Source organism: Citrobacter amalonaticus, assembly GCF_037053465.1.
Classification (GTDB): Bacteria; Pseudomonadota; Gammaproteobacteria; order Enterobacterales; family Enterobacteriaceae; genus Citrobacter_A; species Citrobacter_A amalonaticus_H.
In genome coordinates this window covers 308,409-366,079 of sequence record NZ_JBALIF010000005.1, presented here as the reverse complement: position 1 = coordinate 366,079, position 57,671 = coordinate 308,409, and the positions used below count along the sequence as shown (strand labels likewise).

Here is a 57,671-nt window from a genome sequence, read left to right as displayed (position 1 = left end):
TTAACGGACAAACGTGAGATCGACGAACGCTACCGCTACTGGCGTCGCCATATCCTGCTGACTATCTGGCTGGGTTACGCCCTGTTCTACTTTACGCGCAAAAGTTTCAACGCCGCCGTCCCGGAGATCCTTGCCAGTGGTGTATTGACCCGCAGCGATATCGGCCTGTTGGCGACGCTGTTTTACATCACCTATGGCGTGTCGAAATTCGTTTCCGGCATCGTCAGCGACCGTTCTAACGCCCGCTATTTCATGGGAACGGGGCTTATCGCCACGGGCATTGTCAATATTCTGTTTGGCTTCTCCACGTCACTCTGGGCATTTGCGCTGTTGTGGGCGCTGAACGCGTTCTTCCAGGGCTGGGGCGCGCCCGTGTGTGCGCGTTTGTTGACGGCGTGGTATTCCCGCAACGAGCGCGGAGGCTGGTGGGCCATCTGGAATACCGCGCACAACGTTGGCGGGGCGTTGATCCCCATCGTGATGGCTGCTGCGGCAATGCACTACGGCTGGCGCGCCGGGATGATGATTGCCGGAACGCTGGCGATTGTAGTTGGTATTTTTCTCTGCTGGCGTCTGCGTGACCGTCCGCAAGCCGTTGGGTTACCGCCAGTGGGTGACTGGCAGCACGATGCGCTGGAAATTGCTCAGCAGCAGGAAGGTGCAGGGCTAACCCGCAAAGAAATTCTCATCCGCTACGTTCTGCTCAACCCTTATATCTGGCTACTGTCGCTGTGTTATGTGCTGGTGTATGTGGTACGCGCGGCGATCAACGACTGGGGTAATCTGTATATGTCCGAGACGTTGGGGGTCGATCTGGTTACCGCGAATACAGCAGTGACAATGTTTGAGTTGGGAGGCTTTATCGGTGCGCTGGTGGCGGGATGGGGATCGGACAAACTGTTCAACGGCAACCGTGGTCCCATGAACCTGATTTTTGCCGCCGGTATTTTGCTCTCGGTGGGCTCGCTGTGGCTGATGCCTTTTGCCAGTTACGTGATGCAGGCCGCCTGCTTCTTCACCACAGGATTCTTTGTTTTTGGCCCACAGATGCTGATTGGGATGGCGGCGGCAGAGTGCTCGCACAAAGAGGCGGCGGGGGCGGCAACCGGGTTTGTCGGACTGTTCGCTTACTTTGGCGCATCACTGTCCGGCTGGCCGCTGGCGCAGGTGCTGGAAACCTGGCACTGGACCGGATTCTTCGTTGTTATTGCTATCGCCGCCGGCATCTCTGCCCTGCTGTTGCTACCGTTTCTCAACGCCCAGGCACCGCGCGAGGCCAGTGAAGCGTGATGCAGCTCACTTTTTTACCGAGAGTGGCGCAAAACTAAGAAATTTTCCCGGTTTCGCCTGGACGCTGTCTCAGGCACCTCTCCCGGCTGATTTTTACAATGCCAGCCATTCGCAGGTATAAAAATAGCTCGGGAGTGTCCTATGCTGGCCTTTCTGAACCAGGTGCGTAAACCGACCCTGGATCTGCCGCTCGACGTGCGGCGCAAGATGTGGTTCAAACCGTTCATGCAGTCTTATCTGGTGGTCTTTATCGGCTACCTGACCATGTATCTGATCCGCAAAAACTTTAACATCGCCCAGAACGATATGATCTCGACCTACGGGTTGAGCATGACGCAACTGGGGATGATTGGGTTGGGTTTCTCCATCACCTATGGCGTGGGGAAAACCCTCGTCTCCTATTATGCTGATGGCAAAAATACCAAGCAGTTCCTGCCGTTTATGCTGATCCTCTCTGCGATTTGTATGCTTGGTTTTAGCGCGAGCATGGGCTCCGGCTCTGTGAGTCTGTTCCTGATGATCGCCTTCTATGCCCTGAGCGGTTTTTTCCAGAGCACCGGCGGTTCATGCAGCTATTCGACTATCACCAAATGGACGCCTCGCCGTAAGCGCGGCACTTTCCTTGGCTTCTGGAACATCTCGCACAATCTCGGTGGCGCGGGGGCGGCGGGTGTCGCGTTATTTGGGGCGAACGTGCTGTTCGATGGGCACGTGATTGGGATGTTTATCTTCCCGTCGATTATCGCTTTGATCGTGGGCTTCATCGGTCTGCGCTTCGGTAGCGACTCTCCGGAATCTTATGGTCTTGGTAAAGCCGAAGAGCTGTTCGGCGAAGCGATCAGCGAAGAGGATAAAGAGACTGAAGACAGTGACATGACCAAATGGCAGATCTTCGTTGAGTACGTCCTGAAAAATAAAGTGATCTGGCTGCTGTGCTTTTCCAACATCTTCCTGTACGTGGTGCGTATCGGTATTGACCAGTGGTCCACCGTATACGCTTTCCAGGAACTAAAACTTTCCAAAGAGGTGGCGATTCAGGGCTTTACCCTGTTTGAAGTGGGCGCTCTGGTGGGGACGCTGCTGTGGGGATGGCTCTCTGATCTGGCAAACGGTCGTCGTGCGCTGGTGGCCTGTGTGGCGCTGGCGCTGATTATCGCCACGCTGGGTGTGTATCAACATGCCAGCAACCAGTATGTTTACCTCGCGTCCTTGTTTGCGCTCGGTTTCCTGGTATTTGGTCCTCAATTGCTGATTGGCGTGGCGGCGGTAGGCTTCGTACCGAAGAAAGCGATCGGCGCAGCAGACGGCATCAAGGGAACGTTTGCCTACCTGATTGGCGATAGCTTCGCGAAGTTAGGCCTGGGGATGATCGCTGACGGCACGCCGGTGTTTGGTTTGACGGGGTGGGCGGGCACGTTCGCTGCGCTGGACGCCGCTGCTATCGGCTGTATTGGTCTGATGGCGATGGTTGCGGTGATGGAAGAACGCAAAATCCGCCGTGAGAAAAAGATTCAGCAGTTAAAAAACGCTTAAGCGAGTAATGGTAACGCTTTGCCCGGACTGTGTGCCGGGCTTTTTTATTTATTGCGTCTTTGCGCCCAATAGGGGCATCACCTGGCGTTAGTCCGTTATCTCCAGCGATGTAAATGAAAACGTGACGCCGTCAAAAAGCCCCTGGCTGGTCAGTTTTAGCGCAGGAATCACCGGTAAAGAGAGAAACGCCATCTGAATAAAGGGTTCGTCAGGTAGTGAGCCGCACTCGCGGCCCGCCGCTTTGAGCGCGTCGATCTTGTCCGCCAGTGAATCCGCAGTGTCAGTGCTCATTAATCCGGCTATCGGTAACGGTAAATGGCATTGCACCTGACCCTGGCGCACGACGCATAGCCCTCCACCATCGGTAATCACCTGATTTACCGCGAGAGCCATTTCTTCAGCGTTGTGTCCGATCACCACAATATTATGGCTGTCATGGCTAACCGTCGCGGCCAGCGCGCCGTCACGCAGGCCGAACCCACCCAATAAACCGCAGGCGGGAGGCTGTTCCCGCCCGTAACGTTCAAGTACGGCGATGAAACAGAGGTCATCCCGATCAAAACCGTCGGCGGTGTACAAGCTGCTACTGGCGTGAGTAATCAGTTCATCAGGAATAACATCAATCACCCGGTAGCGTTTACCCGGTATGAAGTTCAGAGGGAAATCGGCGGCAGAAACGGGGTGGCGCGCGACGGTGTTGCCATACGGTGGCAATGTGCATGCGAGTCTGGATGCCTCTTCCGCCTTAAGCGTGTCGCAGTCTACCGGTTCCCCTTTAATAAACACCTGCTGCACTGTTACGTTGTGGGCATCACGTAACAACACAATGTCTGCCTGTTTTCCGGGGGCCAGTAACCCAAGATGATGCAGGCCAAAATGACGTGCTGCGGACCAACTGGCGACGCGGTAAGCGATGTGTAACGGGACGTTGTGTTGCACAATCAGTCGCCGAATCAGGGCGTCGATATGCCCTTCGTGGGCGATTTCCCACGGGTTGCGATCGTCAGTGCAGAGCATGCATTGTGGGCTATTGAAGGCGTTGAGCAGCGGTGCCAGGGCATCAAGGTTACGGGCAGCGGATCCTTCACGCATCATCAGCGCCATGCCCAGTTGCAGTTTGCGATGCCCCTCCTCCAGACGGAAGCTCTCATGACAGTTTTGGATCCCGGCGGCAATGTAAGCATTGAGCGCTTTACCCTGTAGTCCTGGGCAGTGACCGTCCAGAGTCAGAGAGCGGAAAGCATCCATTTTGTCGAGAAGCGCATCTCGTCCGGCAATAACGCCAGGGTAATCCATGACTTCCGCCAGCCCTGCAACCAAAGGATGATCGCGCCAGGCCAGCATCTGGTTGAGGGTAAAATCCGCGCCATTTACATCACAGCCCGGTAGCGCCGGCACGCAGGAACTCACCTGAATATACTGATTTTGTTTCGCCTGCCCGGCGCAGCGAACAAACCAGGCGAACCCTTTTTCACCCATCACATTGACGATTTCATGCGGATCGCACACGACCGTGGTAAGCCCGCGCGGAAGCGTTGCGGTTTCAAAGGTTACTGGCGTCATCATGCTGGACTCAATGTGCAGATGTGCGTCAATAAAACCGGGTACTGCCGTTGCTCCGCCAGCATCTATGCGGCGCAATGCCGGGGCATCCGTATATTCTGTACCGATACCGGCAATATGTCGTCCTTTGATCACCACAGGCCCCATCATTTCGCCGCCATGGATTAAATCGAGAATGATGACATTATCAATAATATAATCGGCAACCGCTTCGCCACGAGCAACAGCTAATAATTCCTGTTGTTCCTGACGGCTAATGTAATGAAATTTATGGTTAATGATGTTATTCATAATTTTCTCATTTTGATTTTATCAATTTGATTCTTATTTATCATGAAAGAATATCCGGAAATTATTTCGAGCTTATCGATTAATGAGGGTTTGCATTGTGATTGCAATCACTGAATTAAGTATCAAAGATGCTTTAAAAAGAGATGTGCTTATATCTTCATTAATGGATGAGAAAAATGAATAATGAGATCAGTGAGGGAGTGAAAAATGATTCAGGCTGGCTTTCGCGACTATTTAAACTGGAACAGCATGGAACGAATGTGCGAACAGAAACGATTGCCGGTATGACGACCTTTTTAACGATGGTTTATATCGTTTTTGTTAACCCGCAGATATTGAGCGCCGCGCAGATGGACCCAAAAGTGGTGTTTGTAACCACATGTCTGATTGCGGGTATTGGTAGCATTGCGATGGGCTTAGCCGCTAATCTTCCTGTTGCGTTAGCGCCAGCCATGGGCTTAAACGCTTTTTTTGCCTTTGTGGTGGTGGGCGCCATGGGGGTGAGTTGGCAGACCGGAATGGGGGCGATATTTTGGGGTGCGATGGGATTATTTCTACTGACACTCTTTCGTATTCGTTATTGGATGATTTCGAATATTCCTGTTCATTTACGGATTGGCATCACCAGTGGTATTGGTTTATTTATTGCAATGATGGGGTTAAAAAATGCCGGCGTTATTGTGTCGAATAAAGACACCCTTGTGGCTATCGGTAACTTAAATTCTCACACCGTATTATTGGGTATTCTTGGGTTCTTTATTATTACCGTGCTATCGTCACGGCATTTTCATGCGGCGGTGCTGGTTTCCATTGTGGTGACCTCCTGCGGTGGTCTCTTTTTCGGTGATGTTCATTTTAATGGCGTTTATTCTGTTCCGCCCAGCATCAGTGGGGTAATGGGTGAGGTGGATTTAAGTGGGGCATTATCGCTGAATCTGGCCGGAATTATCTTTTCATTTATGCTCATTAATTTGTTCGACTCATCAGGAACGTTAATTGGCGTGACGGATAAAGCGGGGTTGATTGATAGTGACGGTAAGTTTCCGGGGATGCGTAAAGCGCTGTATGTCGACAGTTTGAGTTCTGTTGCCGGGGCGTTTATCGGAACCTCTTCCGTGACGGCCTATATTGAGAGCAGTTCCGGCGTGGCGGTGGGAGGACGAACCGGACTGACGGCAGTCGTGGTAGGCGTGTTATTCCTGATGGTGATGTTTTTCTCTCCTCTTGTGGGCATGGTTCCCGCCTACGCGACGGCAGGCGCGCTGATTTTTGTCGGCGTACTGATGACCTCCAGTCTGTCTCGCGTCAACTGGGATGACTTAACCGAGTCGGTGCCTGCCTTTATCACGACGGTGATGATGCCTTTTACTTTTTCTATCACCGAGGGGATCGCGCTTGGCTTTATGTCGTACTGCATTATGAAAGTGTTTACCGGACGCTGGCGTGAACTGAACCTCTGCGTCATGACGGTGGCGGTACTTTTCGCGCTAAAAATCATTCTGGTGGATTAGTATTCCCGATCTGTTTCCAGATATCATGAGCGCTGATAACGCAGGAGAACTCATGGTCTGGATAATGCTGACCACGTTGGTCGTGGTTTTTGCTGTTGGGTTTCGAATCTTAACGTCCGGTTCCCGGCGGGCGATTCGCCGTCTGAGCGAGCGTCTGAATATCGACGTGGTGCCGGTAGAATCGATGATCGATCAGATGGGAAAAGTGCAAGGTGAGGCGTTTTTACAGTATCTCCATCGCCCTGATGAATCGCATCTGCAAAATGCCGCCCAGATCCTGTTGATCTGGCAGAGTGTGATTGTGGATGGCAGCGAACAAAACCTGCTTCAGTGGCATCGGTTGTTGCAAAAAGCCCGTCTGGCGGCACCTATTACCGACGCGCAGGTGCGGCTGGCGCTGGGTTTTTTACGTGAAGTGGAACCGGATATGCAGGACATCCATGCTTTTCAGATGCGTTACAACGCTCTTTTTCTGCCCGAAGACGGTGTGCACTGGCTGCATTAAGATCAATATGGATGATGAATGTCGTTAACTAAGCTGACGATATTCATCATCAACCCTGCCATTCGTCTTTATACCAGAACTTTTAGTCCATGCTTTTGGACGACGCTCAGTAGTTTGAGAGACATTCCGCTTGGGCGTTTCGCACCGCTCTCCCATTTTTGCACGGTGGACACACTGGTATTCAGGTAGTGTGCGAATACGGGTTGGCTAACGTTGAACTTCTCGCGCAATGCTTTAATTTCAAGCGGCTGGAGATGGTTAACCTCGCTCAGACAGGCCTTGTCGAAATGACGCATTGTTTCCTGAGGGATCGCCTCAACGCTATACAATCCGGATGCTGCGCTGTGGATGGCTTCGAAGGCTGGGCTTTTAAAGTTATTTTTTTCCGTCATCGCTGACCTCCACCAGTTCTTTACTCTTAAGCAACGCCGTAATGTTGTCATCAGTTAGACGAGCGTAATGTTTTGCTAACTCACGAAAGCTCGCCAGTTCGTTGATAGTGATATTTGTCATATCCTGTTTGGCATACAAAAACGTGTAAAACCAGTGATGTCCACCCCTTGTGAGGATAATTGCGCGGTCACGGTTCTGGTTCAGACGCTTTTTAAACACGCCGCCTCCCAGATCGTCTGCCTGCCCTTGCAAAATGGCTGCAATTGCCTGATATAACGCATCATCTTTGATGGCATGGTTTTTTGCTTCCCTGGAAAACCATTTGGTTTTGAATACACGCATCGGAGACATCCTGTAACCACTAGTATAGCACCTGGTGGCATATTATGCGTTCCAAAACGATATTAAATAACCGCTACGGCCTATATTTCATCTCTGCGAACCTCCTCGAAAGCGACGATGCAAACGACGAAAGTTGCCAAAACGTTAAATTCGTCACAATAAAAATGTTACACTGCGTGACTTTTCCACAAGAACACCACGCAGGTAACAAAAATGAGTGAATGTACCGACGATAAAACCCGCGCTGACGTTGTTGCCCGCCCGAACTGGTCGGCGGTATTTGCCGTGGCGTTCTGTGTCGCTTGCCTGATTACCGTTGAGTTTTTACCCGTTAGTCTGTTAACACCGATGGCGCAGGATCTGGGGATTTCAGAAGGCGTCGCCGGGCAGTCGGTCACCGTTACCGCGTTTGTCGCGATGTTCGCCAGCCTGTTTATCACGCAGATTATCCAGTCCACCGATCGTCGCTATGTGGTGATTCTGTTTTCCGTGCTGCTGACCCTCTCTTGCCTGCTGGTCTCTTTTGCCAATTCCTTCGCGTTGTTGCTGGTGGGCCGCGCCTGTCTTGGGCTGGCGCTGGGTTCCTCTTTGCTCAATAGTAAAGGTCTGGATAAACCGTTATCCCCGGCTTACATATCCGGGCATTCCACTTTTCCGAGCGCTTCCCAGTAGTTGTTCTGATTATTCCTCTCCATCGCCACAATCGCTTCGCGAACGTGTTGCTGATTCCCCTCATTGGCCATAATCGTTTTTTCCCACGCCTCATCAGACGGTGAGCCTTGCGGCGTACAGATTTTGCGTAAATCTTTCAGTATCGTGTTTTTTTCGTGAACAGACTGCAGCGAGCCGTAGGGCGAGTCGGCCTGCGCCAGGCATGGAAGCAAGAAAAGGGCGGTAATCATCGGTAATACGGCGCGATTCATGGTAATAATCCTTGTTGTGGGTGTACATCATCTCAAGAGTAAGTGTAGACGGCTTACGGCTCCCTCAGCAGCCTGTGTTAATGTCGTACAGAACGTCAGCCAAACGTTGTATTTTTCAGGAGGATAGAATGCAGATACAGATTACCGATACGGTTACCGAAGACGATCAAAACGCACTCCTCACCGGGTTACGCGCCTACAATTTCCAGTTTCTGAAAACGAGAAATTTTGGCGATCTGGCGGTGTACTGGCGTGATGAGCAGCAGAACATACGCGGTGGCTTGATTGGCAAACTCAAAGGGGAATGGCTGTGCATTGATTTTCTCTGGATGCATGAGTCTCTGCGAAAAGGGGGTTACGGCAGCCGGTTGATGCAGGCCGCAGAACAGGCCGCGCGGGACAGAGGCTGTCTTCATGCGCTGGTTGATACGATGAGTTTCCAGGCGCTGCCGTTCTACCAGAAAAACGGTTATCAGCTACAACTGACGCTTGAGGATTTCCCGGAAAAAGGCGCCGCCCGCCACTATCTATCGAAAACATTTTGATGACCGGAGGCGGTCTGGATGTCGCTTCACTTTCTTGCGTAGCAGAATAGTGTATGTTCTGAACAATCATTTATTTCTTAAGCGGTAAAGAGATGAGACGGATTGAGATCGTACTGGGAGAGCTAGAAAGGCTGACGCGTGGGCTGGAACGGGCTGATTTGGCGCGGGAAACGGCGTTCACCGCGGAAGCGATTGGTTTCAATCTTGGGCTGGCGCGCAACTCTGTCAGTAAAGATCTCAATCAGTTGTGGAATGACGGTCTGGCGATTAAAACTCGCGGACGTCCGGTGTTCTTCCTGCACAGGCAGACGCTGGAAAGACTACTGGGGCGTAAACTTGATGACAGCGAGCGTGACGTCCGCTCGGTCGCTGACCTGCTGCCGCAGCAGGAAAGTGCAGATAGCGATGACCCCTTTACCGGTCTGATTGGTTACGATCGCAGTTTGCGTGACGCGGTTGAAAAAGGCCGCGCCGCCGTGCTCTATCCTCATGGCCTGCATGTACTACTGACCGGGCCATCCGGTGTAGGGAAAACCTTTTTTGCCGAGCTGATGCACCGCTTTGCCTGCGAACATGCCGAGAGTTCTCCGCCGCCGCTGGTCTATTTTAACTGTGCGGAATATGCGCATAACCCGGAGTTGCTCTCGTCGCATCTGTTTGGTCATCGTCAGGGGGCGTTTACCGGAGCGAGTGAGAATAAACCCGGTCTGGTGGAGCAAGCGGATGGCGGCTATTTGTTGCTCGACGAAGTCCACCGTCTGCCGTACGAAGGGCAGGAAAAACTGTTCTCCGTTCTCGATAAGGGCGAGTACCGTCGGTTGGGGGAAAGCAGCAAGGCGCGTCCGATATCGGTTCGTCTGATTTGCGCGACTACTGAACCGGTAAGTTCCTCGCTGTTACGCACGTTCCAGCGACGAATTCAGGTGAGTATCGACCTGCCGGGAATTCGTCAGCGATCGATTGAGGAACAGGTCGAGCTGATCGTCGGGTTCCTGCAGCGTGAAAGCCGCAAAATTGAGCGCACGGTCAGCATCGACAAAACGCTGTTGCTCTGGCTGTTGAACAAACCGCTGGAAGGGAACATTGGCCAGCTCAAAAGCGACATCCAGTTCCTGTGCGCCCAGGCGTGGGCGTCAGGGATGACCGAGCATAGCGACACCTTACAACTCGATAAACGGCTGGCGGATATGCCGCTTCACGCTACGCCAGAACAACGTCTGTTGGTCGATGCGTTGTTTGAAGGAAAAGAGCGACTGAGCATTGATGCGCGCACCCTGCCGGCGCTGAAAATCTCGCTGGCAACGGGGGCGGAAATTGAAGAGAGCGATCTCTTTTACAGCTTCCTGACCCGCGAATATGTCAATCTGCGCAACAGCAATGTGCCTCCCGCAGAAACGCTGGCGATCCTGAAGAATAAACTCAGTTCGATTTTTGAATACGGGCTCTACAGTCGTGACAATATCGCGCATCCGCCGCGTTACGGCGATCAGATTGAGGAGCGCGTGACGCTACTGATTGGCTGCGTCGAGCAGGTGCTGGGCTTTACGCTGCCGGAGAATCTGGTTAATCCGCTGCGCAAACACTTTCTGGCGCTGATTGGCTATGTTCAGCGGGGATTAATCCCACAGCTCTATTCGTCCAGCCTGATCCTCGACCGCTGTAAAGATGAGTACGACAACGCCACACTGTTATGTCGAAAAATCAACGAGCTGCTGCATATTCAGTGTCCGGCGACGGAAGTGGTCTGGCTGTGTCTGTTCCTGAAAGAGTGTCGTCATTACCGTCAGCGTATTGATGCCAGCCCCGATTGCGGGGTGATCCTGATCGCGCACGGTGCAACAACGGCTACCAGTATGGCGCAGTACGTCAATCGGGTGCTGGAGCGTGAGTTGTTCAGCGCGATCGACATGCCGTTCGAGCAGTCCGTGCATGACACCCTGGAAACCCTGACGCAAATCATTCAGACCCGGCGTTACCAGCGCGTGATCCTGATGGTCGATATTGGTTCGCTGGTCCATTTCGGTAGCACGATCAGTAAGTTATTTCAGATAGACGTGCTGCTGATGCCCAATATCACGCTGACCAGCCTGCTGGAAGTTGGGCTGGATTTAAGCTATGAAACCAGCGATTTACCCCAGCTTGCCGCGTTAATGCAAAGTAAAAACATCCCCTGCCAGTTGTGTACGCCGCAGCAGGAAAACGGCGGTAAGGTGCTGGTGGTTTCCTGTATTACCGGGATGGGTACGGCGGAAAAAATTAAAAAAGTTCTTGAGGAGAGTTTTGGCGAACTGATGTCGCAGGACACGCGCATGGTTATCCTTGATTACAACGATGTGCGCAGCCTCGAACGCGTTCAGCAGGCGTTGAATGCCAATGAACGGCTGGCGGGAATCGTCGGGACGTTCCAGCCTGGATTGCCGGATATTCCGTTTATCTCGCTGGAAGAACTGTTCTCTGAGCAGGGGCCGGAGCTGGTGCTAAGCCTGTTGACGCCGGATCTCTCCAGCGCAGAACGTCGGCTGGAAATGGAGCGCAGCGCCATGCGCTTTATCAGCGCGTTGACCATGGAGAGCATCATCAACCATATTTCGGTGCTTAACCCACGGCGTATTTTGAAAGAAATGGAAGGGGTGCTTAATCATCTGACAACCTCACTGTCCCTTAAACCGAGCCGCCAGGTGACACTACGCTTCCTGATCCACTGCTGTTGTATGGTTGAGCGTATCGTGATTAATCGTAAACCGTTACAGATGGCGCTGGAAAACAAACCCAATCTGGATCCACGCGCATTTAGTGTTATCAAATCCGCTTTTCTCCCCATTGAAGAGGCCTATGCCATCCGTTTATCGGATGCGGAATATTTTTATATCTACGAACTGCTTTATAGCTGATCCCTTAACGGGCAAGGCATTGCGCCTTGCCCGCTCTCCTTTCCCCCTCGCGTGACACAAATACTGGCACAGCCCTTGCTCTTACTTTGATGAGTTTTGCCGGATGGCGGCATAAATGCCTTATCCGGCCTACAAAAGCACGATCCGTAGGCCTGATAAGCGAAGCGCCATCAGGCATTGCAAGTCTCATGTAATCGCGCCAGGAGGCCATTTTGACTACCACTCAACCGTTGCCCGACATTCTGCTGCTGACCCATGGCGGCTGGGGACAACAGCTCTGTAACAGCCTGCGCATGGTGATGGGCGAAATTAAAGGCGTGACGGAAATTGCGCTGATGCCCGTTGATACGCTGGGCGAGTTCTATCAGCGTGTCGAAACTGTGGTGAAAACCATGCCTGAAGGGTCACTCATTCTGACCGATTTTGTCGGCGGTACGACATCCAACGTCGCGGCGCGACTGAGCGCGGATTATCCGGTGGCGGTCATTTCCGGATTGAACGCGTCGTTGCTACTGGAGGCGCTGGACAAACGTGAACACGGTTCACTCACCGCCTGCGTCAGCGAACTGGTGGAAGCTGGTCGCAGCAGTTGCCTGGACGTTGTCGCCCACGTTCGTCAATTACAACAATCGCAATAAGGAAAATCATCATGGCAAACATCGTGTTATGTCGTATCGATAGCCGTCTGATTCATGGACAGGTCGTGACGAAATGGGTCGGACAATCTCAGGCCAACCGTATTGCGGTGGTCAGCGATGAACTGGATGCCGATCCGTTCATGAAAAACATCTATCTGATGGCTGCGCCGCCAAACATCAAAGTGGATTGCTACAGCAATCAGAGCTTCGCGGCATCGTGGAAAGACAATCAACTGGGTGATGGCAATGTGCTGGTGCTGTTCCCTTCTCTGGCGGCGATTCAGCAGGCGGTAGAACAGGGATTCGACGTCACCACCATTCAGGTTGGCGGCTTAGGCGGTGGACCAAACCGCAAAGCGGTCTTCCAGAATATTACGCTCGATGAAAAAGACGTTGGCATTCTTAACGACCTGAAAAGTCGTGGAATTCAGGTGTTCTTCCAGACTATCCCGGAAGACAAGCCACAGTCGCTTGACGATATCCTGAAAAAATTCTAATCCTTTGATAACAGGGTAAATAACTATGGATACTTTAGTTTTTGCAAGCCTGATGGGGTTGTATTACTGGTTTGCCCGCTTACGCCTTGGCTACACCTTCTCTGCCATGCTGCTCCAGCCGGTGGTGGTGGCTGTTTTCGTCGGGCTTCTGCTGGGCAATATGCAGACGGCGATGATTATCGGCGCGGGGATGCAGCTTGTTTATCTTGGCGTCACCTCGACTCCTGGCGGTAACGTGCCGTCAGATCCGGCGCTGGCGGCCTGTATCTCGATTCCCATTGCGGTGAAAGCCGGGATGGATCCGAACCTGGCGATTGCGCTGGCGATCCCCTTCGGCGTGATTGGCGTTTTCCTCGACCAGTTACGTCGTACGCTGAACGCGGCCTGGGTGCATATGGCTGATAAGCACGCGGAGACGGCGAACATGGCGGGCATCATGCGCTGTGCCTTTGTCTATCCGGCATTGCTTGGCCTGGTGCTGCGCTTTCCGGTGGTGTTTGCCGCGAACTACTTTGGTCAGGACGTGGTGGAAAGTTTCCTCAAACTGATGCCGCACTGGTTGACGCACTCCTTTGAAATCATGGGCGGCATTCTGCCGGCGCTGGGCTTCGCCATCACCATTATGGTGATCGGTAAAAAGAGCCTGTTGCCGTGGTTTATTGGCGGATTCTTCGCGGTGCTGTACCTCAAGGTGGACATCATGGCGATGGCAATCTTCGGGACTTGTGTGGCCTTCCTGATCAAGGGTCTGGCGAAAAATGAAGGAGCAGCATGATGAGCAGCGACGTAATGCAGCATGAACTGGTGGAACGCGCACGCACGACCGGGGCGTTGACCAAAGCGGATATCACCAAAGCGTGGTTTATCTACTGGCTGGGCGCGGAAGTCTCCAACTCCTATGAGCGTCTGCAAAGCCTGATTTTCTGCGCCTCGATGACGCCGATCATCAAAAAGCTTTATCCGCAGAAAGAGGAGCAGGTGGAGGCGCTGAAGCGCCATCTGAACTTTTTTAACTCCGAGCAAACCTTTGGCGCGGTGATCCAGGGGATTTCCATCGCCATGGAAGAGCAGAAAACACGTGGCGAGCCGATCAGCGATGCTTCAATTACCGGGATTAAAACCGGTCTGATGGGACCACTGGCAGGGATGGGTGATTCCATCGTTTGGGCCGCGGTTATGCCGCTGCTCATCGCGATTTTCATCCCGTTTGCCGCCAATGGCAGCGCGTTTGGCGGGATTGCGCCGCTGATCCTCTACCCGGCGATCACTTTAGCGATCAGCTACGGCCTGATCCACAAAGGCTACACCCTGGGACGTGACTCTATCGTCGGGCTGTTGCAAGGGGGGCGAATTAAAGAATTGATCTACGGCGCGAACGTGCTGGGTCTGATCATGATGGGCGCGCTGTCGGCAAGCTACGTCAAGATCACCACGCCGCTGAAAGTCAGTGCGCTGAAAGGCTCTGAAGTCGTGGTACAGCAGATTCTTGATTCCATCGCGCCGGGTCTGCTGCCGCTGGCGGCGGTGTTTGCAATCTACTTCTTTCTGGTGAAAAAGGGGCCACGTTACACCACCATTTTGTTGTCCATTGTGGCGCTGAGCGTGGTCTGTTCATTGCTGGGAGTGTTGTAAGCCATGACGCAGAATATCTATCAACAGCTGGGGCTTAAACAGGTGATTAACGCCTGCGGCAAGATGACGATTCTTGGCGTCTCCAGCGTGGCGCCGGAGGTGATGCAGGTAACCGCGCGGGCCGCTTCCGCCTTTGTGGAGATCGATAAGCTGGTGGACCGAACCGGTGAGCTGGTTTCCCGCTTTACCGGAGCGCAGGACAGTTACGTGACCTCATGCGCTTCGGCGGGTATCGCCATTGCCGTGGCTGCCGCCATTACCCGTGGCGACCCCGCGCGCGTGGCGCTGATGCCTGACAGCCGTGGGATGGCTAACGAAGTGGTGATGCTGCGCGGGCATAACGTGGATTACGGCGCGCCCATTACCAGTGCGATTCGCCTGGGTGGGGGGCGCGTCGTGGAAGTCGGGTCAAGCAATCTGGCGGCGCGCTGGCAACTGGAAAGCGCGATCACCGACGAGACAGCCGCGCTGCTGTATGTGAAATCGCACCACTGCGTGCAAAAAGGGATGCTCAGCATTGAGGATTTCGTGCAGGTGGCGCAGAAGCATAACCTGCCCGTGATTGTTGATGCCGCCGCCGAAGAGGATTTACACACCTGGGTGGCAAGCGGTGCGGATATGGTGATCTACAGCGGAGCTAAGGCGTTTAACGCGCCGACCTCCGGGTTTATCACCGGCAAAAAAACGTGGATCGCCGCCTGCAAAGCGCAGCATCACGGCATTGCCAGAGCGATGAAGATTGGTAAGGAGAACATGGTCGGCCTGGTCTATGCGCTGGAGAATTATCACCAGGGGCAGACGGTGGTGACTGCTGAGCAACTGCAACCGGTGGCAGAGGCGATTTCAGCGATCCACGGGCTGAGCGCCGATATTGAGCAGGACGAGGCCGGGCGCGCCATCTGGCGTATCCGGGTACGGGTCGACGCGCACGCTTTCGGTCTCGATGCCCGCGAAGTCGAAGCGCAACTGCGGGGAGGCGATATCGCTATCTACGCCCGTCGCTATAACCTCCATCAGGGTGTTTTTAGCCTCGACCCACGCACGGTCGCCGAGGGGGAAATGGCATTAATCGTGGCGCGACTCAAGGAGATTGCAGAACATGCAGCAGATTAATTTTTATCGCCAGCGTGTGGCGATCAATGTGCTGGCGAAAGACATCGCCAACGCCAGGGAAATCTATGATGCCGCAGAGGGACACGCGGTGATTGGCATCCTGTCCGCGCAGTTCTCGACTGTTGAGGAAGGCGTTCAGGAGGTGAAACGGTGGATGGCGCAGGTGCCTTCTGTTTCGGTTGGGCTGGGGGCGGGCGATCCCGCGCAATATTACAAAGCGGCGATGATTGCGTCAGCGGTTCATCCGGCCCACGTCAACCAGACCTTTACCGGCAGTGGTTTTGCCGCGGGCGCGCTGGCGGCGACGGGGGGCGAGCAAACCCATATCAACGCTCTGGTCAGCCCGACGGGCACGCCCGGTGAAGTGCTAATCTCCACCGGCGTCAGCAGTAGCCAGGGAACACCGGCGCGTGTTTCCTGCGATGCCGCCGTGCGGATGATGCAGGATATGGGCGCGCATGCGGCGAAGTTCTTTCCGATGGGCGGCGAAAAGTCGTTGCCGGAGCTGTACGTGCTGGCGACTACCGCGGCACGTAACGGCATGACGCTGATTGAACCGACCGGCGGTATCGATCTGGATAATTTCGGCGTCATACTGAAAACCTGTCTGGAAGCAGGCGTGCCGCGCGTGATGCCGCATGTGTATAGCTCGATTATCGACCCGCAAACCGGTAACACCCGACCTGAAGATATCGTCAGGTTAATGGAGATCGTGAAAGGGCTGGTCTGAACCAGATGGCGCTGTGTGCGAGTCGCGCGGCGCCACCTCTCTTTGCATCAAATCCCGCTTTATGCTTTTTTCTTCTTATTGATACCTTTTCGTTTTTTACCCACAGCAACCTTCCCGCTATAGTCATTTCATTACTCATCAGGCGGTTATTACATAAGGATAAAAACGTGAAATTGACGATACCTCATTTAGGGACCGGGGCGGCGCTCCTGCTGGCGGGGCTGCTGTTAACCGGCTGCGATCAGCAAAGCAGTAATGCAAAGCAGATTAAAGTTGGCGTCATCAATGGCGCTGAACAGGATGTGGCGGAAGTCGCCAAAAAAGTGGCGAAAGAAAAATACGGCCTCGACGTTGAACTGGTCGGTTTTAGCGGCTCGCTGTTACCTAACGACGCGACCAATCACGGCGAGCTGGATGCCAATGTTTTCCAGCACCGACCGTTCCTGGAGCAGGATAATAAAGCGCATAACTACAAACTGGTGGCGGTAGGCAACACCTTTGTCTTTCCGATGGCGGGCTATTCGAAAAAAATCAAAACGGTGGATCAGTTAAAAGACGGCGCGACGGTTGCCATCCCCAACGATCCGACGAATCTGGGGCGCGCGCTTCTGCTGCTGCAAAAAGAGAAGTTGATTACCCTGAAAGAGGGGAAAGGGTTGTTGCCAACGGCGCTGGATATCACCGCGAATCCGCGTCACTTGCAGATTATGGAGCTGGAAGGCGCGCAGTTGCCGCGCGTGCTGGATGACCCGAAAGTCGATGTGGCGATCATCAGCACCACCTATATCCAACAAACCGGGCTTTCTCCGGTCCATGACAGCGTCTTTATTGAGGATAAAAACTCCCCGTATGTGAATATCCTGGTGACGCGCGAAGACAACAAAGATGCGGAAAACGTGAAGGAATTTCTGGCGTCTTACCAGTCACCGGAGGTGGCGAAAGCGGCAGAGAAAATCTTTAACGGCGGCGCGGTTCCGGGCTGGTAAGAGTGACCGTTGCCGCGCCGGAGTCTGTCAGAGCCTTCTGGCGCGGCGGCGGGAATCCATTGAGATCAGTATCACAGAAGAGAGGATTAACAGCGTGCCGAGCCAGTCTGGTAAGGTGAACGTTATCCCTAACAGCAGCAGCGACAGCAGCGCGCTGCTTAACGGTTCGGCACAGCTTAAAATGCTCGCCTTTGGCCCGCCAATCATCTGCGCGCCTTTCAGATACAGACTGAACGTCAGCGATGTTCCAACAACCACCAGGTAGAAAAACGCCAGAATCAGACTGCCATTGACCACGAAATCGGTCCCCTCACCGGCGTAAAATGGTAACAGAATCGTCCCGCCAATTAACATGCTCCAGCCGACAACCGGTAACGTACCGTATCGCCCAATCAGCGTTGACGGGTAGGTGGTATAAAATGCGGCGGCAAACGCCGAGGCTATTCCCCAGAAAAGTGCGGCCGGTGAAATAGACAGCGAGGTCGGGTTGCCGTGCGTCACCAGCAAAAAGGTGCCAATAAGCGACGTGAGAATCGCGGTCAACACCAGCCCCCCTGGGCGGGCCTTACGCACCAGCGCGAACCAGGCCACGATAATCGTGGGCGACAGGAATTGCAGCACCGTGGCGGTCGCGGCGTTAGATTTTTCAATGGTCAGCAGAAAGGTGAGCTGTACGGTCAGCGCGCCGACCACAGAAAACAGCAATAAACTCAGGGCATCTTTGCGGTTTTTGAAAGGGGAAAAGATTTTATCGCCATGCACAAATGAGAGCATCAGAAGAATCAGTCCGGCGAAGATCAGACGCGTCATCGTCAGAAATGGCGATGACATCTGACTTTGCTCCATGATGTACTGCGCGCAAACCCCTGAACTTCCCCATAATACGGCGGCAATCAGGACGTTCAGCATCCCTCTTCTCGTGGACCCCATTTGTTCCTCTGCATGTTGTTCTGTTTTATTTATGTGCCGCCATCATAGCAGAGATAGCAGGGCGTGGCGGGCGGTGACATGCAATTCAGCGCGGCGCTGTCCTGTTATTGTCATTATTCGGTCAAATCAGATAAACCTAAACAAAACGTCACAGAATAGTTCTTTTAACTTTACTCAAGTTATTGTCTGACTATAATGGGCACAAATTCACACAGGAGTAATATGTTGGACAGTCACCCTTACTTTACAATCAAGGCAAGCTAACACATTATTACTGTGCTGCTTGCCGAAATGGCGGGCAGCAATCTCCTTATACAGACGATTGCCTCCCAATAATGGTATAACCGCGCATTAGTCGCGAGGGCAGTCGTTATGTTCATGTTTAAAAACGCATTATTCCCTCCGCCGTCAACACGACGTTAATCGCCTTTATCGGCGACATAGTGGTGTTCAGCAGGTATTCGTGTTTTCTGCAATCCGGGACAGTTCTGGGCTGCGGCAGCCACGTTAATCATCCTGTGCGTCAATATTTTATTATTGGTGGCCTCACCACGGACTCATAAAATTTCCGGCGAAACATACGTTGGCATGAAAATATCACTTCAGTTCGCTGGAGTGCTGACGGGTGTTAATTCTCCCTGTTCATATAAAAGCGGCGAAGAGTCGCATAAGGAGGGAATGATGGATATTCCCATACGCATAACGTAATACCTTCTCTATCGAATGAGAAATTAATTATGCATAGATATTTCTGTGCAGGGATAACGACGTCTTAAATTTGGGGAAAAATCATGACTGACATGAAAATTGAAAACCGGAAAACAACCCGGCCTGCGTCAGAAAATGATAAGCAGCATAAAAAAGCCTTTCCGGTAGAGGTGGAAGCTTTTCACTCGCCGGAGCATACGCTGGCGCGCTTTAACAGCAGTCGCCAGGGGTTAACCACAGAAGATGCCATCGAAAGACTGGATGAATATGGTCGCAATGAGGTGGCGCATGAACAGGCGCCATCAGCGCTGATTCAACTTTTGCAGGCATTCAATAACCCGTTTATCTATGTCCTGATGGCGTTAGCCGCCGTCAGCTTTATCACCGATTACTGGCTTCCGCTGCGTAACGGTGAGGAGACGGATTTGACCGGCATTATCATCATTTTGACGATGGTCAGCCTGAGCGGGTTATTGCGTTTCTGGCAGGAATTTCGCACCAACAAAGCGGCTCACGCATTGAAATCGATGGTTCGCACCACGGCAACCGTGCTGCGTCGTGCGCCAGGCAGTAACGAATCGGTACAGGAAGAAATTCCGATTGAAGAACTGGTCCCCGGGGATGTGATTTTTCTTGCCGCAGGTGACCTGGTGCCGGCAGATGTTCGTTTACTGGAATCACGCGATCTGTTTGTCAGCCAGTCTATTCTCAGTGGGGAATCGTTACCGGTTGAAAAGTATGACGTTATGGCCAGCGTCTCGGGTAAAGACAGCGCAAAACTGCCCACGCCGAATAAGGATAAAAGCCTGCTGGAGCTGGGGAATATCTGCCTGATGGGTACGAATGTGACCAGCGGCAGAGCGCAGGCGGTGGTGGTCGCAACCGGTAACCGGACCTGGTTCGGTTCGCTGGCGAAATCCATTGTCGGCACCCGCACACAGACCGCATTTGACCGTGGGGTGAACAGTGTTAGCTGGCTGCTGATCCGTTTTATGTTGGTTATGGTGCCGATTGTTCTGCTCATCAATGGTTTCAGCAAAGGCGACTGGGTAGAAGCGTCACTGTTTGCTCTCGCGGTTGCGGTAGGACTGACGCCGGAAATGTTGCCGATGATCGTCAGTTCCAACCTGGCGAAAGGGGCGATCGCGATGTCCCGGCGGAAAGTGATCGTTAAGCGTCTGAATGCCATTCAGAACTTCGGCGCGATGGATGTCCTGTGTACCGATAAAACCGGCACGCTGACCCAGGACAATATCATTCTGGAGCATCACCTCGACGTGAGCGGTACGGAAAGTGAGCGGGTGCTGACGCTGGCCTGGCTGAACAGCAGTAGCCAGAGCGGGGCGCGAAACCTGATGGACAGAGCGGTGCTTCGCTTCGGTGAAAACCGGATTGCGCCGACGGTGAAAGAGCGCTTTGTGAAGCTTGATGAACTGCCGTTTGATTTTGTGCGTCGCCGCGTTTCGGTGTCGGTCGAGGATGTGCGTGAAGGTGATAAAAGCCTGATCTGCAAAGGTGCCGTGGAAGAGATGCTTACGGTGGTGACACATCTGCGCGAAGGTGACAAGGTGGTCGCGCTGGATGAAACGCGTCGTGAATTATTGCTGGCGAAAACGCAGGATTACAACGCGCAGGGATTCCGTGTACTGCTGGTGGCGACCCGCAAACTGGATGAAATGGCACAGCATCAGCCGCTCAGCACGGCGGATGAGCAGGGACTGACCGTTGAGGGGATGCTCACCTTCCTCGATCCGCCGAAAGAGAGTGCTGGCAAGGCAATCGCGGCGTTGCGCGATAATGGTGTGGCAGTGAAAGTCCTGACCGGCGACAACCCGGTAGTGACGGCACGCATTTGTCTCGAAGTCGGGATTGATGCGCATGACATTTTGACTGGCGCGCAGGTGGAAGGGATGTCAGACAGCGAACTGGTGAGCGAAGTGGAGAAACGTGCGGTGTTCGCCAAACTGACGCCGTTACAAAAGTCGCGCATTTTAAAGATGTTACAGAAAAATGGTCACACGGTGGGTTTCCTGGGGGATGGCATCAATGATGCGCCCGCGCTGCGAGACGCAGATGTAGGGATTTCGGTCGACAGCGCGGCGGATATCGCCAAAGAGTCCTCAGATATCATCCTGCTGGAAAAAGACCTGATGGTACTTGAAGAAGGGGTCATTAAGGGACGAGAAACTTTCGGCAACATCATTAAGTATCTGAACATGACCGCCAGCTCAAATTTTGGCAACGTCTTTTCTGTGCTGGTCGCCAGTGCGTTTATACCGTTCCTGCCCATGCTGGCGATTCACCTGCTGATCCAGAATCTGATGTATGACATCTCCCAGTTGTCGCTTCCCTGGGACAAAATGGACAAAGAGTTTTTGCGCAAGCCGCGCAAATGGGATGCGAAAAATATCGGTCGTTTCATGCTGTGGATTGGCCCGACGTCCTCTATTTTCGACATCACCACTTTTGCGCTGATGTGGTACGTCTTCGCGGCGAACAGTGTGGAAGCCCAGGCATTATTCCAGTCTGGCTGGTTTATAGAAGGGTTATTGTCCCAGACGCTGGTGGTACATATGCTCAGAACGCAAAAGATCCCGTTCATTCAGAGTCGCGCTACGTTGCCGGTATTGTTGACCACGGCGCTTATTATGGCGACAGGTATCTATATTCCGTTCTCTCCGCTTGGGGCGATGGTCGGGTTGGAGCCACTGCCGATGAGCTATTTCCCGTGGCTGGTAGCAACGCTGTTGAGCTATTGCCTGGTGGCCCAGGGCATGAAGCGTTTCTACATTAAACGCTTCGGTCAGTGGTTCTGATAATGAACGGGAGGCGCAGAGATGAAACGTTCCCCCGACAACGTCATCGCGCTGATTTTTTTAGTGATTGGTCTGCTGGTACTGCTGTTGGCCATCGGGCAACTCATTCGTTGAAGAGGTGAAGTATGCGAAGACAAAACCTCGATAAGATCTTTTTACAGGTGATCATTATTGCTGCGATCATCATTCTGTTAACCCTCTGGATTAGATAGTCAATGGCGGCATCGTTAGCGCGCGGTGCCACCAAAAAATTGAGGGCAAAAACCAGGAATTAATAACATTGCGCCGTCTCTTCCTTTGTTCTATTTTCACACTGTATCGTCACTGGAAGGAATGCATCATGAGTATGCGTCATGGTTTAAAGGCAGTACTGGCAACCGTTATTTCTCTTTCACTCTTTGCCACCCCGGTTCTGGCGAATCCAGGAAATGGTAATGGCAATGGCAATAATGGCGGTAATCACGGAAACAGCAGCGGTAATCACGGGAATAATAGCGGGAACCACGGGAATAAGGGGAACGCGCAGAAAGGCAATGCGGGTGAGAAAAATAACGTCTCTTCCGATCACCGTAAAAATTACGGAAAACCCGATCACGTTGAGTCTGATATCAGTTTTGCCACCGCTCGTCATCTGGCTGTGAACTATGGTCTGACGGGTTATAAATCTTTACCGCCGGGAATCGCGAAAAACCTGGCGCGAGGAAAACCACTTCCTCCGGGTATCGCGAAAAAAGCGGTTCCGGCATCAATGCTGGGAGAACTGCCTTACTATCCTGGCTATGAATGGAAAATCGTGGGGGATGATCTGGTCCTCGTTGCGCTCAGTACCGCAGTGGTGACCGCAATTATCAACGGTGTATTTGATTAAGATCGTCTAAAGCCGGGGAGTTTTCCCCGGCTTGTGTTTTTTACCCTCTCAATAATAGGTAAACGTGACCGGCAAGCTCGCGGTGTAATTTCCTGCGGGAATCGTCCCTGTATGCGGTGTAACCCTGACCAGTAAACTACCGTCAAACTGTTTTGGACTCACAAGAAAAGGGGGGGTGCTCAGCTCAACCGGTGAGCCAAATGTTACGGCTCCCCCGCCTTTTTTCCATGACAGCGTAAGATCTACCATATTGTTGGAGGTCGTGAGTTTAGAATTATTGCCCCCGGTAAACGTCACTTCAAATTTGGTAATATCACTTAAACAATTTATTAAAATAGGGACTTCAACATCATTGCCTAATAGCGCGCCTGATGTCGTTATAAGGGGAAGTTGAACATTTTCAGGTAGACCAGCCCCATTATTGATCTGACATTGTGGATTTGTCACAGTCATTGCGATGGGCAGGTTTACGCTTGCTTTTTGTGCAGCATAGCCCGTAAATGGCGTGGATGCGCTTAATAGTCCCAGAAGCAAGGGGAACATGAGACAACGCTTGTCAATCATAGGTTACCTCGACCGTCAAACTGGTTGAAATATTCCCTGCCTGGAGCGTTTCACCGGGAATTTGTTTAGGTAAAAGCTGAAACTGACCAAGCGTTTCGCTATTTGTAGTTAATGAAGTTGATGCAGGTGCAAAAGACTTATTTAATTCAAGCGGCGTAAAATCCGTACTCGCTGCATTTTTCCATGACAGCGCAAGCCCAACGCCAGATAAACCCGTTTTCATCAGACTGGCACTGCTCGCTGCAACGCCTGCGGCTGGCGAAAATTTTAGAGAGAGCCCCGTTGCAGGCCAGCTACAGGAAATATTCAAATCCACGGTCTGCGACGTTGTTGCGTTATTTTCAAACTGACTAAAGCTGACTTGTTGAAAGTTAAGGTTTGCCGGAGAGAGTGACAATGCACAAGTATTTAAAGTTAACTCGGCATTTACAGTCGCTCTCTTCTGCACTGATTTCGACGCAGAGGCGTTGTGAAATGAAAAAAGTATCAAAAAAAATAGTAACCATCTATGCATAACGTCATCCTGCCTATCTGTATATTAGTGAAATATTGAGGTACGTTGAAACCTTCCCGGCAGGAAACGGCGTTGAAGGTTTGACATAGATTCTGAAGCGCGCTGAAGCATCAAGATCATTCCTTGTTGGCTGATAAACCTGATAATTAGTATTTAGTGGTATGTTCTGTTCAGAACCATACAGTCTGGTGATCTGAAAGTTTAGCTTCCGACCATTAGTATCACTGGCGCTAAACATCCCATTTGGTGCATCAACCACATTCTCGGGGTCAAAACGAACATACAGGCCATTAATTAATGCTCCGTTTCTGCAAGAATAAGAGACTAAAATTTCTTTATATAGCCGTCTGGTAAGGTCGCTTGGGGTCAATTTACCAAAATCGATATTTTCTGGTGAAAGAGACATTCCACAGGTGGCATTATCATTAAAAATAAAGGGAATGGTTGCTCCCAAACCAGAGCTGACATTTACCGCTGGGCTGTTTGAAAGCGTATTTCCTACAGACGGCATCTGGATACTCACAGTATATCGACCGGATTGGGTACTTTGGATCCAGTATTGATCGTTTACCACAAGACTGGCTTTACCCAGCACAGTGCCTGCAGGCCAGTCAACTCTCCCATTCCATGGTACAGATTTAATGTTATCGGAGGTAATGCTATTGGTGTCACAATGCATACCCTCCAGTTGCCATTCAATGCCTGGATAAGGGGTCGTTATAGTGTTGCCGTTTTTACAAGACCCGCCACCGGTCATTCTCATGACCATCTTGCTCTTCTGCACTGCATTCTCGACATAATCCGGATCGCAACTCATGCCATTTTGTACGGTGACTTTCATGATTAACAGTGACTTATTATCTGCTGATGTATAACCATTCATCCAATAACCACGATCGCTGGGATCGGTATTAAAAAGTATCGATCCTCCACTACAGTTTGCCGCTTTGGCGGGTAAAGAACTGAGTGAGAAAAAAGCAAAGAAAAGAGCAAGCATGAATTTGTACATAGCAATGACCTTATATGCTTCAGGATTTAGTTAATTTATACTCTTTATCAACGCCATAATCATCGAATGCCACAATACTCAGGCTGTTACCGGTGACTGACTTACCCAGTGATATTTTTTCTCCCGGAGCAAATACAGAGAGTTTATCTTTGATATCCTCACTCACTTTTATGGGTGTTCCATTTTGTTTCACACTGATTATTGCAAAATAATAAGGAGTGTCATTCCAGAGAACGGTACTGCCCTCACTGCTTATCATTTTAATATTTTGTTCTGCATTTTCTCTTTTCTCTTTCAGGGCATCAGGGCGATAAAACATTTTAACCTGAGTATTCAGTGCAATCGATAATGAATTCTCACCTTCTTTTGGTGCTTTAGGGATCTCCTGAATATTAATCCAGAACAGTGATTCTTTGTCCTTTGGTAACGCATCATTAATTTTCAGGATGCGCAAAATTTGTCTGTGCTGATCCGCCACTTTAAAAAAAGTAGGGCTGGGTACAAAATAAACGTTTTTATCGTTCTGATCCTGGTTTTCAATCCATATCTGTCCGCCATATTCCTGTGTGGACTGGTTATCTACCTGTACAGAGATATTCTCTCTCTTTTCATCAAAAACATAACGTGTGCTGTTAAGGACAAACGCTGCATGACTGGATGCCGTAAATAAACACAGTGATGCGAACGTGAATAATTTCTGTAGTGTATTTTTCTTAGCCACACTTAATCTCCTGTAATTTACCCATATCTTTCTTCAGCGATCGAGAGTCGAATTTGCAATCACCGACAGAAATTATCCCTTCATCTTGCTCTTCCAGATTCATTAACAGAATACCGCCATTGTTGACGTAGCCGATTTCCTGATTTTGCGCGTTTTTAGCGATACTCCCCATTGGAATGACAAAACCATTACTGCTGATGACTTTAACAATATAGGTGTTGATTTTTCTGTATTTCACTTTTTTATAGATAATCGCGTTTTCTGTTGGCGTCACATTGATTGCGTTTTCGGTTAATTCAACGCTCTGCGGCAGGTTTTCCGCATTGACGGTGATGGTATTATTGTTATACGCCGTTAACGGTATCACGGCGCGCCCTTTTTTATCACCAGGCATGGAGCCATTAAATCTGACGCCCGGAACATCTTCCATCTGGACAACTGCAATTTCATCATTTTTCACAGGCGTAAACAGAATACCTGCATCAGGCAGTCCGATAATACTGCCACCGACCTGGAATGACGAACTCGACGTGCTCCCCATTTGTGAATAGCTTGCGGAGGTTTGCACACCATCAAACAGATAAGAAGCAGAAACCGCACTTCCTGTAGTGTTCTTTGACTGATTGATGGATGCATTATAACTTAACCGTGAGTTAATACTTCCGGAAAGACCGGTGTTGAAATTCGTGCCGTTACGACGATCATAATTTATGCCCGAGAAACTATACTGCGCCTTATCAAACACGCTAAAGGGTACGCTGAGAGAAACCCCGGCGTTATAATCGTTTTCCATTCCCTGCAAGCGGGAATATCCGGCATTCAGAGAGACAGAGATATTATTAAAACTCTTACTGAGATTTAAATTTGCACCAACCTCACTGGAACTGTCCCAGTAGTCCTCCTTCCAGGCAGACATATTTAAGAACACATTCATTTCCGGTAACTGATAGGTAATAATCGATTCATACCGCTGTTTAGGTCTATTATTTAACAGGCTGTAATAGCGATAGTTAAAATCTGAATAATCAATATAGTTTTCTGAGTTGAAACGATAACCGATCAATTGTAAATTCGCGTTTTCCCCTAACGCACGGGCATACTTCACTGATGCGCTAAAGCCGCTCATAGCTTTGCCATTATGATATTTGGCCTGCGACAGGTTGCCGCTCATTGCGACTGCACCAAACCAGCCAAAGGAACGGATAATCCCCAGGCCAACGTTATTATAGTTTTTGTCAACCAGTGCAGACGTATTGAGTGTAAAAGGCACAAAACCGTAATCATAGGTCATTTGCGCGAATAAGCTATCCTCATCACGTTTGTCGCTGTACTGGTCAACCTTGCTCCCTACGGCAATATTGTAATTATAATTACCAGGCTTCAATAAATTCGGCAGAACGGCGACCGGGAAACGCTGTTCTTTGACCGTGCCGTCCTCTTCATAAATCTTTAAAATAATATCGCCAGAATAGACGCCGGTCAGATCGTTAATCACAAAAGGACCTGGCGGTACCACGAACGATTTCAATGTATAACCGCCTTGTTCGACGGTCACACGGGCATGCGTTCTGGCAATGCCGTTGATTACCGGAGCATAGGATTGTGAGTCCCAGGGATACATATCCTGATTGGACTTTAACTGTGCGCCATAAAAGGTGAATCCGTCATTCAGCGTATTGTATGACTGGGTTTTACCAATCAAAATATCTGATTTGATCGATTTAATTGCGTGCGTTAACAGCAGGTTGTTACTCTGAAATTTCTCCCCCTGATACGCATACCCTCTGCCTAGCAGAACCCATTCGCCAATATTAACCTGACCTTCGATATTACCGTATGTTGTCCGGTCCAGGTTGCTTGATTTTGACGTATTAAGGTCATAGGCGATTTTAAAACCGGGGCTGCCATAATCCCAGGAACCACCGTTTTTTTGCGTCTCGATAAATCCTGCCTGCGGTATAGCGATTGACAGTTCCTGCAAGGAAGGATCAAATTTTACCCGACTGTTTTTCTCTTTATCAATAATATAGCAGTTGCGTGCGGGATCAAGGTACGCTTTATAGAATTCTTTATTGATGTTAATGCCGTTTTCCTGTAACCATTTATCTGAAAGGCAAATATGCTCAGCATCATCATTGCTGATTATTAACTCTACAGAGGTTGCTTTTTTAGAGCCATTAAATAGAAGATCGACAACATATTTTCCTGGTATGTTTTGCCCGGTGTTTTTCAATACCTCGGGGATCTCTTTGCTGCCACCGCGGATAAAGCTGTAGTTAAAATCGTCGGCAAGAATTTCATTCGACCACAAATGAAAAATGATAGCGACACATAATACTTTTATTTTCATTTTTATTCCTTGCCGACGTGTATCTTATTTAAGAAGGGAGCGAGAACTCCCTTTTATTTAAAAGATAATTACTTATAGGTCACAACATAGGTTGCAGAAGCACTGAATGGACCAGCGGTCAAAGCAGCGGTCGGCTTCGCAAGTACGGCACTATAATCGAATGATTTAATACCACCCTGTGTATTACTATAATCAAAAGAGGTTTGTCCTTGTTTGATTACGGCAGCGGTACCTGTTTGAGTTGCATTAGTTGTAGAAACTAACAGATAAGCATTAGTTCCCGCGGTTGCAGCGTTAGTGATGCCTGCCGCAGCTAGCGTAGAGGATGACCAGGAAACATTAGCAGAGGTTTTTGCAAGGCAAGTCGCATCTTGAGGTACTAATTTAAATGGGACAGCAGTACCATTAGCCGTTGCCGTATTTGAAAGTACACCCAAGTTCACATTAGCAATATCTCCACCAGCATTATCTTTTAGTGCAACATCACAAGTTGCCGTAGAAACACTACCCGTAAAGTTTACCGTACCGGTGTTTGGTGCAGCCATGGCATTAGACGCTACACCCAGAACTGCCAGAATTGCCGAACCTAAAATCAGCTTTTTCATTTTATACTCCATAATAATAGGCTTAATTCTTAAGTCAGCTCATAACCTTCTTAATGAGCGACACAAAATATATTGCGCTGAAAATTTACAGGCAAACCTTAATGTGAGCGATCGTTACTTTTCTATCTCCTTTTTTTATTTATGGCACAGTAGCTCACCTCACTCTTATTTTTGAGTGATGATTTTTTTATTTTGTGATGAAGGGGCAAGTAAAAACAGCCGAGATGTGTTCGTTGTCAAAATATCTTTTAAGGGTATAAAAATAGTAAACCCGCCTTTATTTATTGACCGACGCCATCGGTTGTTTGACTGTCAGTTATTCAGGCCGATACTTGCCGGGGGATAAAGTGAATAAAATATATGCAATAAAAAAGAACAGAAAGGGCGAAGCGATTGTCGTTTCAGAAGTCAGTGAAGGTATAAGAAGACGGGTCACCTCACGAATATCGCTAAGTGTTCTTTTAGTGAGTATGCTGGGTGGTGGGTATTCTGCCGAATCAACCGCTTCCAGAGCGGTGTATGATATACCCTATCAGACTTATCGTGATTTTTCTGAAAATAAAGGGATTTTCAAACCTGGTGCGATAGATATTCCTCTGTATGATAAAGATGGGAATATCGCTGCTAAGTTAGATAAAGCGCCCATGATAGATTTTAGTTCTAATTCAAGAACAGGCTTTGCGACGATGGTCGCGCCGCAATATATCGTGAGCGTAAAACATAATACAGGCTATAAAAACGTAAGGTTTGGTTATGGCGATGACACAAATTACACGTTGGTAAGCCGAAACAACTACCCGGGGGGGCTGGATTTTCATTTGCCCCGGCTGAACAAAATCGTTACTGAGGTTATTCCGCTGGATATAACCAATGCCGGAACGGCAAACGGCACATATCAGAATCAAGAGCGTTTCCCCGTTTTCTATCGTGTCGGTACAGGCACACAATACGTAATGGATAAAGATGGTAAGCCTGTCCGTATTGCCGGTGGCTATGCCTATAAAACGGGAGGAATAGTTAATCCACCTTTTTCTTCAAACTTACGTTTCTCGACCAATATAGATAATTCGCCTCTCACTTCCTGGGGGATGGCAGGTGATAGTGGGTCCCCGCTTTTTGCCTGGGATACACAACAAAACAAATGGGTTGTTTTAGCCGTACTCCATGCCTCGGAGAGTAAGGTCACCGGAAAAACTAACTGGTATACGATTGTTCCCGTTAGTTACGTTGACAATATTATGAAGCAGGATGCTGACGCCCCGGTCAACTCACAACAAAGTGAAGGGGATATTCACTGGTTATATGATGAAACGACGGGTGTCGGCACATTAACCCAGGGCGCAGCCTCCTGGGTAATGCATGGCAATGTCGGCCCAGCGTCACCTGCTTCCTTAAACAGTGGCAAAGATCTCACCTTCCAGGGCGGTGGTTCTGTGGTGTTAGAAAACACCGTTGACCAGAGCGCGGGAACGCTGACGTTTAATGATGATTATCGTATTAAGCCCCTGGATTCTCAGACCTGGAAAGGCGGCGGGATCATTATTAATGGCGATCATACTGTTGACTGGCAGGTGAACGGCGTTCAGGGCGATAACCTGCATAAGCTTGGTACCGGGACACTGAAAGTGAACGGTACGGGCATTAATCCCGGCGGACTGAATGTCGGTGAGGGGACAGTCATCCTGGCGCAACGACCAGACAGCGATGGCAACGTGCAGGCTTTTAATAATGTCAGCATTGTCAGCGGCAGGCCAACGGTAGTACTGAGTGATGATAAGCAGGTGAATCCCGACAATATAAAGTGGGGTTATCGTGGCGGTAAGCTCGATATCAATGGTAACAGTCTTACTTTCCATAAGCTCAACGGCGCAGATGAAGGCGCTGTGCTGACGAACAGTGGATCGCAAGCTACGGTGAATCTGGATTTTAATAAAGCAGATGCCACAACGGCCGTTGCCAACATCTGGCACGGTCATTTCACGGGCAATGTTGATGTCAATAATACCGTTACGCCCGGAACGCAGAACGACTTTGTTATGGATGGCGGGATGGATACGCAGGGTAGCGTAACTCAGGATAATGGTCGGTTGTTTATCCAGGGGCATCCTGTCGTTCATGCCGTCACCACTCAGGCCGTGGCGGACAAGCTGAAGGCGCTTGGCGACAACTCTGTCCTCACCCAGCCGGTTTCCTTTACCCAGAATGACTGGGAAACCCGACAGTTCAGTATGCAGCAGCTTAATCTGCATAATGCGGCGTTCGACCTGGCGAGAAATGCCAGCCTCAGCACAAACATCATTGCGGACCACTCCACGGTGACGCTGGGCAGTGAAGATCTCTATATCGATCTTAATGATGGCAACGGTGTACAAACCAGGCCGTCGCTGGGCCAGTCAAAAGCGACGAATGATGCGGATCAGAGCCGGTTCAGCGGACGTGTACAGCTGAATAACAGCTCCACACTGAACATTAATGAACGCTTTACTGGCGGGATTGACAGTATCGACAGTGCGGTGACCGTGGCGTCCAGTGATGCCGTTCTCAGCCAGTTCAGCCGTTTCAGTCACTCACCGCTGTCGCTGGCGGATGGCGCGAATCTGACGGCAACGTCGGGGCTGGTTTCTGACAGTGAAGTGACAGCCGGGACAGGGTCAACGCTTTCGTTGTTATCCGGAGAGTACGCCGCCGGGGGCTGGAACCTTACAGGCGCGGGAGCGACGCTGAATACCGGCGCGGGTAGCGTTATGACAGGTAATATTCAGGCGGATGATGCTGCCAGCCTGAATTTTGGTACAGCAGAGGAGGCCAGTAAGAATCTGTTCACAGCTTATGGCGGCAACCTGAGCGCGCCACTGGCAGAGGCGACGATGACGAACACCTTCTGGCAGGCAGAGGGGCAGTCTGTTGTGAAATCCCTCGACCTGAAAGGGTCGCAAATCAGTTTCAACCATACCGGCGCAGTCGGTGCACTGAATGTGGAAACTCTGAATGCCAATAACAGCACATTCATCCTTAATACCAACGGTAAAACGGCGGATACGGTTACGGTTAACCAGTCGCTGACCGGGAAAAATAACTCGCTGGTTGTTGTCCCGACGATATCTGCAATCGACAACACGGCTTCGGCTCTCCCGCTGGTCAACGCGCCGAAAGCCACTGAAAGCGATGTATTTACGTTAAAGCCGATCACACAACGTACAGGTTTCCATATCTATACACCGCAACTGAGTATGGTGGAGACAGCAAACAGCAAGCAATGGCGGTTGGAAGGATTTAATGTTCAGCAGGATAAGGCGGCGCTTCAGGCAGGGAAATCCGTAATGGACGTTGGATATAAGAACTTCCTGACGGAGATGAACAACCTGAATTATCGCATGGGCGATCTGCGTAATACGGATGGTGAAACCGGGGCGTGGGCGCGTATCTATAGCGGGACAGGTTCTGCCGACGCCGGTTATTCTAATAGCTGGACTCACCTGCAGATAGGGGCTGACAGAAAACAGTTGTTTAACGGTGGCGATCTGTTTACCGGTGTAACAGCAACGTTCACTAACAATAATAGTCATGGTACGGGTTGGTCTGGTCAAACGAAATCAACCGGGATTGGCCTCTATGCGTCCGCGATGTTTGATTCCGGGCTGTATGTGGATGCGATCGGGAAGTATGTCCGCCACGACAACCACTATTCGGCAACGGAAGTGTCAATGCCAGAGCAGGATTACAAATCACACTCCTGGTATCTGGGCGTGGAAACAGGCTGGCGCTTCTCGTTGCCTGGAGAGGCATTTGTCGAGCCGCAGACGGAGCTGGTCTATGGCACGGTGTCAGGAAACCGTTTTGCCTGGCAGTCTGAAGGTTCTGACATCACGATGCAGCGTAATCAGGAGAACCCTTTGATTGGTCGCACCGGCGTTGAAATCGGTAAAACCTTTATGGGTAAAGGCTGGACGCTGACCGCGCTGACGGGCGTTCATTATCAGTATGATCTGTTTAATCCGGCGAAGACGGTTGTCCGTGATTTGGGCGGGGAGACTTCCATCAGAAATGGTAAAGATAGCCGTATAAACTTTAATTTTGGTGTCAATGCCGAAATTAAAGAAAACACTAGGATTAGTCTCAATATTGAGCGCTCGAGCCTTGGTCAATACGATATCGATAAGGCAATCAACGCCAATATTCGTTATTCATTCTGAGCTTAATTGTTAAAAACAAAAAAGTCTGAACGGATAGTTCAGACTTTTTAATTAATTAATTGTAAGTGAGAATTAAATGTATTTACAAATCAATCTGGAGAGCATAATTTTATCGTGTAGCGTTATTTTTTAGGATGGTTTTTGATGTTTCTATACCTTATAGTCAATTTTAGTTAGGTTGCCTAATACATTTGATAGCTAAGGGTTCTTATGTCCGTTGCTTTTTTATTGGCGAGTAAAAATGCATATTTCAATTACGGATTGACATTACTCTCTGACGATAATTCAGAAATAAAATGTTTCAAATATGAACATATTGATACTCATCAAGAGATACTTAATAAATATTGTAAAGTCTATCTCATTTGCGACAGAGATGATTACTTCTCTTACTGCTTTCTTATGGAGCAACTCCCGGTAATATGTCTATATCTTGAGCAGGTATCTTGCCGACAGAAGAAGCTTCGTATTCTTACGAGTCGCAGCCCCTCACCCGTTACGGTGTTCAAAAACTTCACGGACGATGAGAGGAAAATAGTCTATTTGTATTTTTTTAAGAGGAAAAAAATCAGAGAGATTGCGACGATAACACAGCTAAAAGAGAATAATATTTATAATAAAATACGTTCGATAAAACTAAAGCTGGGTGCGGAATCCACCAGAAAGCTTCCAGTTCTACTTAGAAATTATTTTCTTGTGCAAACTGTGTGATTGCTGCAATTACGCATAGTTTTGTTTGAAAAATATTAAAATTGTTAACTATCCCACCAAGGCCTCGGGGTAATGCTATGTATTTTAAAGAAATATATAGTTAAAAAATGAATAATTAAAATTATAAACTATTCCCATAAACAAAAAATTCCGAGTTTACATGGCTGATAACCCATGAAATTATATGCATACAAAGCATGGGGGTGACTGAATGAATAGTCAAAGTGCTTTAAGTAACCTTACTTTTCCGGCGAAGGAAAGTTATGCACACAACAATACGTTGGTGCTGAAAAAGATTCGTTTTTACAATTGCGCTATTATCTATCTGCACGATGCACAACTGCTTGTAAAAACGAAAGATGGGCAATCCTTTAATATTCCTCCTGATTCACTTTGTTATGTTGAAAAAAACACAGTGATTGATGTTGCATTAAAAGTGTTAGGTAAAGGGGTACCCTACGAGATCTATCACGTTGACAGTGAAGTGTTAAGTTGCATCTGTAAAGTTATGGAGCCGCTTCTGTTGGATCCGCAAAGAGTCAACTCGATGCGGCGTAAAATCTTCACCTGTCCTGTTGATGAAACAGACATTAAAATCTTCAAACGATTAATCGGAAATGACGTCCAGCAACACAGACAAGTTTATAAGATTACTTATCTTCTCTCTAAAATTAGGGACATAGAATCGTTGGTTTACTCTCTGTCGGTATCAACGGATACCACCTTTACTGAGCGACTAAAGACAATCATTGAAGCTGATCTCACAAAATCGTGGAAGCTGGCAGATCTCGCAGGTATTTTACATATGTCAGAGGTGTCGATTCGTAAAAAACTTGAGAAGGAGAGTAATAATTTTAATACGCTGGTGTTGGATATACGCATGCACCAGGCGGCAAAACTCATTACGACGACCGAGAAGCATATAAACAGTATTGCCAATGAAGTGGGTTATACCAGTACGTCTTATTTTATTCGTAACTTTAAAGAGTTCTTTGGCATCACACCGAAACAGTTTTCATTGAAAGTCAAAAAACAGGCCTGAATGATGAATTCCGATGATATTCCATACAGCGGGTTCTGATATATAAAGGCATTTCGCAGAAAAAACCGGGGAAATCCCCCGGTTCTGATACAGACAGCGGCTGACTCTTCATGTAAATGGGGATCATCCATTTGAATTATGCCTCCACTGCTGGTGTAAATAGACCCGTTTTAGTTCCATGCATTTTTTGAGTTCCCGGCCAAATAATGGTGCTGTCGGTATTCCTTCGGTGTCATATTGTTCAGTAATTCATGCGGGCGTTCACAGTGATATTCTGATAACCATTTCTCCGTGATTTCCCGCACTTCATTCAACAATCGGGATCAAGATGCGATTTTAATCGCCGGGAAATGTATAAACCCGTGCGCTGTTTTTAAACTGCGCACGGGTTTTCTTTCGGTTAAAAATGAAAGTGGATGTTACCAGCTATAACGCACGTTCAGACTGCCGTTCAGGTCGTCGTAGCCGTTGCTGCCTGTCTGGCCCTCCGCCTGAACGCGCACGCTCCACTGGCTGGCGATATTCGCCTGGATGCCAGCTTTTAGTTCAGCACGATCGGCCGGCATGTTCTGTTTAGTCTGAGAATCATCAAACGATACCACTTCGTCATCGGTGGTATGCAGCCAGCTGACTTCCGCAAACGGCTGAATGATATTGCCGTCAGCTTTGCCCAGTTTTCCCTCCACGCGCAGGCCCAGCCGGGTCGTCCAGCTATCGCTGTTCTGGTCGTCGATGCGCGTGCCGCCGTTATCTGTTACGCCGTCGGCCTGATAATTTTGCCAGACGACCTGCGCCTGTGGCGTCAGGCTGACCGTGTTGCCATTGCTGAGCGGCATATTAAAGCGATAACCGGTTTCCAGCGAGGCGGAGTTTGCCGAAGAGTCGTATCCCTGAGAGCCTACGTCGCCGTTATCCACATGATTCTTATAGATACCGTACTGATACCAGCTATCGACATATACCCCACTGTGCGTTTTCTCATCGGCGAACCAGGTGGCGTACAGGCCGAGGTTATAACCGTCGACATGGCCGGAGGCGGTGAAGCGGCTACCGTCCGCGCCACGGTTGCCGGTGCTGTCGGTGTCGGCATTGATGTAACTGCCCATCACGCCGACGCTCAGACCCTGTTGACCGTTACTCCAGGTTGCAATATCGCCGCCCAACTGGAACTGCGAATAGTTATGGTCGTTGTCGACATTGCCGCCCGCCGAGGATGTATCCGCGTGACCGGCTTTGAAACGCGCCCACACGCTGCCATCTGTGGAACGATACTGGCTACCTTCCCGGTCGTACAGCGTCTGCATTTGCAGATTGCGCACTATCCACTGGTTGCCCAGGTAAGCGCCGATATCCGCGCGATATTGAGGGGTATCCGGAACGTCGCCGCCGTTATCACCCCCGCCATTATCTCCGCCCCCACCATTATCTCCGCCGCCGCCGTTATCATCCGTCTGCGAACGTAAATACCAGTTGCCGCCGTCCTGATACAGGCGGTACTCATACAGACCTATTTGCACCTGATTACCCTGGGTAAAGACGCCGTTCGACGCCCCGCCGACGTCCACGACTTCGATGCCGTTATCCGTTTGCGCGCCCTGTCCGCCGACATTGTTCACATACAGCGTGGTCGTGCCCGCGGTGTCGCCGGTCACCACCAGTTTATCGCTCGGCGAGTCATCGCCGCCAAACTGCGTATTCAGCGTCAGGGAGCCGCCGTTACTGGTGTAGTTGCCGTTAATCACCAGGGTATTATTGGGCGCTCCTGTGCTGGTCAGCCGGGTACTGGTCAGAGGAACGTTGCCGCTTCCGCTCTCGATCGCGCCATTATTGGTCACATCGCCATTGACGGTAACCGTATCGTCAAAACGCAGATTGCCCTGATTTTCAATGTTGCCGTTAACCACCGCATTGTTGCTGCCGCCGAAGGTGGCGTCCTGCGCCACATCAACCATTTGCTGGCTGCCAGCCGCGCCGATGGAAGCGCCCTGCGACAGCCACAACGTGCCGCCCTCAACCTGCGTTGCACCGCTGTAGGTGTTGTTCGCCCCCAAAATCAACGTTCCTGCGCCTTTTTTGGTCAGCGTTTTGCCGTCCCAGCCAGTGGCGCTCTCAGGCGCGACATCGGTCAGCGGCGTATTCAGGGTGAAGCTTTGATCGGCGTGATTAAGGGTGAAATTACCGTTCGCCGGCGTAAGCGGCGCATAAAGAGAGGCATACCAGCTTAATGCGACAGAGACATCGAACTGCGTGTTATCCGTTTTATCGTCTCGCCCTACAATGGTGATGAAATCTACCTGATCGGCAGGATCTCCGGCGATGGTTAACGCGTCGAAATTGCCGTTAATCGGCTGTGTGCTGTCGATGACCGTGACTTTGCCGTCAGGGGTATTCAGCTCGCCCGACACGCCAGTGATATTCAGCGTACCGTCCAGATTCGCCTGCTGCGCGGTAATATTCGCCGGGGCGTCGTCCGACACGTCCAGGTTAACATCCAGCACGCTGCCTTCATCCTGAGTCAGCGTGTCCACCTGCAGTGTGCTGCCTTGCTCAATTTGCGTTACGCCGCCGCTGTGGGTAGTCAAATCCTGATTAAGCGCGAATTGCCCGTTGGCGTCCAGCAACAGCCAGCCATCGTTGACGATGTCGCCGCTGCCCAGCGCGTTGACGTTGGTCGCCGCAAGCATACCGTCCTCAATTGTGGTACCGCCGCTGTAGGTATTGTCGCCGGAGAGAGTAAGCAGACCGGCGCCTTTTTTGGTCAGCGTTTTGCCGTCCCAGCCGGTAGCGCTTTCCGGGGCGACATCCACCAGCGACTGGGTGACTTCAAAACTTTTACCCGCGTCCAGCGTAAAGTTACCGTGCGCTGGCGTAACGAACGATGAGCTTCCCGCATACCAGCTTAATCCCACGCCGATGTCATATTGGGTATTATCATTCGCATCGACCCAACCGCCAGCCGCGAGATAATCCGGCGCGGTATTGGCCGCCGTGATGGCGTCGAAATTGCCCTTGATGGCGCTGTCGGCATCGATCAGCGTAACCGACTGCAACTGCTCCAGTTGTTTATCGCTGGTGATATTCTGTGAATCGGTCATCTCCAGCTTACCGTCCAGCGTGATGTCGCCGCCAGTAATCAATGGGCCGCTGGCGACGGCGCTTAAATCGACATCCAGTTCACTGCTCTGTTCCAGCGTTATTTTATCGGCGTTTAATGTGCTCCATGTTCCGTTTGCATCTTTCTCAAATACGATCTGCCCGGCGTTATCGAGCGTGGTTAATGACGACGCGCCGTTCATCATCCACTGGGTTTGATCGGCTAATGTCAGATTGATGACCGAATCTTTACCCAGATCTTTGGCAACGGATGTTGCGCCTGCAAAGTAAGAACCGGCGTCCATCGACAAATCGATATAACCCCAACCGCTGTTGACGATATCGCCGATAATATTCATTTTGCCGGTGCCATTGACTGTGCCGCCCTGAACAAGCTGGCCGGAGCTGGTGACTTTCGGATCCCAGATAGCGACACCGCCATCTGTGGTAATAGTCGTGTCGCCGCTAAGATTGATGATGCCGCCCTGCTGTACGACCACGCCGTAGCCGTTCTCTTTAGCGCCGGTCATATCGATAGAGAGGTTTTCGCCGTTAATGATCCCGGCGCTGGTGAAACTGTTGTTGCCAATCGACCATAAACCATAGGTTTTTTCATCGCCGCTCATGATGATATCGGTATTGGAGATATTCATCGTCTGACCAGAGAACTGCGCCGATGCGCCATAACCGTTGACTGCATAGATCGTGTTTCGGTTATCCGCCGTACCATTGAAGTTAAAAACACCGCTATAACCGCCGTATCCGGCGTAGCCCATACAGATACCATTAGTTTCACCGCTGGCGCCGATATCTCGGCCATCGATAACGCTGCCCGCGCCAACGGTGACATTGACTATATCGGATCCGCTCTGTGCGGTGATACCGTTCGCCTGCGCAGTTTTAACCGTCAATTGATCGGCTTTAAAATCACCGCCGGTGATCCAGATAGTATCGGCCTGCCCGTTGGCGCTAATGCTGCTACCGGAGCCAAGATCCATCTCGCCGCCGTCTTGCTGGATGCCATACATATAACCATTGCCCTGAACATCGACGGTAAGGTGATCCGCTTTTAGCAATGCATTGTCGTAATCAGCCATCATAGAAATGCCATGACCGCCGTGAAAGCCTCGCGAAGTAATAGATGAGCCGCTACCCAGATCAACATTACCGCCCTCGTAAATCTCTACCCCGGTAAATGAGGAATTACTGCTGGTCGAGGTGGTCGATAAATCAATAGCGATACCGTTCGCGGTAAAAGAGGTGCCTGTCGTGACGGAAACACCATACGCATTCCAGGTGTTTCCCGATATTGTAATTGAACTGCCATCACCTAAATTAGCGCTGCTATTGGAATCAAGTTCTACGCCATACAAATTACTCAATCCCGTAACATTAATATCGACATTGTTGCCGGTCAGGGTACTCCGGGTATTAAGATCGATTCCTGTCGCCCCATAGCTGCTGCCGCTATTGGCATCAATCCGGGTATTGTCTCCTAAAGCAACCGTCGTCTGCCACGCATAAATTCCTTCGGCGGAGTATTTTTCTGACGACGCCTGAATCAACCCGTTATCAATATTGAAACTGCCAGCGGTATTGTTTAAATAGACGCCATAAGCATCACCTGATTTTGATTCTACTGTAATAGTGCTTCCTTTCCCTAAATCAATCAGGCTTCTTGTACCGGCAGCATAAATACCATAAGCGCTGTTTTCAGCGCTTACGTCGATCTGCAAATTATTAGCGGTGACATGGGTGTCGGCATTTAATTTGGTGATATCCATTCCATCAGAACTTGTTACGGATGACGTCCCCGTGTCAACGACCTGGATTTTTGTCCCATCGCCCAGGTTGTTATTGGTACCATTATCCAGCACGACGCCGACTGAGCCGGAATCGCCGGCGATATCAATAACCGCGCCACCGTTAATCTGTACGCCGCTACCGCCCGTGACGTGGCTGTCTATGCCAGTGCCGCCCGTCGTCGAGGTAACGGTATCGCCATTCTGTAATATAATACTTGCGCCGCTTTGCGGGCCGACCTCGGCCGCATAGGCGCCAAAACCGCAAAGTAGTAAACTTACCGCCAGACCGACCGTGCGTATTTGGCTTTTTACCCGGCTGTCGCCGCACGCCAGTTCAGAGGCGACAACATACATATTTTTCGCACTATTCCATACAATATTGTAATTTCTATTCATTGATTAAATACATCCTTGCAATTTATAGGGGGATAGGGATACATATACGCAGGTAATAAAAATTCTTATTCTATTTTGAATGATTATTAGATAATGCATTAAAGTCTTAAATTATAAAGTTTGCAATTTAGATTGTGTCATTTTTCATACTCTTTATATGTGTTTTTTTTGTTCTGTATCATTGCTACGCCAATTTATTTATATGGTGATAATGTTATTTATATTCAGAAATAAAAAATGAATATGGTAAAAAATATCATTCAGTAACAAAACTTTTCATTTTATGTGGTGGTTATTGCGATTTATTTTATGAATTTAAGTCTGAAAGCAAAATAAATAGATCCGGTTCACAAATATTGAATGGATATATTTATGTGATTGATGAAATGTTTTTTTATATTTCCACAGCTGAAGAGATATTGTAATTCACACTTTGAATTTCATCGCCGGTTTGCTGCGCCACGCTGCATCAACCGCGAGATCAGTGACATGGAAGCACCTATCCGGCTTGTCGCTATTACCAACTGGCTGGCATCGCCCATAACTAAGTGGTCGCTTGGTCGGTGAGCGATAAACACGCCTTTGCACCAGCCTTTTTGGTGTGTTTTCGTAGTCTCAACTTGTCGGGCTGTTAACTTCATTGGGAGCATAAGTGGGGCATCTTTTATGCCCCCAGAATTCACTTGATTCTGATAGACATGAGCTGACCCAAGGAGAGCATTGATGCTTTCAGTTATAGGTATTAGAAGGGATTAGTTGACTTAGATAGCGTTCAGGAAAGGCAAACTGGCGGAAGATCACAGGAGTCGAACCTGCCCGGGACCGCTGGCGGCCCCAACTGGATTTGAAGTCCAGCCGCCTCACCGGAGACGACGATCTTCCGCGCCTGCATTGCTACATGGAGGCGGGGCGCATTATAGCTACTTCCTGACATTTCCACACCCCTTCCCTTACTTTTTTAACTTCCCTTTCTCCTTACCATGATCGATTTCAAATAAATCCTCATAAATTCCGGTGGTTACATTTTCTGACATCTTCTGGCACAACCGCGATCACAGAAAACAAGAATCGTAATTTGATAACCAGAAATTGGAATACCCACATTTAATGTAATGGTTTACAAAAGTGGTAACCGGTCTCAGTACACGTAAAAATGCCAGAGGATATGCGATGACAAATCATATTTTGTCCGTCAGGGAGAAGATTGGCTACGGGATGGGTGACGCCGCCAGTCATATCATTTTTGATAACGTCATGTTGTATATGATGTTTTTTTATACCGATATTTTCGGTATTCCCGCAGGCTTTGTTGGCACCATGTTTTTACTGGCGCGAGCGCTGGATGCCATTTCAGATCCATGCATGGGGCTGCTGGCGGATCGCACGCGATCCCGCTGGGGAAAATTCCGTCCGTGGGTGTTGTTTGGCGCGCTGCCGTTCGGACTCGTTTGCGTCCTGGCATACAGTACGCCGGATCTCAGCCTGAACGGAAAAATGATCTATGCCGCAGTTACTTACACGCTACTGACGCTGCTCTATACCGTGGTGAATATCCCTTACTGCGCGCTGGGTGGCGTGATCACCAACGATCCCACGCAACGCATCTCCTTGCAGTCCTGGCGCTTTGTTCTTGCGACGGCGGGAGGGATGCTTTCGACGGTTCTGATGATGCCGCTGGTGAATTTCATCGGTGGCGAAAACAAAGCGCTCGGTTTTCAGGGCGGGATTGCCGTGTTGTCCGTGGTTGCGTTTCTGATGCTGGCGTTTTGTTTCTTTACCACCAAAGAGCGTGTTGAAGCGCCTCCTGGGACGACATCGATGCGAGAAGATCTGCGCGATATCTGGCAAAACGACCAGTGGCGGGTTGTGGGGCTGCTGACCATTCTCAACATTCTCGCCGTCTGTGTCCGCGGCGGGGCGATGATGTATTACGTCACCTGGATCCTCGGCACACCGGGGGTATTCGTGGCTTTCCTGACCACCTACTGCGTTGGCAACCTGATTGGCTCCGCGCTGGCAAAACCCCTCACCGACTGGAAATGCAAAGTCAGTGTCTTTTGGTGGACCAACGCGGCGTTGGCCGTCGTCAGTCTGATGATGTTTTTTGTTCCAATGCACGCCAGCCTCACTATGTTCGCTTTTATTTTTGTGATTGGCGTGTTGCACCAACTGGTGACGCCAATCCAGTGGGTAATGATGTCCGATACGGTGGATTACGGTGAATGGTGCAATGGGAAACGCCTGACCGGTATCAGCTTCGCGGGAACGCTGTTCGTGCTCAAACTGGGTCTGGCGCTTGGCGGCGCGCTTATTGGCTGGATGCTGGCGGGCGGCGGCTATGACGCGGCGGCGAAAACCCAAAACGGCGCCACCATCAGTATCATTATTGCGCTGTTTACGCTTGTCCCTGCCGTCTGCTACCTGCTGAGTGCCATGATCGCCAAACGCTACTACACCCTGAAAACGCCTTATCTGAAAACGATCCTCAACCAACTGGCTCAGGGGGCGCGCCGCAATCAGCAAGAATTCACACATAACGACTTTCAGAACTAAAGGAACCGACTATGAAGATTAGCGACGGTAACTGGCTGATTCAGCCGGGCCTCAATGTGATTCATCCGATTCAGGTGTTCGACGTTGAACAGCACGGCAATGAACTGGTGGTTTATGCCGCCCCGCGTGATGTTCGCGAGCGCGCCTGGCAACTGGATACCCCACTGTTTACGTTGCGTTTCTTCTCGCCGCAGGAAGGGATTGTGGGGGTGCGCATGGAACACTTTCAGGGGGCGCTGGATAACGGTCCGCATTACCCACTCAATGTGTTGCAGGACGTTCAGGTCGACATACAAAACAATGACGCGTTTGCGGAGCTTAAAAGCGGCAACCTCAGCGTGCGCGTCACCAAAGGCGAATTCTGGTCGCTCGATTTTATGCGCAACGGTGCGCGCATCACCGGTAGTCAGTTGAAAAACAATGGCTATGTCCAGGATACCCATACTGGGCGTAACTACATGTTCGAACGTCTGGATTTGGGCGTGGGTGAGACTGTCTATGGTCTGGGCGAGCGCTTTACCGCGCTGGTGCGCAACGGCCAGATGATAGAAACCTGGAATTGTGACGGCGGCACCAGCACCGAACAGTCCTACAAGAATATTCCGTTCTACATCACTAACCGGGGTTACGGTGTGCTGGTCAATCATCCCCAGTGCGTCTCATTTGAAGTCGGCTCGGAAAAGGTGTCGAAAGTGCAGTTCAGCGTTGAGAGCGAGTATCTGGAGTACTTCGTCATCGATGGACCGACGCCGAAAGAGGTGCTAAACCGCTATACCCGATTTACGGGGCGTCCGGCGTTGCCGCCCGCGTGGTCGTTTGGTTTGTGGCTCACCACTTCGTTTACCACCAACTACGACGAAGCGACGGTTAACCGCTTTATCGACGGGATGGCTGAGCGCAATTTGCCGCTGCACGTTTTCCACTTCGACTGTTTCTGGATGAAAGCCTTCCAGTGGTGTGATTTCGAATGGGATCCGCTGACCTTCCCGGATCCGCAAGGGATGATTCGTCGTCTGAAGGAGAAAGGGCTGAAGGTCTGCGTGTGGATAAACCCGTATATCGGACAAAAATCCCCCGTTTTCCAGGAACTGAAAGAGAAAGGTTATCTGCTCAAACGTCCGGACGGTTCTCTGTGGCAATGGGATAAATGGCAGCCCGGACTGGCAATCTATGATTTCACGAACCCGCAGGCCCGTGAGTGGTATGCCAGTAAGCTAAAAGGTCTGGTGGGCATTGGCGTTGACTGCTTTAAAACGGATTTCGGCGAGCGTATTCCGACCGATGTGCAGTGGTTTGATGGTGCCGAACCGCAGAAAATGCACAACCATTATGCGTACATTTACAACGAACTGGTGTGGAACGTGCTAAAAGAAACCGTCGGTGAGGAGGAGGCGGTACTGTTTGCCCGCTCCGCGTCGGTGGGTGCACAGCAGTTCCCGGTACACTGGGGCGGCGATTGCTACGCTAACTATGAATCCATGGCGGAAAGCCTGCGCGGTGGTTTATCCATCGGTTTGTCCGGGTTTGGCTTCTGGAGCCATGATATCGGTGGTTTCGAAAATACGGCACCGGCGCATGTCTACAAACGCTGGTGTGCGTTTGGCCTGCTCTCCAGCCATAGTCGTCTGCACGGCAGTAAATCCTACCGCGTACCGTGGGCGTATGACGATGAGTCCTGCGATGTGGTGCGTTATTTTACCGAACAGAAGTGCCGCATGATGCCTTATCTGTATCGCGAAGCGGTTCGCGCACATGAACAAGGGACGCCGATGATGCGCGCGATGATGCTGGAGTTCCCGGATGACCCTGCGTGTGATTATCTCGACCGCCAGTATATGCTCGGTGATGCAATCATGGTGGCTCCGGTATTCTCTGAAGCCGGCGATGTACAATTTTACCTGCCGGAAGGGCGCTGGACGCATCTGTGGCGCAACGATGAAGTACAGGGTAATCGCTGGGTTAAACAGCAGTATGACTACCTGAGTTTACCGGTGTACGTGCGCGAGAACACCCTGCTGGCGCTGGGCAGTAATGAGCAGAAACCGGATTACGCATGGAATGAAGGGACCGCTTTCCAGTTGTTCTCCCTCCATGAGGGATGTGAAGCGGTTTGCGAGGTGCCAGCCGCAGATGGTTCGGTGATCTTCACCCTGACGGCCCGACGCAAGGGGCATATCCTCACCGTGATGGGCCAGGGGCAGGCGCGTGACTGGACGCTGTGCCTGCGTAACATTGCGCAAATCAGCGGGATCCGCGGTGCTTCACACCGGGGGAGCGAATCTGGCGTTGTGGTGACACCCTACGGTAATGAGGTGGTCATTACACTTTAAGCGGTTGCCTGTTGGGGGCGGAGATTCAATCGCCCCCACAATGCCAGTATCAGATACAGCGCCACCGGTAATAAAAAGCTGTAGCGGAGATTGAATGTATCAATACAGACAGCCTGCAACAACGGGAGAATAGCCCCGCCAATCCCGGCCATCACCATTGCCGCAGCCGAAATGTTTGCGATAGCCGGACTTCGGCTAATGGTGTGACCGAAGATAACTGGATAGAGAATCGAATTTCCCAGGCCAGTCAGGAGAAGCAAATACCCGCCAGAGAGATCGTTCAGAGCTATTGCTAACAGAACGGCGACGGCACAGGCCAGTGTTGCGGTAAGAAACGGATAATAGTTGCCAACCCTGTCGGCGAATAATCCATAAAGAAAACGGCCAGCCAGTGCGCCTCCCCAGTAAAAAGAGACCAATGACATCGCCATTGTGGTGCTCCAGCCACCCATCGTGATGAGGTATTTGACCAGACTGGTCGCAAGGCTCACTTCGACGCCGACATAAACGAAAATCGCCGTCACGCTAAATAAAAACCCGCTGCTTCGCCAGACGTTCTGCTTTCCTGATGCCGTTTTTTTCGGGCGCGCCACATCGGGCAGCCTGATAAAAAATACGCCTGCAATTAATAGCAATGAGAATAACGTGAGGCAAAACCAGAGCGTGCTGATGGGCTCGTTTCGCGCAAGAACATCGACAGGAGAAAACTCCAGCAGCAGCGCAACCAGCATCGGGGCCAGTGTGGTTCCCAGTGAGTTGACGGCGGAGGCCAGGCACAGATTGCCTATTCGTTTATGCGGTGCGCTAAGCAGTGTCAGATAAGGGGTGGCGACGACCTGCATCGCCGCCACACCTGTTGCGATAATGAACATCGCCACCAGTGACAGGGCAAAGGAATCCAGCCGCAAGGCGAGGGCAAATGCCAGGCATCCGACGAAAGACAGGGATAACGACAGGAGCAACACGTTGCGATAGCCCCGGCGTTCAATCAGCATGGAGCAGGGCAGACAGGTCAGAAAAGGAGCCACATAAAAAATAACGGTAATGAAAATAGACTGTAGCCACGACAGGTGAAAATACTGATAGAAAAAAATAATCAAAACGCTGTTAATCGCGGTGATGTTTCCCCACAGGAAAAATACCGATGCCAGTAATGTAAAATTTCTATTCATTTGTCTTTTATAATCAATTTTCTGATGTAGTGACCTGTTGCACAGACCGTTCTTTAAAATAACGCTAAATTAGCGTTGCATTCACTGGAGTAAAACATGGAACTGGAAAACGTATTTCGCGACGTAAAATTAAATAAAACAGAAATCACGGTGTTGCGCTTTATTCAGAATAACCCGGAGCAATGTATACGTGAGGGTATCCGGACGGTGGCGGAGCATTGCTACAGTAATCCTTCTTCGCTGGTCAGGCTGGCGAAGAAACTCAAGTTTAGCGGCTGGCTGGAACTGGTCTATTTCATCAAGTTTAATATCACAATGCCAAAACTTGACGTGACCAACGATGTGAACTTTATGAATATCCAGCCTGCTGAAAACTTGTCGCTACTCTTAAACCGGTTGCAACACGATCGTATTCTTATTCATGGCAGCGGTTTCTCTCAATTAATCGCTCAGTATATTTATAATAAATTCCTGGTGATTGGCGTGAATGCCAGTCTGGCGCTTTGGCCGGACTACGAAATACTGGAACAAAAAACGTCTGCAAAATTTGATTCTATCTGGCTGGTCTCTAAGTCCGGACGCAGCAGCTCAGCATTAAATTGGGTTAAAGCGCTGGAGGGTAAAAATACCGACCTGGTCTGCTTTACCGGTGATTATCAAAGCCCGCTGGCGCAGGCGGCGGATACTGCGGTCATTATCCACGATCCACAAAAATTCGATGATGATATTTACTGGAGCAATCCATTTTTTGGCTACTGCATTCTCGGTTTCGAGCATTTGTTGAAACTCTGGTTTATGCAGAATCCCCCCGGGGCGTCCACTGACGCCCCGGGAACGATTATTTCCAGTCGCTAAATTGCGCTTCGTTAAGATACTCTCCCACCAGTTGTTCAGCCAGTGACCAGGAGCCAATCAGTGGATGCGCCATTAAGGCACGGATTGCCAGAAACTTATCTTTGCGCATGATGGCGGCCACTGCCAGGCGTTCGTACTCCTTCACACATGAGATCATGTTCTTCTGAGCGTCCGGGACGTGAACTGGCGTCACCGGTTTCAGTCCTTCTTTGCTCAGGTCACAGCTGATCTCAATAACGTCATCCGGGCGTAAGAAATCCAGCGTCCCGTTATTTTGCAGGGAGACCACGATGCGTTTGCTGGTAGAACTGTTCACCGCTTCGAGAATATCCAGCGCTACCCCGGCGTAACCCCCGGTGTCCGGCTCTTCAATAAACTGTTTTAGCGTAAGGGGTTCGCGGGTGTTGAATTTTTCCTGGTGCGATTCATTCTGCATGTAGCTATTTTCACGGCGCAGATAGTGTTTCATCCAGATATCAAATGCGGCCTCCGGATCCTCTTTGGCATCGACGCGTTGCAGTTCCTCACGCATTTCACGATTGATCCGCGCAATGGTTTCACCCCGCGTTTCCGGCGCATCCTGAATCGCTTTCAGGGCCACTTCGCGGTAGTAGTAGTAATAGAGATATTCATTCAGTAATTGCTTATCACATAACTGCACCAGCACCGGTGAGAAGTATTGCATCGCCGTTTTGCTGTACAGCGCCGGGTTGCTCACCAGCTTATCGGTGACATCTTCGCCTTTCACCGTGAAATGGGTAAACCAGGAGAAATGGTTTAGCCCATAGCATTCCACTTTCAGATCCGCTTCGTCGCAATCCAGAATGGCAGGCAGTTCGCGAATCAATTCTGAAGGCGCATCGCAAATGCCGTAAACCCGACGTTTAAAACCCGATTTAATGATGGCTTCGGTAACCAGCCCTGAAGGGTTGGTAAAGTTAAACAGAATGGCATCCGGCGCGGCGTGTTCTTCAATCAGGCGGCAGTAATTGAGAATGGCGGGAATTGAGCGCATTGCCATCGCAAAGCCGCCTGCCCCGGTGGTCTCCTGGCCCAGTGTATTATGGTTCAGCGCGATGCGTTCATCGCGCACGCGGCTTTCATCACCGCCGACGCGCAGGGTGGTAATAACGTAATTGCTGTTTTTTAATGCCGATACCGGGTCCGTCGTCAGGCTGAAATGAATATCTGGGCGGATCGTGGCAAAAACATAGCGGGCGATTTCGCCAAAAATTTTCAGGTTCTCTTCTGAGCTGTCGAGAAATACAACTTCTTGCAAACCAATACGATGCGCATTATATGCCAGTGATTTCGCCAGGAATGCGGAACGAACGCCGCCCCCGCCTAATACGGTTAATTTCATAACAACTCCTGATTAATTATTTGCCAGCCAGTTATCTACCCGGGATCGAACCTGTCCAACCCTCACGCCGTAAATAACCTGAACTTCATTTTGATTTCGCACCACACCATTGGCGCCAGTCGTTTTTAACAGAGCTTCATCAATTTTCTCGGGATGATGCAGCGCGACGCGTAACCGGGTAAAACAGTTATCAACAGAAATAATGTTCTCTTTGCCGCCTAAACCCTTAATAATTTCATCGGTGACAGCCTGACCTGTATTGGCTTTTTTATTGCGATACTCTTCTTTGCTATAGAGTTTCACTTCACTGTCATCTTCGCGGCCCGGCGTTTTCAGATTCAACCTGACGACCAGCGTGCGGAAAATTACGTAGTAAGCAATGAATTGGCCGATGCCGATCACGACATACAGCGGCCAGCGGGTAAGCGAGGCCGGCAGCGGCAGGTTATAAATCAAAAATTCAATGAGGCCGGATGCGCCCCACGGGCGAACGGTCAGCAGATCGCAAATCGCCTGAGATGTCGCAGTCAATGTGGCGTGAATTAACCACAACAGCGGTGAAACAAATAAGAAGGTAAACTCAATAGGTTCGGTAATGCCGGTCAGAATGGAAGTAATAATCGCAGGCAGTAAAATTGCCTTCGCCATCATTTTCTTCTCAGGTGTAGCGGTATGGTAAAACGCCAGCGCCGCGCCAGAAAGGCCAAAAATAGTCGTCATCCCTTGTTGGGAAAACCGTAACGCGTCGTTCATTACCGGGGTCAGATCGGGGTGGCGCATATAGGCCAGAAAGATAGCTTGCGTACCGGAAACCACCTGTCCGTCAACGTTCAGCGTTCCACCAATCTGCGTTAACTGGAATGGCGACCAGACGAAGTGGTGCAGGCCGGTTGGAATCAGGAATTTTTCAAAGAATCCGTAGACAAAGACACCAGCCACGCCCGCGTTCTTCATAAAACTGGTTAACGCGGCAATACCGTGCGTCATAAACGGCCAGAACCAGGTAAAGGCAATGGCATAAATAAGGATAACTGGCGTCATGGCGATTAAGGTCAGTTTTGCTCCGCCATACATAGAGAGTGCGCCAGGTAATTCTATTTCTGAGACTTTATTGTGGACCCAGGCAATTGTGCAGCCGAGAATAATCCCTAAAAAAATCCCCATATCGACGACGACAAAACCTAATATTTGCGTTTGCCCGGTACCGTAATATTCTCCATTCACTTTTTCAGCAATACCGTGGGTGTATTCCAGCCAGGAGTGATTAGCGCCTAAAAACATAATAAAGCACATGACAGCAACCAGTGCGACTTCGGTTTTTTTATCTTTCGCAAGGCCATAGCTGATGCCGACGCAAAAGAGGAGTCCCAGGTTGCCAAATAATGGCCAGAAGGTATCTCCGAGGAGCTGACCAATTTGATGTAAAAAGCTGGTTTCAGAAATAAGCGTCGGGTTGGTTAAGACTGAACTTAATGCCAGAATTAATCCAATAACAGGTAAGAACAAGACCGCCCCGATCATTGCTCTGGAGAATCTTTGCATATCCGCCAGAATACGTTGACGTATTACAGACATGGCTATTCCTTTTTCTATTATGTAGGGTATTTGTAATTATTAAATAAGTGCTTCCAACATTATCGTTATAACAACTCTCTTCGGGGATGGAAACCTGTTGCGGAAAATAGGTACAAGTAACCGATAAATGAATACCTGTTTCGTTTGGCCTGAAAAAACGCTCCCGGACGGCGACCATCCGGGAGACAAGAAGAAGGGTTATGGGGCGACGGGAGCTGGGGTTGCGGGTTCGGTTGCGCTGACGTCATTACCAGAGACTACACCCGCCTGCATCGTTTGTGTGACCTGCTGTTTATCAGCATTTACGGCATGTAACTGCCCATTCACCGTGGGTTTGAGCGGCGCATCAGCCTGTACTGTGCCGCTGGCGGTCAGTTGAATATTGCCATCACCCGCGATCGGTAGCGCAGGCCATCCCCACTGCTGAAGAACGTTTATCGGCACGCCGCGCCCGTTCAGACTGACCTGCACCTGGCGCTGTGGTAGCTGTGAGACGCTGGCGGTTGCTTCCAGAATTCCTTTTTCGGTAAAGGCGCTCAGTTCACTGATGTTGACCGTGCTGGCGTTCGCGGTGAATGAGAGCGAGGGGCGGCGTACATCGACGCGGTTGAAGGTGGCGGCGGCGGCGTTCAGGGTCGCGTTGCCGCTCCAGACGCCCCATTGATGGTTCTGTACCAGGCCAAGATTGGCACCATAGCCATCCAGCGCGGTTAACTGCCACGGAAACGCCGGGTCGATATCAATCACCAGGTTGCGGCTGGCAGTAAATTTCTTCAGCGTCAGGCTGTTTAGCCAGGCGGGCAGCGGCTTCATCCACCGTTTCTTCCAGTTTTCCGGCAGGGTGTACTCCATACCCGCCAGGGCGGCGTCATCGAGAATCAGAGCCTTACCTTCACGCAGCCAGTTACCGGAGGTTCTGACCATGCCGCCTTCCCAGCGAGTGGTAAACTGGCGTAGCGCGATACCTTGTGGTGAAAACTCTGCATTCAGAATCGGATCAAACAGATGTATTGAGCCATAAATAAACTCGCTGGCATTCAGCGACAGCTTACCTTCCTGCGTCTGCCAGTCGTCCTTGCTGAAGGTCAGATTGCGCAAGCTCAGATCAAGGTCTGTGACCGCCCAGTCCGGACCCTGAAGGCGGGCATCCGTGACCTCAAGGCGCTCAATCTGTAGCGACGGAATGGTTTTCAGCGGCGAGAAAAATGCGGCCAGCGATTTATCACTTTGCAACCGGATGTCATTCAGCCGCAGGTTTTCGACCAGCCAACTGCCATCGGCGTTACGTTGCGCTACGCCAGTTAAGGCACCGCGCGCGATATCCGCGCCAATATTGCTTAACGACACCTGATCTTTATCGATACTCCCCTGAATTAATACGTTAGCCGCGGGCACACCGTTGAGCGTCAGAGAGCCAGCGCTGAGCTGAATCTGCGCCTTGCTGCCAAGCACTCTACCGGCTTCAGGCAACCAGGGCATAATGCCGCCGTTTACCCGTTGAGCGCTCAGATTCCACTCGCTGCCAGGGCTGTTAAACGCCATCTCCTGTAATTGCAGGCGATCGGCCTGGAAGGGGAACGGCGCGGTCTGTGGCGAGATATTCAGCGTGCCGTTTTGCAGCAGGATCGTATCGACATGTAAAGGGTCGGTAAGCTGGCGGATACTCAGGCCAATGTCCACTGTCTTTGCGACCAGCGTTGCCGGTTGTCCGTCGCGCCCGAAGGTGACATTTTCCAGCAGGAGATGGGTGGGGGAGGAAAAGCGATGATCCAGCGCGTCAAAAGATAGCCTGTACCCGCTATTATCAGAAACCCAGGCGCTGACATGCTCTGCACCCCAACGAGTTTGCAGCAGAAAATAGAGGCCGAGAATCACCACCAGAAGGGCGATGAACACGTAGAGAATCAGCTTTCCAATAAATTTCATGGTCTTCCATCCCGCGAAGTGCACGTACAGGAGTTATGCACGATTTACGCGCAATCCTCAAGGCAGGAATAGTGAAAGAGCGTTACAGCGGCGGTGAACGGGTATCACCGCCGCACAATATTTATGGTTTTTCAGGCGGGAAAATCAGGTTCAGAACGATAGCGGTGATACCGCCTGCCGCGATGCCGGAGGAGAGCAGGTTTTTCACCCAGTCTGGTGCGAATTGCAGAATCAACGGCTGCTGAGAGACGCCAAGACCTACCGCCAGCGACAGCGCAATAATCAGGATCGCACGGCGATTTAGCGGCTCGCGGGAAACGATACGCACACCGGATGCGGCGATCGTTCCGAACATCACCAGCGTCGCGCCGCCGAGAACCGGTTCCGGGATATGCTGCACAAAACCGCTTACCGCCGGAAACAGACCGAGCAGGATCAGCATCAACGCGACGACAAATCCCACGTAGCGGCTGGCGACGCCAGTTAACTGAATAACGCCGTTATTCTGTCCGAAGCAGGAGTTCGGGAAGGTGTTAAAGACGGCGGAGACAAAAGAGTTCAGACCATTCGCCAGTACGCCGCCTTTCAGACGTTTCATGTACAGCGGACCGGAAACGGGTTGTTCAGAAACGTCAGATGTCGCCGTGATATCACCAATGGTTTCCAGCGAGGTGATCATAAACACCAGCATCAACGGTAACAGCAGGTTCCAGTCAATGCCCAGGCCGTAGTAGAGCGGCGTTGGCACCATGATCAGCTCCTGGGATGTGGGGGCGGTATTTTCAGGCAACATACCCATAAACCACGCCAGCGCATAGCCTGCGGCCATCGCAATAACCAATGAGGCCACGCGCAGATACGGGTTACGTTGACGGTTGAGCAGAATAATCAACAGCAACACGACACCCGCCAGCAGCAGGTTTTTCGGTGCGCCGAACGTGTTGTCATTCATTGCGGCATAACCACCGCCGATAGACGTCAGGCCGACCTGAATCAACGACAGGCCGATAATCATCACCACGACACCTGAGACGAGCGGTGTGATAATTCGACGGGCGAGATGCAGAACACGGGAAAGGACCATCTCTGTGCAACTGGCCAGCATCAGGGTGCCAAACAACGCCGCCATCATGGTTGGAACGTCAGCGCCACCGGTTTTTAGCGCGGTGCCCCCCATAATCAGCGGTGCCACGAAATTAAAGCTGGTGCCCTGAATCGACAGCAAACCGGAGCCCACCGGACCCCATGCTTTGATTTGAATAATGGAAGCCACACCGGAGGCGAACAACGACATGCTGATAATGTGTTGTGTATCCTGAGCCGGTAACCCCAGCGCCTGGCAGATGAGCAGGGCTGGCGTAATCACCGCAACAAACATTGCCAGCAGATGCTGACAAGCGGCAAACAGGGTTTGCGGAAGCGGTGGACGGTCCTCAAGACGGTAAATCAGTTCGCTGTTTTGAGTCTGCGCAACCGGTTGCGCGTTTTCTGACTCGAGGGTGTTAACAGACATCAGAGACAATCCCGTGGTGGCAAAGCGGGCATTTTATCTGACCAGTTGGTAAAAGCAAACGATTGCGACCAGGTTTTCTTATTATTTAAAATAGATAAAAGCACATTTTTATATAACTTCCCCTGCTTTTTTGCTTAAAATCCATGCCGAATTGCCACTAAAAGCTAAAAATAGCCTCAGGAATAAGACATCGTGCGTAACTGATTGCAGACGTACTTAAGGAGCTTTGCATGTTTCAACTCGACACCTTATCAACCCTCGTCGCCGCAACGCTGACGTTGCTGCTTGGGCGTAAACTGGTTCAGTCCGTCTCCTTTCTCAAAAAATACACCATTCCGGAACCTGTCGCGGGCGGGTTGCTGGTCGCCATCGCCCTTCTGGTGTTGAAAAAAAGCATGGGCTGGGAAGTGAATTTTGATATGACTTTACGCGATCCGTTGATGCTGGCATTTTTCGCGACCATCGGTTTGAACGCGAATATCGCCAGTCTGCGGGCGGGGGGCCGCGTGGTGGGGATTTTTCTGATCGTCGTGGTTGGACTGCTGCTGATGCAAAATGCCATTGGTATTGGGATGGCCAGCCTGTTGGGACTGGATCCGCTGATGGGCCTGATTGCGGGATCAATCACACTGTCCGGCGGACACGGCACCGGCGCGGCCTGGAGTAAACTGTTTATCGAACGCTACGGCTTTGTGAATGCGACGGAAGTGGCGATGGCCTGCGCCACCTTTGGTTTAGTCCTCGGCGGGCTGATCGGTGGTCCGGTGGCGCGTTACCTGGTCAAACATTCCACCACACCGGACGGTATTCCGGACGATCTGGAAGTGCCCACGGCGTTTGAAAAACCGGATGTCGGGCGCATGATCACCTCGCTGGTGCTGATTGAAACCATCGCGCTTATCGCTATCTGCCTGACCGTCGGCAAGATCGTTGCGCAACTGTTGGCGGGGACGGTGCTTGAGCTACCCACGTTTGTCTGTGTGCTTTTCGTCGGGGTGATTGTCAGTAACGGTCTGGCTCTGGTGGGCTTTTACCGTGTCTTTGAGCGTGCGGTGTCTGTCCTGGGGAACGTGAGTCTGTCGCTGTTTCTGGCGATGGCGCTGATGAGCCTCAAGCTGTGGGAGCTGGCTTCACTGGCGTTGCCTATGCTGGCGATCCTCGTGGTACAGTCTATCTTTATGGCGCTCTACGCGATCGTTGTGACCTGGCGAATGATGGGCAAAAACTACGATGCTGCCGTACTGGCGGCGGGACATTGTGGGTTTGGTTTGGGCGCGACGCCCACGGCGATTGCCAACATGCAGGCGATTACTGAACGGTTTGGCCCATCGCATATGGCGTTTCTGGTAGTGCCGATGGTTGGCGCGTTTTTTATCGATATCGTTAACGCGCTGGTGATTAAGCTATATCTGCTGTTGCCGATTTTTGCGCAATAAACTGTGAAGACGCGGCGGGAGTCAATCCGCCGCGATTTTGCATCGCACTCAGGCGTTAGAGTAGCGTTCGGTCTCTGGCATCCAGCGTTCAATCAACGCTTTCGCCTCTTGTGGATAACGCTCATGAATATGGCGGGCAATGCGCTGAACTTCCGGAATAATGGCCTGATCGCGCAGTAAATCCGCAACTTTAAACTCCGCATTTCCCGTCTGACGCGTACCCAGTAATTCCCCTGGTCCGCGGATTTCTAAATCTTTTTGCGCAATCACAAAGCCATCGCTGCTGTCGCGTAATACCTGCAGGCGTTTCTGCGCCGTTTTTGACAGGGGCGACTTATAGAGCAGGACGCAGTGCGAGGCAACCGCACCGCGACCGACGCGGCCACGTAACTGGTGCAATTGCGCCAGGCCCAGACGTTCCGGGTTTTCGATAATCATCAGACTGGCGTTAGGCACATCCACGCCCACTTCAATCACCGTCGTGGCGACCAGCAGGTGTAGCTCGCCTTGTTTAAAGGCGGCCATCACCGCCTGTTTCTCGGCAGGTTTCATACGTCCATGAACCAGGCCGACATTCAGCTCTGGCAGCGCCAGTTTCAGCTCTTCCCATGTCGCTTCTGCGGCTTGCGCCTCCAGCAGATCGGATTCTTCAATCAGCGTGCAGACCCAGTAAGCCTGGCGCCCTTCCTGCGTACAGGCATTTCGCACGCGGTCAATAATATCGCTGCGTCGCGTATCCGGAATGGCGACCGTTGTGACGGGGGTTCGACCCGGCGGAAGTTCGTCGATGACGGACGTATCGAGATCCGCGTAGGCTGTCATCGCTAACGTACGCGGGATGGGGGTGGCGGTCATGATCAACTGATGCGGATGGAAGCCCTGTTGCTGACCCTTTTCCCACAGCGCGAGACGTTGATGCACCCCAAAACGGTGTTGTTCATCGATGATGACCAGCGCAAGGCCGTTAAACTGCACCTGTTCCTGAAAGATAGCATGTGTTCCCACAACCATCTGCACCTGCCCGCTGGCGATGGCTTCCTGCTGTGCGAGCCGCGCTTTCCCCTTTTGCTTACCCGCCAGCCAGCCGACTTCCACGCCAAGGGGCGCGAACCAGTTACGGAAGTTGTTGGCGTGTTGTTCTGCCAGTAACTCTGTAGGCGCCATCAGCGCAACCTGTTTTCCGTGGGCAATCGCACGCAGCGCGGCGAGGGCGGCGACGAGCGTTTTACCGGAGCCTACATCGCCCTGTACCAGACGCATCATCGGGATATCCAGCGCCATGTCATGCTCAATTTCCGCTACCACACGCGCCTGCGCGCCAGTGGGTTTAAAGGGCAATGACGCGAGTAATTGATTCTTCAGCTTGTCGTTGGCGCTCAGCGGCTGAGCATGAAAGCGCTGCGCACCCGCGCGAAGCGCCAGCATACTCAGGTTATGCGCCAGTAATTCTTCCAGGATCAGGCGGCGTTGCGCCGGATGCTGACCTGTTTCCAGGTCGCTTAGCTGTAATGTTGGCGGTGGACGATGCAGCGTGCGTAACGCGTCGGGCAGGCTGAGCATCCCTTGCAACAATTCCGGCGGCAGTAATTCAGCAATCGCGCAGGTGTCGAGCAAATCCAGCGCCTGATCGGTGAGTTTACGCAGCGTCGCCTGCTTGATGCCTTCGGTGGTGGGATAAACCGGGGTAAGCGTTTCCTGCAGCTCAGGTGTACTCAGGTCGCCTTGTATACGGTATTCCGGGTGGATCATCTCCGCACCGTACTTTCCGCGTTTTGCTTCACCATAAGCCAGTACGCGGCGTCCGGTTGCAAGGCTGTTTTTCATCGCTGCGCTAAAGTTGAAAAAGCGCATCGTCAGAATGCCGGAGCCGTCGCTGATCTGACAGGTCATCATCCGGCGACCCCCGAAGGTGATGTTGCAGTTCAGTACTTCCCCTTCGATGGTAGCGTAAACGCCCGGCAGCAGTTCGCCAATAGGGTAGAGATGAGTGCGATCTTCATAACGCAGAGGAAGGTGCAGCAGCAGATCCTGCACGGTGTGCAGACCTATTTTCGCCAGTTTACTGCTTTGCGCTGCGCCAACGCCCGTTAGTGAACTGAGCGGTACAGCATCTAACAGGCGACCAGACACAGCGATTACCCCGCCGCCTGCATGGTGGCCCACCAGACGTCATTCGCTTCAATTTCACCCTGCTGATTGACGTGCGGGTAGGGCAGGCCTTTGCGTTTGGCGACTTTTGCCAGCACCGGATAGCCACCCTCAAACAGCAGACGCTGCTGCTCATCTTCCGGCAACATACTGTTCTCACGCAGATACATTCCGGCGTTCTGACGCTGCCGCTGGGCTTCATACAGAATCAGTGCTGACGCCACGGAAACGTTAAGTGACTGAACCATGCCTGTCATGGGAATGATGATGTCCTGATCCGCCAAATCCAGCGCTTCCTGGGTGATGCCGGTTTTCTCCTGGCCCATCAGAATACAGGTTGGTCGCGTGTAATCAATTTCGCGAAAATCGACAGCCTTATCAGAAAGATGGGTAGCCAGAACCTGCATGCCCCGGCCTTTCAGATGGGCGACAGCATCGCCAATTGTACGGTGTGTTTTTACCTGCACCCAACTGTTGCTGCCCGCCGCCGCCGAAGCCATGGTGCGCATACGACTACCCGGCCAGACGGCGTGGACTTCGTGGACGCCAACGGCATCTGCGGTACGAATGATCGCAGAAACGTTATGAGGTTTATGGACCTGTTCCATGCAGACAGTCAGGTCAGGCTGGCGCCTGGCGAGCATCTCGCAGATTCGCTCGTAACGTTTTACATTCATTAATCTAGTTTCGGTTGCGGGTGACTTTAATCACGTCCGGCATCACGCGGATTTTGCGCATAATGTTCGCCAGATGCACACGGTCACGTGCGGTGAGGCGAATAAAGGCGCTGTAGACGCGACCATCTTTCTCTTCTGTATTAATGCTTTGAATATTGGACGTCGTGGTGTTGATTGCCGCCGTCAGGTTTGCCAGCGCACCCTGGTGGTTGAACATGTCCACTTTGATTTCGGTGATGAACTCCTGCTCCGTTTCTTTATCCCATTCCACAGCCATAAATTTTTCTGGCTCTTTCTGGTAACCACGGATGTTACGGCAGGATTCATGGTGGATAACCAGACCTTTACCCGGACTCACATGGGCAATGATCGGATCGCCAGGAATCGGGCGACAGCACTTGGCAAAGGTGATCAA

Annotated in this window: 43 protein-coding genes, 1 tRNA gene and 3 pseudogenes (2 of these 47 cut by a window edge); 25 read left to right on the top strand and 22 right to left on the bottom strand. The window is 50.9% G+C overall.

Translation table 11 applies throughout. The features are described 5' to 3' along the window. Together WB371_RS11390 and uhpT are read left to right on the top strand one after the other, a co-directional pair. A protein-coding gene (locus tag WB371_RS11390) for an MFS transporter (protein ID WP_336220164.1) crosses the window boundary here: on the top strand, positions 1-1,290 show its 3' portion. It extends 39 nt beyond the left edge of the window; the window shows 1,290 of its 1,329 coding nt (coding positions 40-1,329); its start codon lies beyond the left edge, outside the window; the stop codon is at positions 1,288-1,290. A gap of 141 nt (positions 1,291-1,431) precedes the next feature. Further along, on the top strand, positions 1,432-2,823 hold the full coding sequence (gene uhpT, locus WB371_RS11385) for a hexose-6-phosphate:phosphate antiporter (RefSeq protein WP_336220163.1): 1,392 nt from the start codon (positions 1,432-1,434) through the stop codon (positions 2,821-2,823). An 87-nt stretch (positions 2,824-2,910) separates the two neighbouring features. On the opposite strand, the gene adeD is transcribed toward uhpT, so the two are convergent. Beyond that, on the bottom strand, positions 2,911-4,677 hold the full coding sequence (adeD, locus tag WB371_RS11380) for an adenine deaminase (RefSeq protein WP_336220162.1): 1,767 nt from the start codon (positions 4,675-4,677) through the stop codon (positions 2,911-2,913). A gap of 176 nt (positions 4,678-4,853) precedes the next feature. Here adeD and WB371_RS11375 point away from each other — a divergent pair, with 176 nt between their 5' ends. Then, positions 4,854-6,188, top strand: a complete 1,335-nt coding sequence (locus WB371_RS11375) for an NCS2 family permease (RefSeq protein ID WP_336220161.1) — start codon at positions 4,854-4,856, stop codon at positions 6,186-6,188. 52 nt (positions 6,189-6,240) lie between these two features. Beyond that, the gene (locus WB371_RS11370; protein ID WP_336220160.1) at positions 6,241-6,693 is read left to right on the top strand and encodes a DUF1198 domain-containing protein; all 453 of its coding nucleotides are present in this window, start codon (positions 6,241-6,243) and stop codon (positions 6,691-6,693) included. Between the two features lie 68 nt (positions 6,694-6,761). Here WB371_RS11370 and WB371_RS11365 read toward each other — a convergent pair whose 3' ends face one another. Continuing rightward, positions 6,762-7,085 carry a DNA-binding transcriptional regulator gene (locus WB371_RS11365; RefSeq protein ID WP_336220159.1) on the bottom strand — a complete coding sequence of 108 codons (324 nt, stop codon included), beginning with the start codon at positions 7,083-7,085 and terminating at the stop codon, positions 6,762-6,764. Then, positions 7,069-7,428 (bottom strand): type II toxin-antitoxin system RelE/ParE family toxin, encoded by a 360-nt coding sequence (locus tag WB371_RS11360; protein WP_336220158.1) that lies wholly within the window; start codon positions 7,426-7,428, stop codon positions 7,069-7,071. The genes WB371_RS11365 and WB371_RS11360 overlap by 17 nt, the downstream gene beginning before the upstream one ends. Before the next feature lie 213 nt (positions 7,429-7,641). Between WB371_RS11360 and WB371_RS11355 the strand changes: the two are divergent. Then, a pseudogene (locus tag WB371_RS11355) lies at positions 7,642-8,058 on the top strand (MFS transporter); the annotation flags it as partial. Here WB371_RS11355 and WB371_RS11350 read toward each other — a convergent pair. Then, a complete protein-coding gene (locus WB371_RS11350) occupies positions 8,058-8,351 on the bottom strand; it encodes a YicS family protein (protein WP_336220157.1) in 294 nt (97 codons plus the stop codon). The pseudogene WB371_RS11355 and the gene WB371_RS11350 sit on opposite strands and share 1 nt — an antisense overlap. Before the next feature lie 128 nt (positions 8,352-8,479). Here WB371_RS11350 and WB371_RS11345 point away from each other — a divergent pair, with 128 nt between their 5' ends. From WB371_RS11345 to nlpA, 9 genes are all read left to right on the top strand, one after another. Next, on the top strand, positions 8,480-8,896 hold the full coding sequence (locus WB371_RS11345) for a GNAT family N-acetyltransferase (protein ID WP_336220156.1): 417 nt from the start codon (positions 8,480-8,482) through the stop codon (positions 8,894-8,896). Positions 8,897-8,988: 92 nt separating this feature from the next. After that, positions 8,989-11,787 carry a transcriptional regulator DagR gene (dagR, locus tag WB371_RS11340; protein WP_336220155.1) on the top strand — a complete coding sequence of 933 codons (2,799 nt, stop codon included), beginning with the start codon at positions 8,989-8,991 and terminating at the stop codon, positions 11,785-11,787. Positions 11,788-11,999: 212 nt separating this feature from the next. Beyond that, positions 12,000-12,425 carry a PTS sugar transporter subunit IIA gene (locus tag WB371_RS11335; RefSeq protein WP_336220154.1) on the top strand — a complete coding sequence of 142 codons (426 nt, stop codon included), beginning with the start codon at positions 12,000-12,002 and terminating at the stop codon, positions 12,423-12,425. Between the two features lie 11 nt (positions 12,426-12,436). Beyond that, positions 12,437-12,922 (top strand): PTS system mannose/fructose/N-acetylgalactosamine-transporter subunit IIB, encoded by a 486-nt coding sequence (locus tag WB371_RS11330; protein ID WP_336220153.1) that lies wholly within the window; start codon positions 12,437-12,439, stop codon positions 12,920-12,922. Positions 12,923-12,947: 25 nt separating this feature from the next. Next, entirely contained in the window at positions 12,948-13,697 is a 750-nt protein-coding gene (locus WB371_RS11325; protein ID WP_336220152.1) for a PTS sugar transporter subunit IIC, read from the top strand. Further along, the gene (locus tag WB371_RS11320; RefSeq protein ID WP_336220151.1) at positions 13,694-14,554 is read left to right on the top strand and encodes a PTS system mannose/fructose/sorbose family transporter subunit IID; all 861 of its coding nucleotides are present in this window, start codon (positions 13,694-13,696) and stop codon (positions 14,552-14,554) included. The genes WB371_RS11325 and WB371_RS11320 overlap by 4 nt, the downstream gene beginning before the upstream one ends. A gap of 3 nt (positions 14,555-14,557) precedes the next feature. Beyond that, on the top strand, positions 14,558-15,667 hold the full coding sequence (gene dgaE / locus WB371_RS11315) for a D-glucosaminate-6-phosphate ammonia lyase (protein ID WP_336220150.1): 1,110 nt from the start codon (positions 14,558-14,560) through the stop codon (positions 15,665-15,667). After that, positions 15,654-16,397, top strand: a complete 744-nt coding sequence (gene dagF, locus WB371_RS11310) for a 2-dehydro-3-deoxy-phosphogluconate aldolase (RefSeq protein ID WP_336220149.1) — start codon at positions 15,654-15,656, stop codon at positions 16,395-16,397. Before dgaE ends, dagF begins: the two co-directional genes overlap by 14 nt. Positions 16,398-16,564: 167 nt before the next feature. Then, complete coding sequence (gene nlpA / locus WB371_RS11305) at positions 16,565-17,383, top strand: lipoprotein NlpA (protein ID WP_336220148.1); 819 nt, start codon at positions 16,565-16,567, stop codon at positions 17,381-17,383. A 27-nt stretch (positions 17,384-17,410) separates the two neighbouring features. Here nlpA and WB371_RS11300 read toward each other — a convergent pair whose 3' ends face one another. Beyond that, positions 17,411-18,313: a carboxylate/amino acid/amine transporter gene (locus WB371_RS11300; protein ID WP_336220147.1), complete on the bottom strand. Its 903-nt coding sequence runs from the start codon at positions 18,311-18,313 to the stop codon at positions 17,411-17,413. 444 nt (positions 18,314-18,757) lie between these two features. On the opposite strand from WB371_RS11300, the pseudogene WB371_RS11295 reads away from it, so the two are divergent. The 5 genes and pseudogenes from WB371_RS11295 to WB371_RS11280 form a co-directional block, all read left to right on the top strand. Further along, positions 18,758-18,886: pseudogene (locus WB371_RS11295) on the top strand (magnesium transport protein MgtC); the annotation flags it as partial. Between the two features lie 218 nt (positions 18,887-19,104). Continuing rightward, on the top strand, positions 19,105-21,837 hold the full coding sequence (gene mgtA, locus WB371_RS11290) for a magnesium-translocating P-type ATPase (protein ID WP_336220146.1): 2,733 nt from the start codon (positions 19,105-19,107) through the stop codon (positions 21,835-21,837). A gap of 21 nt (positions 21,838-21,858) precedes the next feature. Beyond that, entirely contained in the window at positions 21,859-21,951 is a 93-nt protein-coding gene (gene mgtR, locus WB371_RS11285; RefSeq protein WP_336220145.1) for a protein MgtR, read from the top strand. An 11-nt stretch (positions 21,952-21,962) separates the two neighbouring features. After that, complete coding sequence (gene mgtU / locus WB371_RS23800; protein ID WP_420704043.1) at positions 21,963-22,049, top strand: magnesium transporter protection protein MgtU; 87 nt, start codon at positions 21,963-21,965, stop codon at positions 22,047-22,049. Between the two features lie 128 nt (positions 22,050-22,177). After that, the gene (locus WB371_RS11280) at positions 22,178-22,705 is read left to right on the top strand and encodes an anti-virulence regulator CigR family protein (protein ID WP_336220144.1); all 528 of its coding nucleotides are present in this window, start codon (positions 22,178-22,180) and stop codon (positions 22,703-22,705) included. A gap of 48 nt (positions 22,706-22,753) precedes the next feature. Here WB371_RS11280 and WB371_RS11275 read toward each other — a convergent pair whose 3' ends face one another. From WB371_RS11275 to WB371_RS11250, 6 genes are all read right to left on the bottom strand, one after another. Then, positions 22,754-23,269 carry a fimbrial protein gene (locus WB371_RS11275; protein WP_336220143.1) on the bottom strand — a complete coding sequence of 172 codons (516 nt, stop codon included), beginning with the start codon at positions 23,267-23,269 and terminating at the stop codon, positions 22,754-22,756. Further along, positions 23,262-23,783 (bottom strand): fimbrial protein, encoded by a 522-nt coding sequence (locus tag WB371_RS11270; RefSeq protein ID WP_336220142.1) that lies wholly within the window; start codon positions 23,781-23,783, stop codon positions 23,262-23,264. The genes WB371_RS11275 and WB371_RS11270 overlap by 8 nt, the downstream gene beginning before the upstream one ends. Before the next feature lie 13 nt (positions 23,784-23,796). Continuing rightward, positions 23,797-24,792, bottom strand: coding sequence for a fimbrial protein (locus tag WB371_RS11265; protein WP_336220141.1), 996 nt, complete (start codon positions 24,790-24,792; stop codon positions 23,797-23,799). A 19-nt stretch (positions 24,793-24,811) separates the two neighbouring features. Beyond that, positions 24,812-25,513 (bottom strand): fimbrial chaperone, encoded by a 702-nt coding sequence (locus WB371_RS11260; RefSeq protein ID WP_336220140.1) that lies wholly within the window; start codon positions 25,511-25,513, stop codon positions 24,812-24,814. Continuing rightward, positions 25,506-27,863, bottom strand: coding sequence for a PefC/AfrB family outer membrane usher protein (gene pefC, locus WB371_RS11255; protein ID WP_336220139.1), 2,358 nt, complete (start codon positions 27,861-27,863; stop codon positions 25,506-25,508). Before pefC ends, WB371_RS11260 begins: the two co-directional genes overlap by 8 nt. Before the next feature lie 68 nt (positions 27,864-27,931). Then, complete coding sequence (locus tag WB371_RS11250) at positions 27,932-28,468, bottom strand: fimbrial protein (RefSeq protein WP_336220138.1); 537 nt, start codon at positions 28,466-28,468, stop codon at positions 27,932-27,934. 347 nt (positions 28,469-28,815) lie between these two features. Here WB371_RS11250 and WB371_RS11245 point away from each other — a divergent pair, with 347 nt between their 5' ends. Beyond that, the gene (locus tag WB371_RS11245) at positions 28,816-32,661 is read left to right on the top strand and encodes a S6 family peptidase (protein WP_336220137.1); all 3,846 of its coding nucleotides are present in this window, start codon (positions 28,816-28,818) and stop codon (positions 32,659-32,661) included. A gap of 922 nt (positions 32,662-33,583) precedes the next feature. Next, positions 33,584-34,414 (top strand): helix-turn-helix transcriptional regulator, encoded by an 831-nt coding sequence (locus WB371_RS11240; RefSeq protein WP_336220136.1) that lies wholly within the window; start codon positions 33,584-33,586, stop codon positions 34,412-34,414. A gap of 170 nt (positions 34,415-34,584) precedes the next feature. On the opposite strand, the pseudogene WB371_RS11235 reads toward WB371_RS11240, so the two are convergent. The 3 genes and pseudogenes from WB371_RS11235 to WB371_RS11225 form a co-directional block, all read right to left on the bottom strand. Further along, positions 34,585-34,734 (bottom strand): annotated as a pseudogene (locus tag WB371_RS11235) (integrase core domain-containing protein); the annotation flags it as partial. Positions 34,735-34,833: 99 nt separating this feature from the next. Further along, complete coding sequence (locus WB371_RS11230) at positions 34,834-39,708, bottom strand: autotransporter outer membrane beta-barrel domain-containing protein (protein WP_336220135.1); 4,875 nt, start codon at positions 39,706-39,708, stop codon at positions 34,834-34,836. A gap of 787 nt (positions 39,709-40,495) precedes the next feature. After that, positions 40,496-40,590 (bottom strand) — tRNA-Sec (locus tag WB371_RS11225). A gap of 288 nt (positions 40,591-40,878) precedes the next feature. Here WB371_RS11225 and WB371_RS11220 point away from each other — a divergent pair. Further along, positions 40,879-42,261: a glycoside-pentoside-hexuronide family transporter gene (locus tag WB371_RS11220; protein ID WP_336220134.1), complete on the top strand. Its 1,383-nt coding sequence runs from the start codon at positions 40,879-40,881 to the stop codon at positions 42,259-42,261. An 11-nt stretch (positions 42,262-42,272) separates the two neighbouring features. Then, complete coding sequence (gene yicI, locus WB371_RS11215) at positions 42,273-44,591, top strand: alpha-xylosidase (protein ID WP_336220133.1); 2,319 nt, start codon at positions 42,273-42,275, stop codon at positions 44,589-44,591. On the opposite strand, the gene WB371_RS11210 is transcribed toward yicI, so the two are convergent. Next, the gene (locus tag WB371_RS11210; RefSeq protein WP_336220132.1) at positions 44,588-45,763 is read right to left on the bottom strand and encodes an MFS transporter; all 1,176 of its coding nucleotides are present in this window, start codon (positions 45,761-45,763) and stop codon (positions 44,588-44,590) included. The two genes, yicI and WB371_RS11210, sit on opposite strands and share 4 nt — an antisense overlap. 96 nt (positions 45,764-45,859) lie before the next feature. Here WB371_RS11210 and WB371_RS11205 point away from each other — a divergent pair, with 96 nt between their 5' ends. Continuing rightward, a complete protein-coding gene (locus WB371_RS11205; RefSeq protein ID WP_336220131.1) occupies positions 45,860-46,618 on the top strand; it encodes a MurR/RpiR family transcriptional regulator in 759 nt (252 codons plus the stop codon). On the opposite strand, the gene WB371_RS11200 is transcribed toward WB371_RS11205, so the two are convergent. The 4 genes from WB371_RS11200 to xanP form a co-directional block, all read right to left on the bottom strand. Further along, complete coding sequence (locus tag WB371_RS11200) at positions 46,602-47,981, bottom strand: glycoside hydrolase (protein WP_336220130.1); 1,380 nt, start codon at positions 47,979-47,981, stop codon at positions 46,602-46,604. The genes WB371_RS11205 and WB371_RS11200 overlap by 17 nt on opposite strands. A 12-nt stretch (positions 47,982-47,993) precedes the next feature. Further along, complete coding sequence (locus tag WB371_RS11195; protein ID WP_336220129.1) at positions 47,994-49,556, bottom strand: PTS transporter subunit EIIC; 1,563 nt, start codon at positions 49,554-49,556, stop codon at positions 47,994-47,996. Positions 49,557-49,754: 198 nt separating this feature from the next. After that, the gene (locus WB371_RS11190) at positions 49,755-51,482 is read right to left on the bottom strand and encodes an AsmA family protein (protein WP_336220128.1); all 1,728 of its coding nucleotides are present in this window, start codon (positions 51,480-51,482) and stop codon (positions 49,755-49,757) included. Positions 51,483-51,603: 121 nt separating this feature from the next. Beyond that, on the bottom strand, positions 51,604-52,995 hold the full coding sequence (gene xanP, locus WB371_RS11185) for a xanthine/proton symporter XanP (RefSeq protein ID WP_336220127.1): 1,392 nt from the start codon (positions 52,993-52,995) through the stop codon (positions 51,604-51,606). 230 nt (positions 52,996-53,225) lie between these two features. Here xanP and gltS point away from each other — a divergent pair, with 230 nt between their 5' ends. Continuing rightward, complete coding sequence (gltS, locus tag WB371_RS11180) at positions 53,226-54,431, top strand: sodium/glutamate symporter (protein ID WP_336220126.1); 1,206 nt, start codon at positions 53,226-53,228, stop codon at positions 54,429-54,431. Positions 54,432-54,479: 48 nt separating this feature from the next. Here the strand turns inward: gltS and recG are convergent, their stop codons facing one another. The 3 genes in view from recG to spoT are tightly spaced (at most 5 nt apart) and all read right to left on the bottom strand, a layout consistent with a single transcriptional unit that may run on beyond the window. Continuing rightward, the gene (gene recG, locus WB371_RS11175) at positions 54,480-56,561 is read right to left on the bottom strand and encodes an ATP-dependent DNA helicase RecG (protein WP_336220125.1); all 2,082 of its coding nucleotides are present in this window, start codon (positions 56,559-56,561) and stop codon (positions 54,480-54,482) included. 5 nt (positions 56,562-56,566) lie between these two features. Then, positions 56,567-57,256, bottom strand: a complete 690-nt coding sequence (gene trmH / locus WB371_RS11170) for a tRNA (guanosine(18)-2'-O)-methyltransferase TrmH (protein WP_336220124.1) — start codon at positions 57,254-57,256, stop codon at positions 56,567-56,569. Positions 57,257-57,260: 4 nt separating this feature from the next. Continuing rightward, on the bottom strand, positions 57,261-57,671 hold the final stretch of the coding sequence (spoT, locus tag WB371_RS11165) for a bifunctional GTP diphosphokinase/guanosine-3',5'-bis pyrophosphate 3'-pyrophosphohydrolase (RefSeq protein ID WP_336220123.1). Its footprint extends 1,701 nt past the window's final position; the window shows 411 of its 2,112 coding nt (coding positions 1,702-2,112); the start codon falls outside the window, past its right edge — the gene reads right to left on this strand; the stop codon is at positions 57,261-57,263.

What these genes read in the sequence shown, in the direction of transcription:
- WB371_RS11265 (WP_336220141.1), bottom strand. Translation starts at nt 24,792, where the DNA reads ATGTACAAATTCATGCTTGCTCTTTTCTTTGCTTTTTTCTCACTCAGT.
- mgtA (WP_336220146.1), top strand. Translation starts at nt 19,105, where the DNA reads ATGACTGACATGAAAATTGAAAACCGGAAAACAACCCGGCCTGCGTCA.
- WB371_RS11200 (WP_336220130.1), bottom strand. Translation starts at nt 47,981, where the DNA reads ATGAAATTAACCGTATTAGGCGGGGGCGGCGTTCGTTCCGCATTCCTG.
- WB371_RS11280 (WP_336220144.1), top strand. Translation starts at nt 22,178, where the DNA reads ATGAGTATGCGTCATGGTTTAAAGGCAGTACTGGCAACCGTTATTTCT.
- uhpT (WP_336220163.1), top strand. Translation starts at nt 1,432, where the DNA reads ATGCTGGCCTTTCTGAACCAGGTGCGTAAACCGACCCTGGATCTGCCG.
- WB371_RS11345 (WP_336220156.1), top strand. Translation starts at nt 8,480, where the DNA reads ATGCAGATACAGATTACCGATACGGTTACCGAAGACGATCAAAACGCA.
- gltS (WP_336220126.1), top strand. Translation starts at nt 53,226, where the DNA reads ATGTTTCAACTCGACACCTTATCAACCCTCGTCGCCGCAACGCTGACG.
- WB371_RS11325 (WP_336220152.1), top strand. Translation starts at nt 12,948, where the DNA reads ATGGATACTTTAGTTTTTGCAAGCCTGATGGGGTTGTATTACTGGTTT.
- WB371_RS11365 (WP_336220159.1), bottom strand. Translation starts at nt 7,085, where the DNA reads ATGACGGAAAAAAATAACTTTAAAAGCCCAGCCTTCGAAGCCATCCAC.
- WB371_RS11370 (WP_336220160.1), top strand. Translation starts at nt 6,241, where the DNA reads ATGGTCTGGATAATGCTGACCACGTTGGTCGTGGTTTTTGCTGTTGGG.
- dgaE (WP_336220150.1), top strand. Translation starts at nt 14,558, where the DNA reads ATGACGCAGAATATCTATCAACAGCTGGGGCTTAAACAGGTGATTAAC.
- WB371_RS11205 (WP_336220131.1), top strand. Translation starts at nt 45,860, where the DNA reads ATGGAACTGGAAAACGTATTTCGCGACGTAAAATTAAATAAAACAGAA.
- WB371_RS11250 (WP_336220138.1), bottom strand. Translation starts at nt 28,468, where the DNA reads ATGAAAAAGCTGATTTTAGGTTCGGCAATTCTGGCAGTTCTGGGTGTA.
- xanP (WP_336220127.1), bottom strand. Translation starts at nt 52,995, where the DNA reads ATGTCTGTTAACACCCTCGAGTCAGAAAACGCGCAACCGGTTGCGCAG.
- WB371_RS11360 (WP_336220158.1), bottom strand. Translation starts at nt 7,428, where the DNA reads ATGCGTGTATTCAAAACCAAATGGTTTTCCAGGGAAGCAAAAAACCAT.
- WB371_RS11330 (WP_336220153.1), top strand. Translation starts at nt 12,437, where the DNA reads ATGGCAAACATCGTGTTATGTCGTATCGATAGCCGTCTGATTCATGGA.
- WB371_RS11275 (WP_336220143.1), bottom strand. Translation starts at nt 23,269, where the DNA reads ATGATTGACAAGCGTTGTCTCATGTTCCCCTTGCTTCTGGGACTATTA.
- adeD (WP_336220162.1), bottom strand. Translation starts at nt 4,677, where the DNA reads ATGAATAACATCATTAACCATAAATTTCATTACATTAGCCGTCAGGAA.
- mgtU (WP_420704043.1), top strand. Translation starts at nt 21,963, where the DNA reads ATGCGAAGACAAAACCTCGATAAGATCTTTTTACAGGTGATCATTATT.
- dagF (WP_336220149.1), top strand. Translation starts at nt 15,654, where the DNA reads ATGCAGCAGATTAATTTTTATCGCCAGCGTGTGGCGATCAATGTGCTG.
- WB371_RS11350 (WP_336220157.1), bottom strand. Translation starts at nt 8,351, where the DNA reads ATGAATCGCGCCGTATTACCGATGATTACCGCCCTTTTCTTGCTTCCA.
- WB371_RS11375 (WP_336220161.1), top strand. Translation starts at nt 4,854, where the DNA reads ATGAATAATGAGATCAGTGAGGGAGTGAAAAATGATTCAGGCTGGCTT.
- trmH (WP_336220124.1), bottom strand. Translation starts at nt 57,256, where the DNA reads ATGAATGTAAAACGTTACGAGCGAATCTGCGAGATGCTCGCCAGGCGC.
- WB371_RS11240 (WP_336220136.1), top strand. Translation starts at nt 33,584, where the DNA reads ATGAATAGTCAAAGTGCTTTAAGTAACCTTACTTTTCCGGCGAAGGAA.
- WB371_RS11195 (WP_336220129.1), bottom strand. Translation starts at nt 49,556, where the DNA reads ATGTCTGTAATACGTCAACGTATTCTGGCGGATATGCAAAGATTCTCC.
- WB371_RS11320 (WP_336220151.1), top strand. Translation starts at nt 13,694, where the DNA reads ATGATGAGCAGCGACGTAATGCAGCATGAACTGGTGGAACGCGCACGC.
- yicI (WP_336220133.1), top strand. Translation starts at nt 42,273, where the DNA reads ATGAAGATTAGCGACGGTAACTGGCTGATTCAGCCGGGCCTCAATGTG.
- WB371_RS11300 (WP_336220147.1), bottom strand. Translation starts at nt 18,313, where the DNA reads ATGGGGTCCACGAGAAGAGGGATGCTGAACGTCCTGATTGCCGCCGTA.
- mgtR (WP_336220145.1), top strand. Translation starts at nt 21,859, where the DNA reads ATGAAACGTTCCCCCGACAACGTCATCGCGCTGATTTTTTTAGTGATT.
- dagR (WP_336220155.1), top strand. Translation starts at nt 8,989, where the DNA reads ATGAGACGGATTGAGATCGTACTGGGAGAGCTAGAAAGGCTGACGCGT.
- WB371_RS11190 (WP_336220128.1), bottom strand. Translation starts at nt 51,482, where the DNA reads ATGAAATTTATTGGAAAGCTGATTCTCTACGTGTTCATCGCCCTTCTG.
- WB371_RS11210 (WP_336220132.1), bottom strand. Translation starts at nt 45,763, where the DNA reads ATGAATAGAAATTTTACATTACTGGCATCGGTATTTTTCCTGTGGGGA.
- pefC (WP_336220139.1), bottom strand. Translation starts at nt 27,863, where the DNA reads ATGAAAATAAAAGTATTATGTGTCGCTATCATTTTTCATTTGTGGTCG.
- WB371_RS11220 (WP_336220134.1), top strand. Translation starts at nt 40,879, where the DNA reads ATGACAAATCATATTTTGTCCGTCAGGGAGAAGATTGGCTACGGGATG.
- WB371_RS11270 (WP_336220142.1), bottom strand. Translation starts at nt 23,783, where the DNA reads ATGCATAGATGGTTACTATTTTTTTTGATACTTTTTTCATTTCACAAC.
- WB371_RS11230 (WP_336220135.1), bottom strand. Translation starts at nt 39,708, where the DNA reads ATGAATAGAAATTACAATATTGTATGGAATAGTGCGAAAAATATGTAT.